At 69.6% G+C, this 57,671-nt stretch carries 49 protein-coding genes and 1 pseudogene (1 of these 50 running past the window's edge); 32 read left to right on the forward strand and 18 right to left on the reverse strand.

Annotation, left to right across the window (positions count from 1 at the left end):
* The 3 genes and pseudogenes from D456_RS0103985 to D456_RS0103995 form a co-directional block, all read right to left on the reverse strand.
* Positions 1-303, reverse strand: a pseudogene (locus D456_RS0103985) (DNA primase); the annotation flags it as partial.
* A gap of 30 nt (positions 304-333) precedes the next feature.
* On the reverse strand, positions 334-1,761 hold the full coding sequence (locus D456_RS0103990) for a hypothetical protein (RefSeq protein ID WP_017574863.1): 1,428 nt from the start codon (positions 1,759-1,761) through the stop codon (positions 334-336).
* A gap of 410 nt (positions 1,762-2,171) precedes the next feature.
* A complete protein-coding gene (locus D456_RS0103995) occupies positions 2,172-3,182 on the reverse strand; it encodes a YihY/virulence factor BrkB family protein (RefSeq protein WP_017574864.1) in 1,011 nt (336 codons plus the stop codon).
* Positions 3,183-3,594: 412 nt separating this feature from the next.
* Here D456_RS0103995 and D456_RS0104000 point away from each other — a divergent pair, with 412 nt between their 5' ends.
* The 18 genes from D456_RS0104000 (at position 3,595) to D456_RS0104090 (ending at position 24,651) form a co-directional block, all read left to right on the forward strand.
* Positions 3,595-5,286 (forward strand): nitrite/sulfite reductase, encoded by a 1,692-nt coding sequence (locus D456_RS0104000; protein ID WP_017574865.1) that lies wholly within the window; start codon positions 3,595-3,597, stop codon positions 5,284-5,286.
* A gap of 70 nt (positions 5,287-5,356) precedes the next feature.
* Entirely contained in the window at positions 5,357-5,557 is a 201-nt protein-coding gene (locus D456_RS0104005; RefSeq protein WP_017574866.1) for a hypothetical protein, read from the forward strand.
* Entirely contained in the window at positions 5,554-6,252 is a 699-nt protein-coding gene (locus D456_RS0104010; protein WP_017574867.1) for a phosphoadenylyl-sulfate reductase, read from the forward strand. Before D456_RS0104005 ends, D456_RS0104010 begins: the two co-directional genes overlap by 4 nt.
* A 67-nt stretch (positions 6,253-6,319) precedes the next feature.
* The gene (locus tag D456_RS0104015; protein ID WP_017574868.1) at positions 6,320-7,063 is read left to right on the forward strand and encodes a sirohydrochlorin chelatase; all 744 of its coding nucleotides are present in this window, start codon (positions 6,320-6,322) and stop codon (positions 7,061-7,063) included.
* Between the two features lie 38 nt (positions 7,064-7,101).
* On the forward strand, positions 7,102-7,812 hold the full coding sequence (locus tag D456_RS0104020) for a formylglycine-generating enzyme family protein (protein WP_017574869.1): 711 nt from the start codon (positions 7,102-7,104) through the stop codon (positions 7,810-7,812).
* Positions 7,813-8,429: 617 nt separating this feature from the next.
* On the forward strand, positions 8,430-10,364 hold the full coding sequence (locus tag D456_RS0104030) for a Cas10/Cmr2 second palm domain-containing protein (RefSeq protein ID WP_017574871.1): 1,935 nt from the start codon (positions 8,430-8,432) through the stop codon (positions 10,362-10,364).
* 161 nt (positions 10,365-10,525) lie between these two features.
* Entirely contained in the window at positions 10,526-11,587 is a 1,062-nt protein-coding gene (locus D456_RS25445; protein ID WP_230479871.1) for a type III-B CRISPR module-associated Cmr3 family protein, read from the forward strand.
* A complete protein-coding gene (cmr4, locus tag D456_RS0104040; RefSeq protein ID WP_017574873.1) occupies positions 11,584-12,498 on the forward strand; it encodes a type III-B CRISPR module RAMP protein Cmr4 in 915 nt (304 codons plus the stop codon). The genes D456_RS25445 and cmr4 overlap by 4 nt, the downstream gene beginning before the upstream one ends.
* Complete coding sequence (locus tag D456_RS0104045) at positions 12,495-12,938, forward strand: type III-B CRISPR module-associated protein Cmr5 (protein WP_017574874.1); 444 nt, start codon at positions 12,495-12,497, stop codon at positions 12,936-12,938. The genes cmr4 and D456_RS0104045 overlap by 4 nt, the downstream gene beginning before the upstream one ends.
* Positions 12,935-14,056, forward strand: coding sequence for a type III-B CRISPR module RAMP protein Cmr6 (gene cmr6, locus D456_RS24970; RefSeq protein WP_017574875.1), 1,122 nt, complete (start codon positions 12,935-12,937; stop codon positions 14,054-14,056). Before D456_RS0104045 ends, cmr6 begins: the two co-directional genes overlap by 4 nt.
* A complete protein-coding gene (locus D456_RS26480) occupies positions 14,053-15,042 on the forward strand; it encodes a hypothetical protein (RefSeq protein WP_152442484.1) in 990 nt (329 codons plus the stop codon). Before cmr6 ends, D456_RS26480 begins: the two co-directional genes overlap by 4 nt.
* Positions 15,039-16,640 carry a hypothetical protein gene (locus D456_RS26485; RefSeq protein ID WP_152442485.1) on the forward strand — a complete coding sequence of 534 codons (1,602 nt, stop codon included), beginning with the start codon at positions 15,039-15,041 and terminating at the stop codon, positions 16,638-16,640. The genes D456_RS26480 and D456_RS26485 overlap by 4 nt, the downstream gene beginning before the upstream one ends.
* 4 nt (positions 16,641-16,644) lie before the next feature.
* A complete protein-coding gene (gene cmr1 / locus D456_RS0104065) occupies positions 16,645-17,919 on the forward strand; it encodes a type III-B CRISPR module RAMP protein Cmr1 (RefSeq protein ID WP_017574878.1) in 1,275 nt (424 codons plus the stop codon).
* A 34-nt stretch (positions 17,920-17,953) separates the two neighbouring features.
* Complete coding sequence (locus D456_RS0104070; protein ID WP_017574879.1) at positions 17,954-18,622, forward strand: pyridoxine/pyridoxamine 5'-phosphate oxidase; 669 nt, start codon at positions 17,954-17,956, stop codon at positions 18,620-18,622.
* Between the two features lie 142 nt (positions 18,623-18,764).
* Positions 18,765-20,396, forward strand: a complete 1,632-nt coding sequence (locus tag D456_RS0104075) for an acyl-CoA dehydrogenase family protein (RefSeq protein WP_017574880.1) — start codon at positions 18,765-18,767, stop codon at positions 20,394-20,396.
* 282 nt (positions 20,397-20,678) lie between these two features.
* The gene (gene glgX / locus D456_RS0104080; RefSeq protein WP_017574881.1) at positions 20,679-22,823 is read left to right on the forward strand and encodes a glycogen debranching protein GlgX; all 2,145 of its coding nucleotides are present in this window, start codon (positions 20,679-20,681) and stop codon (positions 22,821-22,823) included.
* 72 nt (positions 22,824-22,895) lie between these two features.
* Positions 22,896-23,696 (forward strand): dihydrofolate reductase family protein, encoded by an 801-nt coding sequence (locus tag D456_RS0104085; RefSeq protein ID WP_017574882.1) that lies wholly within the window; start codon positions 22,896-22,898, stop codon positions 23,694-23,696.
* A 166-nt stretch (positions 23,697-23,862) separates the two neighbouring features.
* Positions 23,863-24,651 (forward strand): GntR family transcriptional regulator, encoded by a 789-nt coding sequence (locus D456_RS0104090; protein ID WP_040698660.1) that lies wholly within the window; start codon positions 23,863-23,865, stop codon positions 24,649-24,651.
* Between the two features lie 140 nt (positions 24,652-24,791).
* Here the strand turns inward: D456_RS0104090 and D456_RS0104095 are convergent, their stop codons facing one another.
* Positions 24,792-25,226: a hypothetical protein gene (locus D456_RS0104095; protein WP_051049396.1), complete on the reverse strand. Its 435-nt coding sequence runs from the start codon at positions 25,224-25,226 to the stop codon at positions 24,792-24,794.
* 202 nt (positions 25,227-25,428) lie between these two features.
* Between D456_RS0104095 and msrB the strand changes: the two genes are divergently transcribed.
* The 3 genes from msrB (at position 25,429) to D456_RS0104110 (ending at position 27,618) form a co-directional block, all read left to right on the forward strand.
* Positions 25,429-25,872: a peptide-methionine (R)-S-oxide reductase MsrB gene (gene msrB, locus D456_RS0104100; RefSeq protein ID WP_026115552.1), complete on the forward strand. Its 444-nt coding sequence runs from the start codon at positions 25,429-25,431 to the stop codon at positions 25,870-25,872.
* A gap of 269 nt (positions 25,873-26,141) precedes the next feature.
* Positions 26,142-26,828 carry a phosphatidylserine decarboxylase gene (locus D456_RS0104105; RefSeq protein ID WP_017574886.1) on the forward strand — a complete coding sequence of 229 codons (687 nt, stop codon included), beginning with the start codon at positions 26,142-26,144 and terminating at the stop codon, positions 26,826-26,828.
* Positions 26,815-27,618 carry a CDP-alcohol phosphatidyltransferase family protein gene (locus tag D456_RS0104110; RefSeq protein WP_017574887.1) on the forward strand — a complete coding sequence of 268 codons (804 nt, stop codon included), beginning with the start codon at positions 26,815-26,817 and terminating at the stop codon, positions 27,616-27,618. Before D456_RS0104105 ends, D456_RS0104110 begins: the two co-directional genes overlap by 14 nt.
* Before the next feature lie 95 nt (positions 27,619-27,713).
* On the opposite strand, the gene hemQ is transcribed toward D456_RS0104110, so the two are convergent.
* Both hemQ and hemG read right to left on the reverse strand, forming a co-directional pair.
* Positions 27,714-28,424 carry a hydrogen peroxide-dependent heme synthase gene (hemQ, locus tag D456_RS0104115; protein ID WP_017574888.1) on the reverse strand — a complete coding sequence of 237 codons (711 nt, stop codon included), beginning with the start codon at positions 28,422-28,424 and terminating at the stop codon, positions 27,714-27,716.
* Positions 28,421-29,875 carry a protoporphyrinogen oxidase gene (gene hemG / locus D456_RS0104120; protein ID WP_017574889.1) on the reverse strand — a complete coding sequence of 485 codons (1,455 nt, stop codon included), beginning with the start codon at positions 29,873-29,875 and terminating at the stop codon, positions 28,421-28,423. The genes hemQ and hemG overlap by 4 nt, the downstream gene beginning before the upstream one ends.
* Before the next feature lie 227 nt (positions 29,876-30,102).
* Here hemG and D456_RS0104125 point away from each other — a divergent pair, with 227 nt between their 5' ends.
* The gene (locus tag D456_RS0104125; RefSeq protein ID WP_017574890.1) at positions 30,103-31,116 is read left to right on the forward strand and encodes a DUF4349 domain-containing protein; all 1,014 of its coding nucleotides are present in this window, start codon (positions 30,103-30,105) and stop codon (positions 31,114-31,116) included.
* A gap of 59 nt (positions 31,117-31,175) precedes the next feature.
* Here the strand turns inward: D456_RS0104125 and hemE are convergent, their stop codons facing one another.
* Entirely contained in the window at positions 31,176-32,144 is a 969-nt protein-coding gene (gene hemE, locus D456_RS0104130) for a uroporphyrinogen decarboxylase (RefSeq protein ID WP_230479848.1), read from the reverse strand.
* Between the two features lie 313 nt (positions 32,145-32,457).
* Here hemE and D456_RS0104135 point away from each other — a divergent pair, with 313 nt between their 5' ends.
* The 5 genes from D456_RS0104135 to D456_RS0104155 all read left to right on the forward strand — a co-directional run bounded on the left by D456_RS0104135 (position 32,458) and on the right by D456_RS0104155 (position 39,070).
* Positions 32,458-33,036 carry a DUF3000 domain-containing protein gene (locus D456_RS0104135; RefSeq protein WP_017574892.1) on the forward strand — a complete coding sequence of 193 codons (579 nt, stop codon included), beginning with the start codon at positions 32,458-32,460 and terminating at the stop codon, positions 33,034-33,036.
* 62 nt (positions 33,037-33,098) lie between these two features.
* A complete protein-coding gene (locus D456_RS0104140; RefSeq protein ID WP_083904505.1) occupies positions 33,099-34,361 on the forward strand; it encodes a ribonuclease D in 1,263 nt (420 codons plus the stop codon).
* Between the two features lie 215 nt (positions 34,362-34,576).
* Positions 34,577-35,554: a tetratricopeptide repeat protein gene (locus tag D456_RS0104145; protein WP_017574894.1), complete on the forward strand. Its 978-nt coding sequence runs from the start codon at positions 34,577-34,579 to the stop codon at positions 35,552-35,554.
* A gap of 226 nt (positions 35,555-35,780) precedes the next feature.
* Positions 35,781-36,980: a thiolase family protein gene (locus D456_RS0104150; protein WP_017574895.1), complete on the forward strand. Its 1,200-nt coding sequence runs from the start codon at positions 35,781-35,783 to the stop codon at positions 36,978-36,980.
* A complete protein-coding gene (locus tag D456_RS0104155; protein WP_017574896.1) occupies positions 36,977-39,070 on the forward strand; it encodes a 3-hydroxyacyl-CoA dehydrogenase NAD-binding domain-containing protein in 2,094 nt (697 codons plus the stop codon). Before D456_RS0104150 ends, D456_RS0104155 begins: the two co-directional genes overlap by 4 nt.
* Positions 39,071-39,175: 105 nt before the next feature.
* Here D456_RS0104155 and D456_RS0104160 read toward each other — a convergent pair whose 3' ends face one another.
* Complete coding sequence (locus tag D456_RS0104160) at positions 39,176-39,799, reverse strand: hypothetical protein (RefSeq protein ID WP_017574897.1); 624 nt, start codon at positions 39,797-39,799, stop codon at positions 39,176-39,178.
* Positions 39,800-39,923: 124 nt separating this feature from the next.
* Here D456_RS0104160 and D456_RS0104165 point away from each other — a divergent pair, with 124 nt between their 5' ends.
* The gene (locus D456_RS0104165) at positions 39,924-40,670 is read left to right on the forward strand and encodes a hypothetical protein (RefSeq protein WP_017574898.1); all 747 of its coding nucleotides are present in this window, start codon (positions 39,924-39,926) and stop codon (positions 40,668-40,670) included.
* Here D456_RS0104165 and D456_RS25450 read toward each other — a convergent pair.
* Positions 40,647-40,943: a zinc ribbon domain-containing protein gene (locus tag D456_RS25450; protein WP_394297265.1), complete on the reverse strand. Its 297-nt coding sequence runs from the start codon at positions 40,941-40,943 to the stop codon at positions 40,647-40,649. The two genes, D456_RS0104165 and D456_RS25450, sit on opposite strands and share 24 nt — an antisense overlap.
* Before the next feature lie 746 nt (positions 40,944-41,689).
* On the opposite strand from D456_RS25450, the gene D456_RS26800 reads away from it, so the two are divergent.
* Positions 41,690-41,848: a hypothetical protein gene (locus D456_RS26800; protein ID WP_017574899.1), complete on the forward strand. Its 159-nt coding sequence runs from the start codon at positions 41,690-41,692 to the stop codon at positions 41,846-41,848.
* Between the two features lie 70 nt (positions 41,849-41,918).
* Here the strand turns inward: D456_RS26800 and D456_RS0104175 are convergent, their stop codons facing one another.
* Positions 41,919-44,150 (reverse strand): MMPL family transporter, encoded by a 2,232-nt coding sequence (locus D456_RS0104175; RefSeq protein WP_017574900.1) that lies wholly within the window; start codon positions 44,148-44,150, stop codon positions 41,919-41,921.
* 151 nt (positions 44,151-44,301) lie between these two features.
* Between D456_RS0104175 and D456_RS0104180 the strand changes: the two genes are divergently transcribed.
* Positions 44,302-45,054 carry a TetR/AcrR family transcriptional regulator gene (locus D456_RS0104180; protein ID WP_017574901.1) on the forward strand — a complete coding sequence of 251 codons (753 nt, stop codon included), beginning with the start codon at positions 44,302-44,304 and terminating at the stop codon, positions 45,052-45,054.
* Between the two features lie 150 nt (positions 45,055-45,204).
* Positions 45,205-46,344: a neutral zinc metallopeptidase gene (locus D456_RS0104185; protein WP_017574902.1), complete on the forward strand. Its 1,140-nt coding sequence runs from the start codon at positions 45,205-45,207 to the stop codon at positions 46,342-46,344.
* A gap of 65 nt (positions 46,345-46,409) precedes the next feature.
* Here the strand turns inward: D456_RS0104185 and D456_RS0104190 are convergent, their stop codons facing one another.
* From D456_RS0104190 to D456_RS0104225, 8 genes are all read right to left on the reverse strand, one after another.
* Positions 46,410-47,813 carry an FAD-dependent oxidoreductase gene (locus D456_RS0104190; RefSeq protein WP_026115553.1) on the reverse strand — a complete coding sequence of 468 codons (1,404 nt, stop codon included), beginning with the start codon at positions 47,811-47,813 and terminating at the stop codon, positions 46,410-46,412.
* Between the two features lie 68 nt (positions 47,814-47,881).
* Positions 47,882-49,795 carry a 1-deoxy-D-xylulose-5-phosphate synthase gene (dxs, locus tag D456_RS0104195; protein ID WP_017574904.1) on the reverse strand — a complete coding sequence of 638 codons (1,914 nt, stop codon included), beginning with the start codon at positions 49,793-49,795 and terminating at the stop codon, positions 47,882-47,884.
* 203 nt (positions 49,796-49,998) lie between these two features.
* A complete protein-coding gene (locus tag D456_RS0104200; protein WP_017574905.1) occupies positions 49,999-50,769 on the reverse strand; it encodes a sulfite exporter TauE/SafE family protein in 771 nt (256 codons plus the stop codon).
* 108 nt (positions 50,770-50,877) lie between these two features.
* Positions 50,878-52,137 (reverse strand): styrene monooxygenase/indole monooxygenase family protein, encoded by a 1,260-nt coding sequence (locus tag D456_RS0104205; protein ID WP_017574906.1) that lies wholly within the window; start codon positions 52,135-52,137, stop codon positions 50,878-50,880.
* 405 nt (positions 52,138-52,542) lie between these two features.
* The gene (locus D456_RS0104210) at positions 52,543-53,820 is read right to left on the reverse strand and encodes a sugar ABC transporter permease (RefSeq protein ID WP_017574907.1); all 1,278 of its coding nucleotides are present in this window, start codon (positions 53,818-53,820) and stop codon (positions 52,543-52,545) included.
* The gene (locus D456_RS0104215) at positions 53,817-54,608 is read right to left on the reverse strand and encodes an ATP-binding cassette domain-containing protein (RefSeq protein ID WP_017574908.1); all 792 of its coding nucleotides are present in this window, start codon (positions 54,606-54,608) and stop codon (positions 53,817-53,819) included. The genes D456_RS0104210 and D456_RS0104215 overlap by 4 nt, the downstream gene beginning before the upstream one ends.
* A gap of 97 nt (positions 54,609-54,705) precedes the next feature.
* Positions 54,706-55,824, reverse strand: a complete 1,119-nt coding sequence (locus tag D456_RS0104220) for an ABC transporter substrate-binding protein (RefSeq protein WP_017574909.1) — start codon at positions 55,822-55,824, stop codon at positions 54,706-54,708.
* 228 nt (positions 55,825-56,052) lie between these two features.
* Complete coding sequence (locus tag D456_RS0104225; protein WP_026115555.1) at positions 56,053-57,225, reverse strand: ROK family transcriptional regulator; 1,173 nt, start codon at positions 57,223-57,225, stop codon at positions 56,053-56,055.
* 190 nt (positions 57,226-57,415) lie between these two features.
* Between D456_RS0104225 and D456_RS0104230 the strand changes: the two genes are divergently transcribed.
* Positions 57,416-57,671, forward strand: partial view of a nucleoside/nucleotide kinase family protein gene (locus D456_RS0104230; protein ID WP_026115556.1) — the 5' portion only. It continues 329 nt past the right edge of the window; the window shows 256 of its 585 coding nt (coding positions 1-256); the start codon lies at positions 57,416-57,418; the stop codon falls past the right edge of the window.

The following is a 57,671-nucleotide window of genomic DNA, read 5'->3' on the forward strand; positions in this document are numbered from 1 at the left end:
ACCAGTGCCGGGCTCCTCGCCTTCACCGGGATTTCCGGGCTCCTCCGGCGGATCCTCGTCCGGCGACGCGGGGTTGAACGGCTGGATCTCCACCTGCGGGAGGGCAACGGGTTCCTCGGAGACCGGAACGTCCGGCAGGGCCGTCTCCTGCGGCTCATCCGGCGCCACAGGGGCAACGGGGCCGGCTTCGGGGGCCTCAGGGGCGTTCTCGTCGACCACGTCGGCGAAGACCGGGCTGACGGAGAACCCCGCCATGAACAGGCCTGCCGCCGTCACGGTCAACACGCGCTTCTTCGGAGACATCCCGCTCCTTTCTTTCTCATCGGGGGTGAATCATCGAGGGGGAATGGCATAGAGGTGGTCGTCGTGGACCACGACGGCGTGCTCGCCCAACAGCCCCACGGGGACCTGGGCGCCTTCGTCGAGTTCGGTCGGTTCGCCGTCGGTACCGACCGCGACGGTGGAGCCGCCGAGTTCGCCGTAGACCCGGGGACCGACCGCGACGGTCGGTTCGAACCCGTCCACGACGGTCGACTCCCCGTTCTCCGGGTCGACGACGGCGGGACCGTAGGCCAGCGTCTCGGTGCCGATCGGACCGGAGCGGTGCTCGGCGTCCTCGAGAGCGCCCTCGGCGATCCCTGCACCACCCACCGGCTCACCGGTCCCACTGTCGTGGAAGGCCAGGTACTCGCCGTCGCCGCGCAGGGCCTCCCATCGGACGACGACGTACTCGCGCAGGGCGGTGACGACGCCGAGCATCTCCCCGGCCTCGTCCGGCCTCCGGGGATCGACCTCCTCGATCGCACCCGCCGGGTCGACCCAACTCCACGGTCCGTGGGCCACGGCGACCAGGACACGGTCACCGTCGGCGAGCATGGCACCGCCGCCCTCGGGGATCCCGACCTCGACGAGTTCGCCCCCGGAAGCCAGATGGCGTTCGTCCTCGGAACGCACCAGCACCGATTCGCCCACGTACTGGGGTGAGGACTCCGTGCCCAGTTCCACGCTGTCGGGGGCACCTCCACCGACGGGCCAGAACAGCAGTTCCCCGGAGGTCTCCAGGACCACCGCCGGATCGCCGTCGTAGAGCACGAACCGGGGAACTCCGATGATCTCGGCCCCGTCCACGGGGAGGTCGGCGGCCCATTCCCGGGTGCCGTCGGCCGAGAGGAGGTTGAGCCGTTCGTCGGGGTCCACGAAGGCGATCTGCTCACCGTCGCGGCTCACACCGGGCCGGCTCCCGGGGGCCAGCACGTGGTCGAAGACGACGGTGTCGGCGAACCCGGCAGGGGCAGGGTGTCCCAGGGCGGGGGCGTCGGGATCCTCGGTCGATGCGGTGCTCTCCCCGGGCAGCAGATGCCAACTGGCGATTCCGACGCCGGCCACGAGGGCAAGGGCGACCGCCGCGGCACCGATGATGACCATGCCGCGCCCGGCGCGCCCGTCGGCCGGGTCGGTACCGGGCCGCGAGGGCAGGGGTGGCTCCTCCTCGGGGTGCTCGGCGGACTGCACCACACCGTCGGGGGTGGCCACCAGTCTCCAGTAGCCGTTCGCATCACGTGCGTCGATGAGCACCGGCAGACCGATCCGGGCCGCGTACTCGGTGGCGGTGTCGAGGGCCGCGCGCCGGGTGTCCGTGGGCACCTGACCGGTGACGACCTGGCGGTGCCCCTCGATGTAGATCTCGGCGCTGCGTTCGTCGGGCGCGATGGTGATGACGGCGGTGGGCCGGGTCTGCCCCGGACGGGACGCCCGGCTCATGGTGCCTCCGAAGGCATGGGGAACATGGACCTGTTCGTGTAACGGGTGACGGGATCGGCGTCTGCGGCAACTGTGTGGTCGGCGAGCAGGGGATCAGCCCACGGCGGTGGTCCGACACGCCACGCGTGGGCGATGCTCCAGGCGATCATACTGACGTCGGCCCCGGCTCTCAGGAGCTCTCCGAACCCGGGGATCGGACGGCGATCAGGAGATACCCGCACGGTTTTCGGCCCTCCCCTTTCTGACCAGTAACGATGCCCGTACAGCCGGACGGAAGGGGTCGTTCCCGGCAGTGCCGACGTTGAGAAGGACACTCACGAAACGCAATCGGTTCGCAACCAGAATGGCCGATTCCGGCCACCCGGGGCCCGGTGGCGGCCATCCGTCCCGCTCCGGGCCTCCACGGGGCCTCAGGACTCCCGGTGTTCCTCGAAAGCATCGATGACCGCCTGCTCCCTGCGACGGGCCAGGCGGTCGGCCCGTTCGAAACCCCGATTGGCGATTTCGGCCCGGGCCGCGGCGGTGTGCACCGTGGGCCACATCGCGTCGATCTCGGAGTTGAGGCTGGAACCGGCCAGGATCGCCACCGCCATGACGAACAGCCACGCCAGGATCGCGATGGGCGCGGACAGGGATCCGTAGATGCTCACCTGCCCGAAGGAGGCGTCCAGGTAGGCGCGCAGGGCCACTGACCCGAGGAGGAGCACACACGTGGCCAGCAGCGCCCCGGGCAGGTGGCGGATCAGAGGCGTGCGCACCGGGACGCTGAGCATGTACAGGAAGATGACCGCTGTCGTGGCCAGCAACGCCACCGTCGGCCAGTAGAACAGGCGCAGGTGCCCGGCCATGAAGGGCAGGAGGTCCTGGATCAGGTTGGGGCCGGCCACCAGGACCGGCAGTACCAGCAGCGCGAAGAACAGCCCGCCCAGGTAGGCCACGAAGGCCAGCAGGCGCTGGGTCGGCCAGCCGCGGAGCTCGTCGAGGCCGTAGGAGATCGTGATGGAGCGGATGAAGACGTTCATCGCACGCGAGCCCGACCAGAGCGAGACCAGGAAGGTCACCGACAGCAGTCCGCCCTGGAAGCCGCCGAGGAAGTCCTCGACCAGGGGCTCGACGACCTCGCGGACCGTTTCCGGTGTCAGTGCCCGGGCGGTCAGGTCCAGGATCCACACCCGGATCTCCTCGACGGTGTCCCGGCCCACGACCGCCGACAGGGAGGCGATCGCTCCCACCAGACACAGCATGAGGGCCGGCAAGGAGATCAGGGTGAAGAAGGCCGACTCGGCCGCCAGCCCGATGGCGCGGTTGCGTGCCATGGACCGGATCGTGCGCACCAGGAGCAGCCCCGCACCGTAGAGGCGCGGGTGCCGGCACTGCCACCGGAACCACGAGCGCCACAGACCTTCCCAGAATCCCTCCACGGGGAAACGGTAACCCGCACCGGACCTGCGGGTCCGACCACCCGGCACCTCGCGGTGACGTGACTCACTCGCGAAGGGCGATCACCGCGTCTGGACAAAGACTCCGGCCCCGTGCCATTCTCACAAGCATGATCGCTGCTCTGGACCCCATGCTCTGCGTGCGCCGCCACGTGGACTTCCTGCGGGTCCGCAGTGCCATCTGTCGCAGCGTCGGTTGATTTCGCCGCACTGTGTGACGCACCCATGACACAGGGGTGCGCGCGGCCTCCCGGCGCCTGCTCTTCCTCAACACCCACGCACCGTGGTTCTCACCCGTACCGGCACGCACGACGACGTGTGCCCACAGGTACGGGCCGGTGGTGCGGGCACACGGGCCGCGAGCTCCCCGCGACCGCATTCGGAGACACCCGCGATGCCTCCCTCTTCCGAGCAGACCGGCTCGGCCCCCACCAGGACCCGGCGACGCCGCGGCGATGGCCAATGGGCCCTCGGTTACCGCGAGCCGCTCAACAAGAACGAAGAGAACAAGAAGAACGACGACGGGCTCAACGTCCGCGATCGGATCATCAACATCTACGCCAAGGCCGGGTTCGACTCGATCGACCCCGCCGACCTGCGTGGCCGTTTCCGTTGGTTCGGCCTCTACACCCAGCGCGCCCCCGGCATCGACGGCGGCAGGACGGCCGTCCTCTCCCCCGAGGAGCTCGACGACCGCTACTTCATGATGCGTGTACGCATCGACGGCGGCCGGCTCACCGCCGCCCAGCTGCGGGCCGTCGCCGAGATCTCCCGCGACTACGCACGCGACACCGCCGACATCACCGACCGGCAGAACATCCAGTACCACTGGATCCGGGTGGAGGACGTGCCGGCGATCTGGGAGAAGCTCGAGTCGGTCGGGCTGTCCACGACCGAGGCCTGCGGCGACACCCCCCGTGTCGTCCTCGGCTGCCCTCTGGCCGGTGTTGCCGAGGACGAGGTCATCGACGCGAGCCCGCAGATCCAGCAGGTCCACGACGAGCACATCGGCAGCCCTCTGTACTCGAACCTGCCGCGCAAGTTCAAGACCTCCATCGCCGGCTGCTCCGTGCACTGCGTCAACCACGAGATCAACGACGTCGCCTTCGTCGGGGTGCGTGGCGAGAACGGTGAGGCGGGCTACGACCTGTTCGTGGGCGGTGGCCTGGCCACCAACCCCATGTTCGCCGAACGCCTCGGCGCGTTCGTGCGCCCCGACCAGGTCAGCGACGTCTGGGCCGCAGTGACCGCGGTCTTCCGCGACTACGGTTTCCGCCGGCTGCGCACCCGCGCCCGCATCAAGTTCCTCATCAAGGAGTGGGGCCCGGAGAAGTTCCGCGAGGTCATGGAGGAGGAGTACCTCGGTCACCGTCTCCCGGACGGGCCCGGTCCGCAGCTGGACGATGGTGTGCGGCGCGACCACGTCGGCGTGCACCGCCAGCGCGACGGCAAGTACTACGTCGGTTTCGCCCCGAAGGTCGGCCGCGTCACCGGGAGTTCGCTGGTGCGCGTGGCCGAGATCGCCGAGGCACACGGGTCGGACCGGATCCGCACCACCGTCGACCAGAAGCTCGTGGTCCTCGACATCGACGGGGACGACACCGACGCGATCACCGCCGACCTGGAGGCGGAGGGTTACGAGGTCCGTCCCAGTGTCTTCCGCCGCCAGACGATGGCCTGCACCGGCATCGAGTTCTGCAAGCTCGCCATCGTCGAGACCAAGGACCGGGGCGCCGCACTCATCGACGAACTCGAGAAGCGCCTGCCGGACTTCGACGAACCGGTGAGCATCAACCTCAACGGGTGCCCGAACTCCTGCGCCCGCATCCAGGTCGCCGACATCGGACTGAAGGGCCAGCTCGTCATGGACGAGCACGGCGAACAGGTGGAGGGCTACCAGATCCACCTGGGCGGCGGCATGGGCCTGAACCCCGCTTTCGGCAAGAAGGTCCGCGGGTTGAAGAGCACCGCCGACGACCTTCCCGACTACATCGAGCGGGTCCTGCGCCGGTTCCGGGACCAGAAGGAGGAGGGTGAGACCTTCGCCGTCTGGGCCTCCCGCGCCGAGGACGAGGACCTCAAGTAGGCCGACCGAGCGGGCGGCGCCACCGCACGGCACCGCCCGCACCGACCGTTCCGAAGGAATGAGGTGCGCCATGGCCGAGAGGGCCGCGCCCCACCACTGCCCCTACTGCGGAGACGAGGACCTGATCCCGGAAGAGGGGGCGGGCGTCGAGGGCCAGGGATATCCGTGGTCCTGCCTGGCCTGCGCCCGTGTGTTCCGGCTGACCTACGTGGGCCTGCGCTCCGCCTCGTTCGGCGGTTCCCCCTCCCGACCGACGGAAGGCGGGGCATGAACACGCACACCCCCGTGGACGGTCCCGAGCACGCCGAACGGGCCGCCCGTGAACTGGAGGAGGCCTCCGCCCAGGAGATCGTCTCCTGGGCCGCGCAGACCTTCGGCGAGAGCCTGTGCATGACCTCCTCCATGGCCGACGCCCTCATGGTGGACCTGGCCTCCCGGCAGGTGCCCGGCATCGACGTGATCTTCCTCGACACCGGTTACCACTTCGCGGAGACCATCGGCACCCGCGACGCCGTGGCCTCCGTCCACGACATCAACCTGGTCACCGTGGAACCCCGGCGCACGGTGGAGGAGCAGGAGAGCGCCCTGGGCCCGCGGCTGTACGCGCGCAACCCGCAGATCTGCTGCCATCTGCGCAAGGTCGAACCCCTGGAACGGGCCCTGGAACCCTACGCCGCGTGGCTGACCGGTCTGCGCCGGGAGGACTCGGCGACCAGGCGCGACACCCCGATCGTGCAGTGGGACCAGCGCCGGGGGATGACCAAGGTCAACCCGATCGCCCGCTGGACACAGGACGACGTGGACACCTACACGGCCGAACACGGTGTACTGGTCAACCCGCTGCAGGACGACGGTTTCCCCTCGATCGGGTGCGAGCCCTGCACGCATCGGGTGGCTCCCGGCGAGGACCCGCGCAGCGGACGGTGGGCCGGGACCGGTAGGACCGAGTGCGGGATCCACCTGTGAGCCGGCGCCCGTGACCGCGAACGAGGAAGGAGCAGGGCGCCCCGCTCCCGGGGCGCCCTGGACGAGGATGAGTACTCCGACACTGCTGGCCGTCGCACACGGCAGCCGGGACCCGCGCTCACCCCGGGCGGTGGCCGCGCTCTTCGACCGGGTGCGGTCCCTGCGGCCGGCTCTGGACGTGCGGGTCTCCTACCTGGAGCACGTCTCCCCCAGCACCGGGGACGCTCTGGCCGCACTCGACGCCGAGGGGGTCCGGGAGGCCGTGGTGCTGCCGGCGCTGCTGACTGCGGCCTTCCACAGCAAGGTGGACCTGCCCGGGGTGCTGAACGGCGCCGGCGAGCGCGGGCTGGGCACACGGGTGCACTACGCCCACACCCTGGGGCCGCACCCGCTGCTGCTGGAGGCGGTCGAGCGGCGCCTGTCCGAGGCGGGGGCGTTCCCCTGCCCCGGGACGGCGCTGGTTCTGGCCTCGGCCGGGTCCAGTGACCCGGAGGCCAACGCAACCATCGCCGCCACGGCCCGGGAACTGGCCGCGCGCGGACCCTGGCGCGAGGTGGTGCCCGCCTTCGCCTCCGCTGCCTCCCCCTCCCCGGGCGAGGCCGTGGCCGCTGTGCGCGGCAGGGGCGCCGATCGAGTGGCGGTCGCGGGCTACCTGCTCGCCCCCGGGTTCTTCTCCGACCGGGTGCGGCAGCAGGCGATCGGGGCCGGCGCGTCGGTGGTCGCCGACGCGCTCGGTGACGTCCCCGAGCTCGCCCGGGTGGTTCTGGACCGCTACGACGCCGCCGTGGCCGCCCGCCACGCAGTCGTATGAGCCGGGCGGGCGGGGCGGGACGGGTATCCGTTCCGCGGATGGTGGAGGTGCCCGCGGTCCACGCGCTCCTGCACGACCGTGGGAGCGGGAGCACGCTGGAGGTGGAGGTCCGGGCCTTCGCACTGGCGGCCGTGCCCGTGACACGAGGCCTGTACCAGGCGGTCACGGACCGGCGTGTGGGGGCACCGGACGCCGGGGACGGGGAACCGGTGACGGAGGTGTCGTGGTTCGACGCCCTGCGTTTCTGTGACTTGCTGTCCCTGGCTCACGGCCTGGTTCCCTGCTACGGCACGCCCGGCACCGGCCCGGGCGACGGAGGGTCACGCGGTCGGCCGGCGGACACACCCGAGGGTGGGGATCCCGACGGCGCCGACCTACGGAGCGATCCCGGCGCCGGCGGGTACCGGTTGCCCACCGAGGCCGAATGGGAGCACGCCTGCCGGGCCGGGAGCACGGGGGTCAGGTACGGCGACCTGGACGCGGTCGCCTGGTATCGGAAGAACTCCGGTGGTCGGCCTCGACCGGTGGGAACCAGGGAACCGAACGCGTGGGGCCTGCACGACATGATCGGGAACGTGTGGGAGTGGTGCTGGGACCTCTACGATCCGCGCGTGTACGGCCCGTACCGGTCCTTCCGCGGCGGCGGGTGGAACGATCACCACTGGGGTTGCCGGGCCTCGACGCGGCGCAAGAGCCATCCGAGGCTGCGCATCGACGACCTGGGGTTCCGGGTTGCGCGTTCCCTCTGAGGCGGGGTGGGGCAGGGTCCCGGGTCGGGGAGGGACGGGGCCGGATGCGGCTCGCGCAGGACCGTCCGAGAGGCCGCGAATGCCCCGTTACACACAACGGTTTCTCCCGCCACCGGTTTGCCACAAGTGGCCACGAAGCGCTCGTGAAGGGGTTTCCGGTCCCGTGTTGTACCGCGTGTTGCTACCGTGACGGACATCAGTGACGGCCCCGGGATCGTCCCGCATCTCCTACACACACCGCTTACGCGTTCCCGAGGAGGACGAGTGCCCCAACGGCGGAGCTCACCCCCACCACCGCGTCCTGCTCCTCCCAGCGGTCCCTCTCATCCCCCGCTTCTCCGGCGCGCGCTGTGCCTTCGGCGCGCCCGACGTGCTCGAGACTCCTGGTCCTGACGCCCCTGCGCTTCCGGCCCCTCGCTGACGCACCCCGGCCCCACGGGGCCGACGGACACCACGGATTCATCGGATCCTCCTCCGAGAGACGCACCCGAGCCCCGCGCCTCGTTCCACCCCCGGACGTGTCCTGCCCCCGTGCCCGACTCCCCCGACCTGCCCCCGGGCGCGGGCGGAACACGGCCTTGGCCCCCACGAGCTTCGCCCCCACGAGACGGACGTGCATGAGTCGACAAGATCTGATCCTGCTCGCCTTCGGCGGCATCCAGCGCTACATCGCCGAGTCGCACTCGACCGCCGACCTCGGCAACGCCAGCAGGATCGTCGCCGAACTGGCCAAGAGGGCCGCCGAGGCGCTGAGCGGCCAGGAGGGCTGCGCCCTCGTCATCCCGTCACAGAGCGCGCTGGCTCGGGCCGCGGGCCCGGACGCCTCTCCCGAGGCCCCGCCCAACACCCCGAGCCGGGTCGTAGCGCTGGCACCAGAGGGCCGGGGCGCCGACTACGCCCATGCGGCCGCCGAGCACGCACACGAGGTGTGGAGAAGGTGGATCGGCGACCTGTTCGAGAGCGCCGGCGCGACGCCCGAGACCCCCGGGTTCCCGGACGTCATGTGGTCCGTGGCCCCGGCCTCGGCGGGCGACTACCGCGCACAATGGAACCTCGCGCAGACCACGCTGGCCGCGCGCAAGCGTGTTCGCACCTTCGACTTCCCCGAGCGCACGCCCGCTGGTCCGGGCAATTCCGGCGACCCGCGCGGCCGCTTCGGCCCGCGTCCGTGCGCGGTCTCCCCACGGTGGCACTCCGAACCGGACCGGCCGGCCGGGGCCCGCGACCACGAGAAGCACGAGGAGCTCTCGGCCGCAGTGTGGTTGAAGCGGCTCTGGCACGCGAACGACAAGCTTCCCCCGAAGGAGCAGCAGAAGGCGAGGAAGAAGGCCCCGGAGGCAAAGGACATCCCTCTGGGATTCCCCTCCACCGCCGCCGTCGCCACCGCGCCCTACCGCGCGAAGGTTCTGGATCGGTGGGAGGACGAGACGGTCCGCGATCAGGTCGAGACGCTCTACGACGCCGCCCACAAGGTGATGCCCGACGAGGAACACCATGTCGTCGAAGCCCCGGTCCCCGCGCTGAAGGACCACGAGGACGGCGGCGGAAGCGACAGCGCCGAGCTCAAGCGCTGGTTCGTGCGCAACGGCGGCTGGTGGGTCGTACCCGAGACCTGGGACGCCGAGACCCTCGTCCACAAGCACCGGATGCGCGGTTCGGACGCGCAGCGGTCCGTCGCCGATACGGCCGCCGAGGCCAAACGGCTCGAGCGCACGGTCGCCGAGGGGCGCAGGGCCGCCGAGAACCTGGCCGAAACGGTTGACCGCTCCCCCAACCCGTACTTCGCGATCTTGGTGGCCGACCTCGATGGGCTCGGCAAGCACCTGAGCGAGCACGCCGACCAGGACCAGCACGGACGAGTCTCGGAGCGGCTCGCGCAGATCTCCGACATTCACAGGTCGAGTATCAGAGAGCGCCAGGGGGCCGCGGTCTACTCCGGCGGTGACGACCTCATGGCGTTCCTGCCCGCCGCCGAAGCGTTGAACGCCGCCGACGACTGCCGTCGCGCGGTCCTCCAGGACCCGACGGACCTGTCCAGCGATCCCGACCCCACCTCCATCAGCGCCGCGGTGGTCTTCGTCCACCAGGGAACGCCGTTGCACCTGTCGGTCGAGCGTGCAGGGGAACTGTTGGCGGAGGCCAAGAGCGTCAACAAAAAGAAGGCCCTTGCCGTCGGTTACGTCACCGGCTCGGACGCTCGCGCGCATACCGTCCGGCCCTGGACGACCTCGTTCGTCGACGACGCGCTGGAGGCACTGAACACGTTCATGCCCCACTGCCAAGGCGAGAGCGAGAGGCAGCAGCCGGTCTCGCCTCGGCTGCTGCACGACCTGAGGTCCTCCTACGCGGACCTGGCAGAGATGGCACGAACGTCAGGGCTGACCGAAACGATTTTCGAGGGAGAGGTGACACGTTTGGTGTGCAGGCACGGCGGAAACCGGGAGCAGGCTCGGAGCCTCCTGAGGCTCGGGCGCTCCGAGCACGATGCCCCTTCGGTCGTGCCCATGGCCGCCGCTCGGGTCGCCGCGTTCCTCAGGAGGTGGGCGTGGTGAGCCCGATCCTTCCGGACCACGACCCGTTCAGCGCCCTGACGCTGCCCGGACACTCGAAGCCTGCCGAACCAGCTGGCCAGAGTGAACCGGCCGAGCCGCGTGAATCGCCTGGGCAGCGCGAGCAGGTCTGGACATCACTCCGGCCGCGAGACGCGGTACACGTGCGCGACGGACGCACCATCATCTCCGGCGCAGGCGGTGCGGCTCGAACCCGGCAACCCTGGCCGACGACGATCGCCGGTGCGTTGGGGGCCGCCTTCGCGGCCCGCCCGGGTACACCTCGCCCACGAACGGTGCGCGGCCCATTTCTCGGGTACCGGGAGGGTCCGGCCCCCGAATGGTCCCTCACCTTTCCTATGCCGGCCGACCTGGTCAGAACGCAGGACGGTCACGGTTGGCGCCGTGTACGTCCGAGGGACCTGGAGGGTGTTCGGACCGATGCAGATGAGCCGGGCATGAGATTCCTGCATGCCGACGACGCCGGCGACTCGCCGGACGACCTGTGGTTGCACCGAGAAGACCTCGAGAATCACTTGTGCGGGCACGACCCCGACCAAGATGAGTTGGATGACCTGAAGCCGCCCATGGAACGCGAGCGGCGCGTGGGCATCGCCCGCGAGGACCGGGCGGTGATGCATTCGCACACCTACACCACCGAGTACTTGCGGCTCAAGGACACGCAGCTCCGCACGTGGGCCTTCCTCGCGGTGAGCGAGCTCGCGCCGGGCGCTGCAGCACCGGAGCCCGGGCCGGTACGTCTCGGCGGCGGCGGTCGCGTCGCGGATCTGGAGGTGTGCCAGGCTGAGCACTCTCCCAACTTTCCGCAGCGCCCGAAGAGCTTTCCCGGGGGGAAAGTACTCGTCTACTTGGCGACCCCAGCGATCTGGCGTGTCCGAGGCGACCGGGAGGGGTGGCGGAACAGGTGGGCTCCGCCACTGCCCGAGAACGCCCACCTTGTCGCCGCCGCCGTCAAGCGAGCCGAGCACGTGGCCAGCTCGGGCCTCGACGGGCAGAAAACCCCCCGCTACGCGTGGCTGCGGTGGGCGGTGCCGGCCGGCTCTGTCTACCTGCTGCAGTTCACCGGCCCGGCCCCGGAAGCAGCAGCGGAGCGCTGGGCCCGGCGTTCCCATGCGCGCGCGTGGGGCGAGACGGACAGCGATGAAGTCACGCGTGAGCTGGCCACCGCCGGCTTCGGACTGGTTCTGACAGGGACGTGGACATGAAAGACCTGCTCATCTACTTCTATGCCGAATCCCCCGTGCACGCGGGGGCCTCGGACACCGACGGCGACGTCGACCTGCCCATCCAGAGGGAGGGCCACTCCCTTTATCCGACGATCTTCGGACAGAGTCTCAAGGGGGCCTTCCGCCAGGCAGCCCACGATCGTGTGGCCTCCGGAGGAACCGACTGGTCGAAGGCGGACATCGACACCCTGTTCGGCTCTCCCCCGGGTAAGGGAGGATCCACGACACCCGGGTTGCTGATGGTGGGCGACGCGCAGTTGGTGGCGATGCCTGTGCCGACCCTGCAAAAAACCTTCGCCTGGGTGACGTCGGAGCTCGCTCTGGGACGCCTGGCCCGCAAGTACCACGCAATCGGAGTGCAGGATCTCGGCGGTGTGCCGAAGAACCCCGCTCAAGCACTTCCTACGCGTGGGGAATGGGGTGGGGAACAGACCGTCGGCCCCCTGGTGCTCCACGTCGACTGCAAGGCCGACCCGACCGAGCTCAGGGACTGGGCAGAGCGTATCCGTGAGGACGCTTTCGACTCCGGGCCGACTTTCAACCCCTTCGGAAGCAAGTTCACTGAGGACCTCCTTCTCGTCAACGGCGATGCCATGGTGGCGCTTGTGAAGGAGAGCACCGAGGTCAGCGTGCGTGTGCAGTTGAAGCAAGATGACAAGGTGGTCGACAAGGGCCCTTTCCAAAGCGAATATCTCCCGGCCGAGACCCTCCTGGCCTGCACAATCACCCTGTGCCCCTCCCACTCAGGGGTGGAGGCCGACCGTCGGCACGAAGAGCTGCTCGCCTCTCTCCTGCATGACCGCGGTTCGGCACTGCACCAGATCGGTGGTGACGAGAGCCTCGGGAAGGGCCTCGTGTGGACCCGCATCGCAGGTCGGGAGGGGCGATGACAGAGTTCAAACGCGTCGGTCAGCACATGGCGGTCAAAGCCGCCCACATCATCGACCGCTCAGAAAGCGCGCACTCGAAGGAGCTTCGCGCGCGCTTTCGCCAACTACCCGGGCAGTTGCGCATCAGCGGGCTCACCGCCACCTACGCCTTCCTGGCCTCGCGTGAAAGTTCGCCCAGCGCGGAAGGTCTACAGAAAGCCTACAAGGAGGTCACCGAGCAGATCAGGGAACACCTGGTCGAGAAGAGCCCCATCGGGGACGGGGCGATCGGCACGGATTTGCCCAAGGCACACCACGAGACACTGACAGCTCTGGGCAAGATGGGCCCGCTGGACTATGCCCGCGCGACCCGTGAGATCTCCGAACTGTTCGTGTGGCTGCGCCGATTGTCCGACACCGTCTCGCCCCGAGGTCCGGAGCGCTCCGAGGACAACCGATGAACGACGATGTATCGCGCCGCCCCACACCCGCGGACCTGGCCCGCTCCACGAAGGCACCCACCGGAGGACCCGAGCGGGGAGGGAACAGTCGCCAGGAAACTGCCCGCACACGCGGCCAGAAACAGGGAAAACCCTCGGGCCAGAAGGTGTCTGCCCCGAACAACGATCGCACGATCCCGGCCGAGGGCCCGCTCAAATCCCAGCTCGAGGTCGCCTGGCACAAGTGGAATCCGAATGACAAGCATTCGCCCGTGGTCCCTTATCTCCGGCACCCGGGCAGAACCCTCTCCGACCCCGGGCTCTCCACCGCCAACGCCCTGATCATCCTCCGCCAGGCCGCCTTCCTGACCGGCGAGGATGCGCCCACGCTCTCTCAGAACGCTGAGCAAGCAGTTCTGCGATGGGCCCAGACCCGCCGGGGCGGCATTGATGGCGCCCACTCTCTCGGGCAGAACCCGAAGCTCTTGGCGCACGCGACCCGCCGACGCTCGCACGCACTCAAGCAACTGGAGAAGAACGGGCAACACGTGCGCCGGCTCGAGATGATCCCGGAATGGCGTGTGGTGGTCGGCCTCGGCGAGCGTTCCAGCCCGCACGAGATCGGCATGGCCCTGCACGGCACCTACGGCTGGCCGTACTTGCCCGGGACCGGGCTCAAAGGGGTCGCGGCCGCGTACGCGCGAGCGACCGGGGAAGCGGCATCGGACCCTGAGACCTACCAATTGGTTTTCGGGAATGCCGCAGATTCCGCGGAAGCGAACCTGGGTGGTGAAGCGATGGGCGGCGTGCGTTTCCTGGATGCGCTGCCGAAGGTCCACAAGAACAAGGGGGTGAGGGTCGAGGTCGACGTGGTCACCCCGCACGAGAAGCCGTATTACGACGCGACACTCGCTGCGGACGACAAGAAGAAGGTCGAGCATCCGGGTGAACACCACCAACCCGTGCCGCTGGCGTTCCTGACCATCAGAGGTGGTTCTTTCCTCGCCGACCTCGTGGGCCCGGAAAAACTCGTCGAGCCGGCGGAGTCGTGGCTGCGCGGGGGTGCGGAGGAACTGGGCATCGGCGCGAAGACGGCTTCCGGTTACGGATACATGCAAGTGAAGCGGAGTGATGCATGACCATCCACATCGTGCCCGTCGGCCTGTCCCTTGCCGACACCCTCTCGCAAAGCAAGGCGAATGGGTCAAATGTCCTACGCGAAACGAAAAAACAGTGGAAGGACAGTCAGCTCGGTTTCTGCCCAAAAACATGCGATATCTCCACCCTGTTGCATAACGCACTCGGTGATGGGGTCACCGCTCAGGGATCGGAGGCCGACCTCCAAAAACTCGAAAAGGTCACAGCCGAACACGAGATCGACCAGTGGGGATCACAGACCCGCTACTCCGCAGAACTCGATGCCATGAAAGCTGAAGACCCGAACCTGAATTCGGACGACCTGATCCTTCTACTGGCCAGCGACACCCACGACGGCCTTCTGTGCGCAGCCCTGAACGCTCTTGCTCTCGCCAAGGGCGACCTCGACCTGATCTGGTATCGACACAGCGTGGAGGTCTGGCCCCAGAAGGAGACAGGAGACTCCCACAAGAAAGACCTGGTCCGCTTCCATCGTCGGCAGATCATTATCGTGTGCGTCAATAATCTGGACGTGAAAACCAAGGACGGGTTCAATGTGGCATTGAAGGATCTCACATCTCTCGGGGATGTACTGACGGGCGGACCTGAAAAAGGAACCGAAAAAATTCACCGGGACGACAAGGAGGAGGTCCGCTTCCACCTCACGGGTGGGTACCGCACGACGCTGCCGTACCTACTAGCTGTGGCCGAATGGGTGAAGTCCCTGTCGAAAAACCCTGTGAGCGCTCACCTGATCCCCGAAAAAGACACGAAATCTACTCGCATCCCGCTGCGCTGGCTCAACGAAGACCAGGTACGCAGTGAGCTGAACAGATTTTCCCCCGAGGGACACTGCGGGCAGACACTTCCCAATTCCTATCTTCTCGGCTATGCCTATGAAGAATACCAACCGGGGAACTACCGGCTCACAGAATTCGGAACGAACATGCGCCGACTCTTCTCCTATCATAAGGAATCGGTCCGGTGAGCGACACCGGAGAGGAATCCAACAAGAAATTCAATTCCACCCCTCTCTTCGACCACTTGAGGAAGCGCTGCAGCTCCGGAATCGGAGAGGACATCGCCTGCCACCGCCCCCCGGCCCAGCCGAAGAACGACGACCGTGCTCTGTCCTACGTGGGTGAAGTCAGAGAGTACGAACTCATCCCCAGGCTCATGAGCGGGAGAGACACGGTCACCGAGAACGATGTTGAAGAATCCATCGTCAGGATCGCCCGCCACCTGAGCGACAGGCGGGATGCCCTCTTCGCCGTGATCTACAATCCCCTTGGTGTGATACCTCGAGTCCGCGGGGACCTGGGTACAGAGTTCCATCAATGGGCAGCGTGGTGTTGGACGTCAGAGGCAGCATGGCGTGTCCTCGACCCGAAGAACGGGGAGTTCTCCCATCCACTAACAGAGAACGAGGTCGCCAACCTGGCACCGATCGCTGCCAGACAGCGTTTCCTGGCGTGGAGCGAGGCGTATCGCACTGCGAATAAGAAAGGGGACGACGAAGAACAGAGCATGGGGCCACCCGACACCCGGCTACGGGTTCTCGGCAAGGACGCATCCCACCTCCTGCACACCTATGCACGTGAAGCCCGCCAGGAATGGGCATGGTTCCTCTGCCGCCACGAGTCTTTGCCTGCCTTGGACGGGGTCGGCCCGCGCGGGCTCGAGCGGGAGACCGACCTGTTGCTATTCAAGTGCCCCAATTCTTCTCCCGCGTCCACCTTCTGGTGTTTCGCCCCAATGATGATTCACGCGAACCTCCAGTCCGCGGCGGACTCGCCGACGCAGAACGACCGAGATGCCGCAACAGCCCTCCTGGAGACCCACCACCTTCCTCGTTTCCGGCTCTGGACAGCAGCAAAGGCGTCGCTGTCGTTGACGAAGTGCCCTGGAGGCGCGTGGTTCTGGGCAGGTCTCACGGCTGTCCTGGCAGTGGGAACCGTCTTCCTGTCCCTCTCCGCCTTCGCCTTGCTTCCGCTTCCCCCGCCGGACAGGACAGCGATGTGGGCAGCGCCGGTGACCGTCGCGCTGGGCCTGATCGGGGTCGCCGTATTCGGTCGGCTGTGGGCCATGCCCTGGATGCTCCGTGTCCCGGCGGCTGCCGCCATCGGCTTGCTCATGCTGACCACCATGAACCCCGCTTGGTGGCACGCGGCTTTCGCCGGCACCGGTGCATCCAAGGATGTCCCTTCGTCATGGTCCGGGCCGCACCCGTTCTGCGTGGCCCTGCTCCTGGCGACGGCAGCGTTCGCCTACCTGCTGGTCAACGTGCGCAACACCGGGGTCGACCTGTGCATGGCCCTGGGGCGCGCGCTCGCCGTGTGGGTGGTCTCCGCCGTCCACTCCGTGCTTGTTGCGCTGTTCGGTCTGACCTGGGTGGTGCCGCTCTTCAGCGAGGACGGCGACGTGTTCGTTGCCGTGTGGTCCGGCCACCCTGAAGCAGCCATCACCGCCCTGCTCCAGGCCGGCGCCTGGTGTCTCGTCGCAGGCGTCTTCTCCCAGATCCTGTGGGACGACCGTCCCCTGACCACCCCCCTCGCCCACGCGCACTGGCGCGCAGAAGAAAGGTGACCCCATGTGGCACTCGCTCCAGCTCCAAGTGGTCACGCCCGTGTTCAACTCCGCCGGGGCTCAGGACACACCCCACCTGAACACCCCGCCGGAGATCCGAGTGCCCTCCCTGCGGGGTGGCATGCGCTTCTGGCTGCGGGCCATGGCAGCCAGGTACGTGGGCGATGACCCTCATCTTCTGAGGAAGGTGGAGAACAAGTGCCTGGGTTCCACGGAACGCTCCTCGTCCATCGCCATACGAATCTCCGGGAACCCGGAGCCGGCGTCCCAAGACCTGAGCACGTACATGTCCGAGGAAGAACAGACCTGGATCGGCTACCTCCTCGGACAGGCGTTCACGACCAAGGGCAAGCCGCACACCAAGGCATACGTCCCGCCGAACCGAGAGTTCCAGATCAAGATCCGACGACAACACGGCGACGACGACGCCGTCACATGTGCGCTCGCAGCGCTCTGGCTCAACATCACCTACGGAGGGGTGGGCGCACGGGTCCGCCGCGGATTCGGCAGACTGCGGATCACCGACGCCGACATGACACTGGCGGGGTGGGACAGCGAGACCATAAGGACCCCGCATCTCAACCACTACTTCGAGGCTGGACACACAGGACACATCGGGCTGGAGGGTCTGCCGCACAGATCCGTTGAAGCGCTCCATCGTGTGTGTGCTGAGGCGCGTGGCGAGGACCCGAAGGAGTTCCAGCTCCCCGGTCACAGGACGAAGTCGACCCTCTCCTCACTGGGCGAGAGCCACACGATCTCCGGCCTCAGCGCGCCCCTGTCGGCGAGCGGGTGGCAGGAGGCCCTTGCACGCACCGGCAAGGAGCTCCGGTATTTCCGAGCCCAGAGGGACGAGAAGCACACGGAGAACGCTCGTGGTCCGCACATCAAGACCAAGGGCTGGAAGGACGTGATCTTGGGTGAGGGCCACGAAATGCCTCGGGCCGCCCTCGGCCTGCCGGTCGGGTACAAGGACGGCCGGGAAGTCAGGGCGTTCCGTGGACCGGCGCAAAACCCCGAGCAGCTTCGCCGCTCCTCCCCTCTGTGGATCCGTCCGATCGTCCAGGCAGAGCAGTGGCACCTGTTCTCCTTCGCTTTCCTCAACGAGTTCCTACCCGAGTCGGGGGGACCTCAGGGCGCGCGCGTGGGGTTGTTCAAGGAAGGCAAGCACAAAAAGAACATCACAGTGAAGAACGACGACATTCGGACCACCGCGAAGGAATGGACAGAGGAACTCGCGTGTAGGGCCGACGCTTTCTCGAACGGCAGGCCACAATGAACCCACGACCTCAGCCGTCGGTGAAAATGGGCCCATGACCAACGACGACAGCATCCGCGACCTCCTGCGGGGCCTTCCGGTCTTCGCCGCCGGGACGCCCGTGTTCGACCCGGACGCCGCGCCCGAGGATCCGCTCGACCTCTTCCGTTCCTGGTTCGCCGACGCCGTGGAGGCGGGGGTGCCCGAGCCGCACGCGATGGTGGTGTCCACCGCGGACGGGCGCGGGGTCCCGTCGGCGCGGGTGGTCATCTTGAAGGACCTCTCCTGGCGCGGATGGTGGTTCGCCACGACGACGACCTCCCGCAAAGGGCGGGAGCTGGAGCAGAACCAGGGTGCGGCGCTGACCTTCCACTGGAAGGAGCGGGGCCGCCAGGTACGCGTACGGGGTGTGGCCGAGTACGCGGGCGCCGAGGCGAGCGCGGAGGACTTCCGCCGGCGCCCGCTGGAGTCGCGGGTGGCGGGGCTGCACGGGCGCCAGAGCGAACCGTTGGGTGAGCTCGGCGAGATCGACCGGGTGGCCGATGCCTCGCGCGAACACCTCGCACACGACCCGGGCCTGGCGCCGGACGACTGGGGCCTGTACGTGGTGGTGCCGTACGAGGTCGAGTTCTGGCAGGGCGACCCGGACCGCCGGCACGTGCGGTTGCGCTACGAGCGCCCGGACGCCGACAGCACCTGGAACCGCGGGCTCCTCTGGCCCTGAGGCGCGCGGAGCGCCTCCCACCTCCGTCGACCGTTTCGCGGACGTTACGGTCCGCCCTCCCCGTGGCCCGGGCCACGGGGATAGGATTCCGGCACTTTCTCCCAGTACGTCCCACGCAGAACCAAGAAGGGCGGTAACCGCGATGCCCCCGACCCACGAGGTGTTCAATCAGGCCGCGCCTCTCGGCGACCACTCGGCCGCCGAGGACCCCGCGCTCATCGAAGGGTTGCGCCGCGAAGGTGCGGGCTGGGCCGAGAACGAGGTCCGGGAAGTGGGCGAGGCGGCGGGCTCGGAGCGGGTGCGTTCCTGGGGCGAGTCGGCCAACACCTACACGCCGGTTCTGCACACCCACGACCGCTACGGGCACCGCGTGGACGAGGTGGAGTACCAGCCCGCCTACCACGTGCTCATGGAACAGGCCGTCGGGTACGGGATGCACGCGGCCCCCTGGGCGGATCCGCGTCCGGGCGCGCACGTGGCGCGTGCGGCCAAGTTCTACCTGTGGTCGCAGCCGGAGGCCGGGCACGGGTGCCCGATCTCGATGACCTACGCGGCGGTGCCGGCCCTGCGCCACTCCCCCGAGCTGGCCCAGCGCTACGAGCCGCTGTTGAGCGCTCGCGAGTACGACTTCGGTCTGCGCGCCCCCGACGGCAAGCGGGGGCTCGTCGCGGGCATGTCGATGACGGAGAAGCAGGGCGGCTCGGACGTACGCGCCAACACCACACGGGCGACGCCGACGTCGGAGGGCTTCCACCGCCTCACCGGGCACAAGTGGTTCACCTCGGCACCGATGAGCGACTTCTTCCTGACGCTGGCGCAGGCGCCGGAGGGGTTGAGCTGTTTCCTGGTGCCGCGGGTGCTCCCGGACGGCAGCCGTAACGCGCTCCACATCCAGCGGTTGAAGGACAAGCTCGGCAACCGTTCCAACGCCTCGGCGGAGCTGGAGTACGACGGCGCGGTCGCGCACATGGTGGGCGAGCCGGGCCGGGGTGTGCGCACCATCATCGAGATGGTCAACTGCACCCGGTTGGACTGTGTGATCGGTTCGGCGGGCGGGATGCGTGCGGCGGTCACGTACGCGCTGCACCACGCCGAGCACCGGCAGAGCTTCGGCAAGCGCCTGGTGGAGCAGCCGTTGATGCGCAACGTGCTGGCCGACCTGGCGTTGGAGTCGGAGGCGGCCACGGCGTTGATGACCCGTCTGGCCGGGTCGGTGGACCGCTCGGTGCGCGGCGACGAGGCGGAGACGGCCTTCCGGCGCCTGGGTGTGGCCGTGGGCAAGTTCTGGGTGACCAAGCGCCAGCCGGCGCACGCGGCCGAGGCTCTGGAGTGCCTGGGCGGCAACGGGTACGTGGAGGAGTCGGGGATGCCGCGGCTGTTCCGGGACTCGCCGCTCAACTCCATCTGGGAGGGTTCGGGCAACGTGGCCGCTCTGGACGTGTTGCGGGCCATGGGGCGCAGCCCGGAGGCGGTGGAGGCGTTCATGGGCGAGCTGGCCGCTGCCCGGGGGGTGGACGAGCACTACGACGCGGCGGTCGGGCAGTTGGAGAAGAGCCTGGGCGATCTGGACGAGATCGAGTACCGGGCGCGGTCGGTCGTGGAGCTGATGGCGGTGACGCTGCAGTCGTCGGTGCTGCTGCGGTATGCGCCGACGCCGGTGGCGGAGGCCTTCACGGTCTCGCGTCTGGGCGGGGGCTCGGGCCGGGTGTTCGGCACCCTGCCGCGGGAGGTCGACACGGAGCTGATCCTGGACCGGGCCCGGCCGAGCCGTTGACGCCGGGGCCGGGAGGTTGATTGCGGTCCGGGCCGCCGGGACCGTTTCGGGACCGGGGCCCGGCCTTTTTGTCACCGATGCCCCGTTTTCTTTCTCTTGTGAGCCAACACCCCTCTGGCAGTTCTTTATACCGACAATCGGTACCGAATTTTCCGCTGCGGGACGACCCAAAAATGATCATCGCGCCAGGTCGGCATACTTCGGCTTAGGCAGCGGAAGGAACCAGTCGTCCACTTGCCCATGCCCGAGAGGGCTCCGAGACTCAAGAGACTGACGACGCCTATGGTGGAAGTCTGGCCCGGCAACTCCTATCCGCTGGGTGCGACCTACGACGGTACCGGCACCAATTTCTCGCTCTTCTCCGAGGCCGCCGAACGGGTGGATCTGTGCCTGTTCGACGACGCGGGGCGCGAGACCCGTGTCCCACTGACCGAGTACGACGGTTTTGTCTGGCACGGGTATCTGCCAGGGATCGGACCGGGGCAACTGTACGGGTACAGGGTGCACGGCCCCTACGCGCCCGAGCACGGCCTGCGCTGCAACCCGAACAAACTGTTGACCGACCCTTACGCGAAGGCACTGAACGGCAATCTGGCCTGGCACGAATCGCTTTTCAGTTACCATTTCTCCGATCCCGACCGCAAGAACACCGCCGACAGCGCCCAGTACGTGCCCAAGTGCGTGGTGGTCAGCCCGTTCTTCGACTGGGGCAACGAGTCCCGGCCGCGCACCCCGTACCACCAGACGGTGATCTACGAGACGCACCTGCGCGGTCTGACGATGCAACATCCGAGCGTTCCCGAACACCAGCGGGGCACGTATTCGGGACTGGCCCACCCGGCGGTGATCGATTACCTCACGTCCTTGGGGGTCACCGCGGTGGAACTGATGCCGGTGCACCATTTCGTCCCCGAGCACGCCATGGTGGCGCGCGGCCTGACCAATTACTGGGGTTACAACACACTGTCCTTCCTGGCTCCGCACAGCGGTTACGCGGCGCTGGGTTCACACGGCCAGCAGGTCCAGGAGTTCAAGGCGATGGTGCGGTCACTGCACGAGGCCGGCATCGAAGTGCTCCTGGACGTGGTCTACAACCACACCGCCGAGGGCGACCACATGGGACCGACCCTGTCACTGCGGGGTATCGACAACCTGAGCTACTACCGGGTCGCGGACGAGGACCAGCGCTACTACCTGGACTACACGGGCTGCGGGAACAGCCTGAACGTGCGCCACCCGCACTCGTTGCAACTCATCATGGACTCCTTGCGTTACTGGGTGCTGGAGATGCACGTGGACGGGTTCCGTTTCGACCTGGCCTCGGCGCTGGCCCGGGAGTTCCACGACGTGGACCGGTTGAGCACGTTCTTCGACATCGTCCAGCAGGACCCGGTCATCTCCCAGGTCAAACTCATCGCCGAACCGTGGGACGTGGGACCGGGCGGGTACCAGGTCGGCAACTTCCCCCCGCTGTGGACCGAGTGGAACGGCAAGTACCGGGACACGGTGCGCGACTACTGGCGGGGGCACGCGGTCGTGGGCGAGCTGGCCTCGCGCCTGGCGGGCTCCAGCGACCTGTACCAGGACGACGGCCGCCGCCCGATGGCATCGATCAACTTCATCACGTGCCACGACGGGTTCACGCTGGCCGACCTGGTCTCCTACAACCACAAGCACAACGAGGCCAACGGGGAGGAGAACCGGGACGGGACCGACGACAACCGTTCCTGGAACCACGGGGTGGAGGGGCCCACCCGCGACCCGGCGGTGCTGGCTCTGCGCCGGCGCCAGGTCCGCAACCACCTGACCACGCTCTTCCTGTCCCAGGGCGTGGTGATGCTCTCGCACGGCGACGAGATCGGCCGCACCCAGGGCGGTAACAACAACGCCTACTGCCAGGACAACGAGATCGCGTGGGTGGACTGGTCGGACCTCGGCCCGGACGGTGACGGGGCCGGCGACGACCTGCTGGGATACGTACGTGAGCTCTCCCGGTTGCGGCACGAGCACCCGGTCTTCCGCCGCCGCCGGTTCTTCCGGGGCGGCCCGGTGGAGGGAGCCGCCACCGGGGAGGACGGGCTGCCCGACATCGCCTGGCTGCGCCCGGACGGCAAACCGATGACGGGCGGGGACTGGGAGCACGCCGGCCACGCCCTGGGGGCCTTCCTCAACGGTGATGCGATCTCCGAGCCGGACCGGCGCGGACGGCGTATCCGGGGCCACTCGTTCCTCATGCTGTTCAACAGTGGGGCGGAAGCGGTCGACTTCACGCTGCCGGGCACCGAGTACGGCGACGCGTGGGAGACGGTGCTGGACACAGCCGAGCCGGACGTGGCGGGACGCCCCCACGTGCCGGCGTCGGGCCCCGTGCGGGTCATCGACCGGGCCCTGGTGCTGCTGCGGCGGGTCTCGCACCGCGGTGGCTGACCCCACAGCGCGGCGGGGCGGGGAACCGCCCCCTCCCCGCCGTACCGGCCCGGGGCCCTAACCTTGGTGACCATGGCGAACAGCACCGGCGCGGCGGCGCCCTCAGCGATCAGCTTCCGTGAACTCCTGCCCGATCCCGGGGCGTCCGGGGTGGTCCCGGAGGAGGCCTACGCGTACCCGGCCGGCCTGGACCGGCCCTGGGTGCGGGCGAACATGGTCGCCAGCGCCGACGGCGGAGCGGTGGGTACCACCGGCAGCAGCCGGGACCTGTCCGGTCCGGCCGACCGGCGCCTCCTGGGCATCCTGCGGGGACTGTGCGACGTCGTGGTGGTGGGTGCGCACACCGCCCGGGTGGAGAACTACGGTCCGGTGCGGCCGCGCCCGGCCTGGGAGCATCTGCGGTCGGGCCGTCCGGCGAGTCCGCGGGTGGCGGTGGTCTCGAGGTCGTTGGACGTGCCCGAGGCTCTGTTGACGGAGGCGCCCGAGGACGCGCGCACACTGGTGCTGACCACGGACCGGGCCCCGGCCGACCGCCGCGCTCGGGCGGCCGAGCACGCCGATGTGGTGGTGGTCGAGGGCGCCTCGGTGACACCGGTGCACGTGATCGAGGCGTTGGCCGAACGGGGGCTGTACCGGGTGCTGACCGAGGGGGGTCCGCATCTGCTGGCGGAATTCGTGGCGGCCGGCCTGTTGGACGAGCTGTGCCTGACCACGAGCCCGTTCCTCCTCGGGTCGGGTCCGCCCCGCGTCGTGGCCGGCGGCCCCGGGACTCCGGGGGCGCCCGAGCACGGCTCGCCCCGGAGCACCCCTGTGCGCCTGGCACGTCTGCTGGAGTCCGACGGCAACCTCTTCGCTCGTTACCTGCGGGATTGACGGGGCGGGGGCGGGATCCCTGTAACCGGTCGGTTTCGGCCACCCCACAACGACGCATGAACGTCCCCGCAACCGGACATACCCGATGTGTGCCTTGATGGACAACACCGCGACTGCACACATCAGTGTTGACGGGGCTTATCGGCTTGGCCCCCCGGCCGAGAGGATGAACGTAGTGCCGACGTCCGAAAACGGGTCCCCTCCGGTCTACCGTGAGATAGCCGAGGAGATGCGCGCCCTGATCCGCTCCGGGCAGTACGCCGACGGCGACCGTCTCCCCGGGGAGAACACGATCATGGAGAGGCACGGTGTCGCCAGGGCCACGGCCCGCCAAGCGCTCTCCGTCCTGACCAACGAGGGCCTGGCCGTGGCCGTCCGCGGGTCGGGTATCTACGTACGCCTGTTCCGTCCCGTACGAAGACACGGGGCCCGGCGCCTGTCGAAGGAGCTGTGGGGCAACGGACGGGCGATCTGGCAGACCGACGGCGCCGACCGGGCCTACCGGGTCGACGGCCTGCGGGTGGAGGAGACCGCAGCCAGGGAGCACGTGGCGCGTGTGCTGGGCCTGGAGGAGGGAGCGGGTGTCCTGCGGCGCTCCCGGAGGTACCTCGTGGAGGACCGCCCGGTGCAGACGGCGGTGTCCTTCTTCTCCCTGTCCTTGATGGCCGAGCACGCCGACCACCCCGCGGCGAGGAGCATCCGCTCGCACGACAGCGGCCCGGGAGGGGTCTATGCACGTCTGTCGGAGCTGGGGCTGGCGCCGGTGCACTTCACCGAGGAGATCCGGGTACGGATGCCCGCCCCGGAGGAGCTCCGGGAACTGCACCTGGCGGCGGGGACCCCGGTACTGGAGGTGGCGCGCACGGCGTTGGCCGCCGGCAACCGCCCGGTGGAGTTCAACCAGATCACGATGGACGGTTCTGCCTACGTCCTCCAGTACGACTTCGAGGCCTGAACGGCCGGGCCGAGGGCGGCCGGGCCCCGGCACCGGCTGTCCTCGGCCCGGCACGCAGGACGACGGCGCCCGGGGACCGAGTGCACCGAAGAGTGCTGTCGGTCCCCGGGCGCCGTCCTCACGGTCCGTTCCTGCCGGGATTACGGGTGCCGTCTCCTTCTGGAGGCGAACACCAGATACGCCATCGACAGGACTGCGAACCCGACAGCCAGGGATCCGACCGCCGCGAAGACCATGCTGTTCTCCGCGGTCATCAACCACCCGGCCACCCCGATGCCCAGGACGAGCGCGACGACCAGGGCCGCGACGGCGATGACCGTCATCAGCCCGAGGAGTCGGCGGTCGCCGAGGGGTTCGGGGCGTACGTGGTCGATTCGGGCGGTCGTGGTCCTGGCACTGAGTTCTGCCGCCCAGCGCAGTTCCCGTCCCGCGGTGGCCGTGCCGTCGGCGACGGCACGGGCCCGGGTGCGCGCGCCCGTGGTGGCTTCTTCGAGCAACCACAGTCCGTATCGGATCCGGCCTACGCGCAGCGGCTGTTTTGTCACTCCTAGTGGTCGTTGAACTGTTGCGGCCATGCCACCTGCCTCAGTGATCCGCTGAACACTGACCTCTGCCCTGCACCTACCCGCCGCTTTGGGGACTGAACGTGGTCAAGGGTGAAGTTAGGCTTATGTAGCATCTAAGACCGATTTATCTTCCTCTGTGGCACTTGGGCCCGATTTGCGCCGTCGGAAGTCGTGGCAGCATTCGCACACGTTTCCGGGTAGCGTCGTGTCCATGGCTGACTCAGCGGATCGGACCCCGGCCGACGGCAACGGGGGACCACGGCTTCCCAGGACCGACGAGGAGTGGCGGGAGCGCCTCGCCCCGGAGGAGTTCGAGGTCCTGCGCAGGTCGGCGACCGAGCGCCCCTGGAGCGGGGCCTACGTCGACACCAAGAGCGAGGGCGTCTACCACTGCCGGGGCTGCGGCACCGAGCTGTTCCGTTCGGACCAGAAGTTCGACTCCCATTGCGGGTGGCCCAGCTTCTTCGACCCGGCCGAGAGCGAAGCGGTCGTCCTGCACGGGGACCGTTCCATGGGTATGGTCCGCACCGAGGTCCGGTGCGCCACCTGTGACTCCCATCTGGGCCACGTCTTCTACGGCGAGGGGTACGCCACGCCCACCGACGCCCGGTACTGCATCAACTCGGTCGCTCTGTCCCTGGAGCCGAGACAGTAGTCTTACCCCCTGATCCCGGTCCTGCCCGCACGTGTGCGGGCTCGCGAACCGGTCCCCGAGCCTGTCGGGGCCCGGCCGCACCCCCGGGATCAGGGATAATCTCCCCCAGTGCACCGAGGCCGGCCTTCGCCGGGCCGAGGAGCGCAGCGCGGAATGGGTGAACCACCCGGGTTGTCCGCGCACCAGAGGCCCCGGCAGATCCCGGGGCCGGTCCCCACAGCGGTAACCGATGTGCGGGCAACCAGACCCACCCGCGACGAAAGCGCTCGATGACCGACGACTCTCCCGCCCCCGCCCCCGCCCCCGCCCCCGCCTCCGCCCACCGGCCTCCGGCCCGACCGCGCCTGGGCATGGCCCAGGGGTCGGCCCCCTGGCTGCTGCCCGCCCTGGGAGCTGCCACTGCGGCCGGGCTGGCAGCCCGCGGCTCCCGGGTACGGGCCCTGGCGGCCACACCCGTCATCGCCCTGGCTGCCGGGATGACCTGGTTCTTCCGCGACCCGGAACGAGGACCGGCCACCGGACGGATGCTGTCATCGGCAGACGGCGTCGTTCAGAGCATCGATCCCCAGCCCGACGGCCGCACCCGCCTCGCGGTGTTCATGAACCCCCTCAACGTGCACGTCAACCGTGCACCGCTGGCCGGTGTCATCACCGGTGTCGAACACCGCCCCGGGGGTTTCCGTCCAGCATTCGACAAGGACAGCGAGCGTAATGAACGCGTCATCTGGACCCTCGAAACCGAGATCGGTGAGATCACGGTCGTCCAAATCGCCGGCGCGATGGTCCGGCGTATCGTCCCGTATCTCGCTGCGGGGCAGAAGGTCGAGAAAGGCGAGAGGATCGGCCTCATCCGGTTCGGGTCCCGGGTCGACATCTACCTCCCGTCCGGTATCACCCCGGCGGTGGAGATCGGCCAGAAGGTCCGGGCCGGAGAAACACGCCTTGACGCCGCCTGAGCACACGCTGGCCCCCGAAGCCGAGTCACTCGTCGCCTCCGAGACCGACGACACCCCTCGGTTGCGTCTGGGTGTGGCCGACTACCTCACGCTCGGTAACGCCCTGTGCGGGTTCCTGGCCGTGTGGGCGCTGGCCATGGCCCAGGCCGGGCACATGGCCGCCGGCGCCGAGGGCTCCCTGCCCCGTACCTCCGTGGCCACCGCCGGCGCGCTGCTGCTCTTCGCCTCCGCCCTGGACGTGCTCGACGGCCGCATCGCCCGCCGTTTCGGGGGCAGCGGCATGGGCGCGGAGCTGGACAACCTCGCCGACGTGATCAGTTTCGGGTTCGCCCCGGCCTTCTTCGTGGTCACCTGGGGTGCCCTCTCCGGCGGCATGAACGTGCTCCCGGTCCTGGTCGGCGCTGCGGTCCTGGCCGCCGCGATCGTGCGCCTGGCACGCTTCTCCTGCCAGGCCCCGGGCACGGACTACTTCACCGGCCTGCCCTCGCCCTTCGGTGCGATGGCGATCGTGACGGTGGTGCTCCTGGACCCGCCGGTCTACGGGGGGCTGGCCGCGGTACTGCTGATCTCCTGGCTCATGGTGAGCCGCATGGAGTACCCCAAACCGCGGGGCAAACGCATCTACGCGGTACTGGGCACCATCGGTGCGGCCGTGGCGCTGCTGGCGGCGTGGGCCCTGGGTGTGCCCGCAGGCGACGTGCTCATCTACCTCATGAGCGCCCTGGTACTGCTGTTCATCGTGACCATCCCCTTCTACGTGCTTGCGGTGCGGCGGACCGACGCCGGCTGACCCGCCGAACACGAGAGGAGCTCCCGCACGCCGTCGCGCGTGCGGGAGCTCCTCTGCATGCGGCCCCGGCGCCGGTAGGGGCGCCCGTGCCCGGGTCAGGCCAGGGACTCCACGATCTCGGTGACCGGCTTGCGGAAACCGGTGTAGAAGGGGACCTCCTCACGGGTGTGCAGGCGGGCCTTGGCACCGCGCAGGTGCCGCATGAGGTCGACGGTGCGGTACAGGTCGTCGGCCTCGAAGGCCAGCAGCCACTCGTAGTCGTTGAGACCGAAGGAGGAGACGGTGTTGGCGCGCACGTCCGCGTAGCCGACGGCCATACGGCCGTGCTCGGCGAGCATGCCCCGGCGCTCCTCATCGGGCAGCAGGTACCACTCGTAGGAGCGCACGAACGGGTACACGCAGATGGTGTCCCGGGGCTCCTCACCGGACATGAAGGCCGGCACGTGGCCGCGGTTGAACTCGGCGGGCCGGTGCAGGCCCATCACCGACCACACCGGGGTCGAGGCACGCCCGACCTCGGTGCGGCGGAAAGCGGTGTAGGTGTCCTGGACCTGGCGCGGGTCGTCCCCGATCCACCAGAACATGAGGTCGGCGTCGGCGCGCAGGCCCTGGACGTCGTAGGTGCCGCGGGTGGTCACACCGCTCTCGGCGGCCTTGTCGAGGAAGGCCTGGAGCTCGTTCGCGGCGGCGGTGCGGTCGGTGCCCTCGGGCAGGTCGACCTTGAAGACCGACCACATCGTGTACCGGATGAGGGCGTTGAGGTCGGTGCCGTCGTCGGCGAGTGCTTCGTTCTGCTGGCCCGTCACGGGTTGACTCCTTGCTGATTCGTTGCGTCGGTGGTGTTCGGAAGGGCAGTGAGGTCCTCGGCGAGGCGGCGGGCCTCGCGCTCGGCATCGGCGATGCAGGCGGGCACCCCCACCCCTTCGTAGGCGGCGCCGCACACGCCCAGGCCGGGGTGGCGGCCCACGGCTCGACGGACACGGGCGATGCGGTCGGCGTGGCCGACCGAGTACTGGGGCAGTCCGTTCTCCCAGCGGGTGACACGGGTCTGGGCCGGGGGCCCGGACACACCGGTCACGCGGGCCAGGTCGGCCAGCGCGGCGGCGGCGAGTTCGTCGTCGGAACGTTCCAGGGTGGCGTGCTCCCCGAAACGTCCGATGGAGCAGCGCAGCACCACGAGGTCCTCGCCGGGGTTGGCCTCGGCGACCTCCTCGGCGAGCCAGGGCCACTTGTTGGAGGAGAAGGTGGCGGCCTTGATGGTCAGGCCCTCGCCGGAGGGGACCAGGAACCCGGTTCCGGTGAGAGGTCCGGGAAAGGCCGAGGCCGGCAGGGCGAAGGTCACCAGAGCCATGGAGGCGTAGTCGACACCGCCCAGGTCGGAGGCGGCCTCGGGCACCCGGTCCTGCAGCAGCCGAGCAGCCTCGGGGGCAGGGCAGGCCAGCAGGACGGCGTCGCAGTCCAAGGGGTCGGCGCCGTCCAGGTGCACGCGCCAGCCCCGGGGCCGGCGTTCCAGGGAACGGGCGCGGGTACCGGTGCGCAGGCGCTCGCCCTGTCGCTCGGCCAGTTCCTCCACGAGCCCGGCGACCCCGCCGCGCAGGGACGCGAAGACCGGTCCCGGACTGGTGGGGGCCTTGCCGCGCCCGGCGAGGCTGTCCCGCACACCGAGCATCAGGGAGCGTTCGGTGCGGGCCATGGGAGCGATCTGCGGGAGCGTGGACTCCAGGGAGAGCCGGTCGGCACGGCCCGCGTAGACCCCGCCCAGGAGCGGTTCGACGAGGCGGTCGACGACCTGGTGCCCCATACGGGTGCCGATGTGGTCGGCCACCGACACGTCACCGTGCACGGGGGTGCTCGGACGGACCAGGTCGAGCCCGGCACGCAGGACCCCGCCCCAGGAGAGCACGCCGCTGGCGGCGAGGGCGCGCAGGTCTCCCGGTACCCCCATGAGCTGTTTCCTGGGCAGGGGCCGCCGGCGCCCCCTGCTGTAGAGGGAGGCCGACCCGTGTCCGGGGTGGACCACACGGTCGCACAGGCCGAGCTCCTCGAACAGGTCGACGGCCTCGGGACGGCGGGCGAGGACGGCCTCGGCGCCGGCGTCGACGCGGGCCCCTGCCACGGGAGAAGCCTGGAGTTTCCCTCCGGCGCGTTGCGCTGCCTCGATCACGGTGACGGCGGCTCCGTGGCCGCGGAGGCGGTACGCGGCCGTGAGTCCTGAGACCCCTCCCCCGACCACGACGACGTGCGGTGCTTCAGCCATGTCTCCAGTTTCTCAGATGCCGTGGGTCACAGCGGTCCGGCTGCCTTGCGGGGGGCAACACGCAGCCCTGTACACACACCATTCTCGGGGGTCTGCGCGTACCGGGAAGGGTACCCGGGCCCACCCGGGCACGGCCCTCGGTCGGTACATGCAACAGCACACGTTCCGTTGTGCGGTCGTTACCACATCCACGGAACAGAGGAAGACGGGGGCCCGTCCGAGAAGGCATGGATTCAGCATCTCTGCGCACCCCCGGCAGTCTGCTCGCGGCGTTCCTGGTGGCCCTGGTACTCACGGCGTGCGGAACGTCCCAGTCCGACCGGTCCGGCGGGAGCACCGAGGACACGGTGGGAAGCGAGGCCGCACCGGAACAGGCCGGGGACGGCCAGGAGGGGGCCGACCGGGACACCGGCGGCGGTGAGGAGAGTTCGGCCGTCGGCGGGGACGTCGAGGTCCAGGAGCGCGACCTGGTGCACCACGCCGAGCTCACACTGCGGGTGGAGGACCTGGAGGAAGCGGGCGAGCGCGCCGAGGAGCTGACCACCGGGGCCGAGGGTTACGTGTCCCGCGAGTCCCACGAGTCCCCCACCGGCGGGGTGGCGCGGGCGTCGATGACCCTGCGCATACCCAGTGAGGGGTACGAGGCGGCGCTGGCGGAGCTGACCGAGATGGGTGACCGCTCCAGCCTGGAGCGGTCGGTGGAGGACGTCACCGAGGAGATCGCCGACGTCGAGGGCCGCACCGAGTCGGCCGAGCGCTCCCTGGAGACCCTGCGCGGATACCTCGACGAGGCCGAGAGTGTGGAGGAGATGCTGGAGGTGGAGGCGCAGATCCAGGACCGGCAGGAGGACCTGGAGGCGTTCCGGGCGCGGCTGGAGTCCCTGGAGAACAGCACCGCCTACTCGACGGTGGAGCTGACCCTGCTGCCGCCCAACGCACCCGAGGAGGACATCGAGCGCGAGGAGCTGCCCGGGTTCCTGGAAAGTCTGCGTTCGGGCGGGGAGTCCCTCCTGACCGTGGGCCGTGCGGTGGCGGCAGCCGTGGGCTGGCTCCTACCGTTCGCGCTCGTGGTGGCCGCGGTCGGCGCATGGCCGTGGATGCGGTGGCGGGCTCGGCGCCGCGAGCGCCGCGGGACGTTTCGGGGCCGGTCCGTGGACACGCGCGCCTCGGCCCCGGACGCCGCCGATGACGGGACCGAGGTGCCGGGCGAGGGGAACGGCGAGGGCAGCGGCCCCCGTTGAGGCCCTGCCGGGAAGCGTCGGGGCACCGGGCCCGGTGCCCCGACGTTCTCGGTGTCCGTTCAGGTGGCGGACTGCTCGTGCACGAACTCCGTCAGCCGCTGGAGCTGGTCCGGGTCGGTGTTGGGCAGCACACCGTGGCCGAGGTTGAAGATGTGCCCCTCGGCGGAGCGGCCGCGCGCGAGGATGTCGCGGGTGCGCTCGGCCACGACCTCCCAGGGGGCGAACACGGTGGCCGGGTCCAGGTTGCCCTGGACGGCCTTGCCCGGTCCGAGGCGCTCGGCGGCCTGGTCCACCGGGACCCGCCAGTCGGCGCCCACGACGTCGGCGCCGGCCTCGCCGAGCATGCCCAGGAGCTCGCCGGTGCCCACACCGAAGTGGATACGCGGGATCCCGTACTCGCTGAGCTGGTTGAAGATCCACGAGGAGTAGGGCATTACGGAGGCCCGGTAGTCCTCGGCGCTCAGCGCACCGACCCAGGAGTCGAAGAGCTGCACGGCGCTGGCTCCGGCCTCGATCTGGGTCCGCAGGAACCCGACCGTGATGCTCGCCAGGCGGCGCATGATCTCGTCCCAGAGCTCAGGTTCGCCGTACATGAGCGCCTTGGTGTGCTCGTGGTTCTTCGACGGCCCGCCCTCGATGAGGTAGGAGGCCAGTGTGAAGGGTGCGCCGGCGAACCCGATGAGCGGGGTGTTGCCGAGCTCACCGGTGAGTTGCCCCACGGCCTCCCGGATGAAGGGGATGTCGTCGGGTTCGATCTCACGCAGCCGCTTGATCCCGTCGGCGTCACGGATCGGTTCGGCGACGACGGGGCCGACCCCGGGCTTGATGTCGAGGTCGATACCGATGGCCTTGAGCGGCACGACGATGTCGCTGAAGAAGATCGCGGCGTCGACCCCGTACCGGCGCACCGGCTGCATCGTGATCTCGGTGATCATGTCGGGCCGTGCGCACGCCTCCAGCATCGGGACGTCGGCGCGGACACGGCGGTACTCGGGCAGGGAGCGCCCGGCCTGGCGCATGAACCACACCGGTGTACGGGACACCGGCAGGCGCCGGCAAGCGCGAAGGAATGGAGAATCTTGGAGCGTCACCCTTTGATCGTGCCATGCCCTCCGCGGTGTTCTCACTCGGATCGCCGGAGCGGTGGGACCGCGGGCAGCGACCCGGTACCGAGATCATCACAAAACACCGACACGCCGGGCCGATTACGTTTCCGCGGCCGTGAGTCGTGCCACGGTCGGAGCCGTGTCCAACACCGTGCCGACGGCGGCGAGACTGGGCACGTCCAGTGCACATCCGTTGATCCGTGATCACCACAAGACGAAGGCTGACGTTTCCACAATGCCCGATGTCGGTAGCGCCGAGAACGCGCCTGAGACGTTCCGGCGAGCGGTCGAGGCCCTCCGCGAACCCCTCCTCACCCGCCCCGAGATCACCGTTGCGGAGATCCCCGCACCGCAACGGCTCGCTCCTCACACCGCCGCGTCCTCGGCCGCGGTGGAGGTGCGGGGTGACGAGGTCGCCTGGGGCAGACTGGTCCTCCTGTACGACCCCGAGAACACCCGGGACTGGCCCGGGCCCTTCCGTGTGGTATGCCAGGTCAACTCCGAGCTGGAGTCGGAGATCGCCACCGATCCCCTGCTGGGGCCGGTCGCGTGGAGCTGGTTGACCGACGCCTTGGAGGCCCAGGGCGCCACTCACCACACACTGAGCGGCACCGTCACCCGCGCCACCACCGAGGGGTTCGGGACCAAGGCCGACGAGGGGGCCTCCACCGAGGTGGAGTTGCGTGCCTCCTGGACCCCCGAGACCGAGGACCTGACGGGTCATGTCAACGCGTGGTTGGCGTTGCTGGCCTCGGCCTCGGGCCTGCCCCCGCTGGACGTGGCGGACATCAGCAGGCAGCGTTCGCGGCCCTGAGGCTGTGGCCACGGGGGCCTCCGGCATCAGCGTCCGGTGGCCACAGCACATACCGTAGAGGTGTGGCGAACGCGTTGAACCCCAAGACAGAATCCCGCGAACCGGAGAGCGACGACGAGGAGAGGGCGCCTCTCCTGCGGGAACCACGCGAGGGCCTGCCCGAGGTCACCGCCGACCCCGACGCGCTGTCGGATGCGGTCGCGGCGCTGGGTTCGGGAAGCGGCCCCGTGGCCGTGGACGCCGAGCGGGCCTCGGGTTACAGGTACGGACAGCGCGCCTATCTGGTCCAGCTGCGGCGCGAGGGGGCGGGGACGGTGTTGATCGACCCGATCGCCTGTCCCGACCTGAGCGCTCTCAGCTCCGCCCTCGAGGGAACGGAGGTGGTGCTGCACGCCGCGCACCAGGACCTTCCCTGTCTGACCGAGGTGCACCTGTGCCCCGAGCGCCTCTTCGACACCGAGCTGGCCGGCCGTCTCCTGGGTTACCACCGGGTGGGGCTGGGCTCGATGGTGGAGCGGCTGCTGCACGTGCGGCTGGCCAAGGAGCACTCCGCGGTCGACTGGTCCCAGCGCCCGCTCCCCGAGGACTGGCTGCGTTATGCCGCGCTGGACGTGGAGATCCTCGTGGATCTGCGCGACCGGTTGGAGGCGGAGCTGGCGGAGTCCGGCAAGCTCTCCTGGGCCCTGGAGGAGTTCGCCTCGGTGCTGAACGCCCCGCCCAAAGAACCGCGCCGCGATCCGTGGCGGCGGACCTCGGGTATCCACCGGGTACGCAATCAACGGTCCCTGGCTACGGTGCGCGAACTCTGGTACGAGCGGGACCGGATCGCACAGGAGCGCGACGTCTCCCCCGGACGGGTGCTGCCCGACGCGGCGATCGTGGAGGCGGCTTCGGCGATGCCGCGCACCGCGGCCGACCTGACCAGGATCCGGCAGTTCGGTATCAAGCTCGCGCGGCGTTACGTCCCGACGTGGATGCGGGCGGTCAGCCGGGTGCGCGGTATGGAGCAGTCCGAGCTGCCCCGTCCCAACGGTCCGGGTGACGGGCCTCCCCCGGTCAACCGCTGGGCGGACCGCTCCCCCGAGGCGGCGCGCCGTCTGGAGTCGGCCCGCGCCACGGTCGCGCAGATCGCGGAGGACGTCGTGATGCCGGCGGAGAACCTGTTGCTGCCCGACACCGTGCGCCGGTTGTCGTGGGCCCCTCCGGAGGAGACCGGAACCGAGGCCGTGGGGGCGTTCCTGCGCTCGCGCGGGGCCCGCGAGTGGCAGATCGGGTTGACCGCCGGACCGTTGGCGACGGCGCTGGAGGACGCCGGAAAAGGCTGACCGTTACCCCGTTCTGCCCCGGCCAACCCAGAAGTGACCGAACTCACCACCCTCAAAAGCCCTCTGGCGTCTGGTCCGTAACCCCGTGTCCGTTTAAGTTATAGAAACGTGCTCTCATAGTTCGGGCCGGCTCGGTCCGGACGACGGGATTGGTGGATGGACGATGACGGCTCCCGGGGCCGTTCGTCGCTATGAGGGAAGTGTGGTGAGTCTGCTTGTCGTTCTGGCGTGCCCTGCTGCGCGTGACCGGCCTGACGGCTGAGGCGGAGAAGCAGCCGGCCCGTACCGCCACGCCCTCTCGCGAGGAGCGTGCGGCCGAGAAGCCCAGCGGTCTGCCCGTGCCGACCCCCGTCGGGGCGTCCGGGTCCGACGCCCCGGCCCCGGACGCCGCCGAGGGCCGGGGCCCCTCGGCGCCCACGGCGGGGATGCGGGCGTCCGCCCTGGAGCGGACCCTGCGTTCACTCGTGGAGCTGCACGGGACCGAGCACCCCGACACCATCACCGCGCGCAACAACTTGGCGACCAAGTACGCGCAGATGGGGCGCCGCCAGGCCGCGGTGCAGCAGTTCGAGCTGGCCTTGGACGAGGCGTCCTCGGTCTACGGTGACGAGCACCCCCGCACCGAGATCATCCGGGAGAACCTCGCCTGGGGTCTGGAGGACGCGGGCCGCCCGGCGGATGCGGCCGAGCACTGGGAGATGCTCCTGCGCGAGCGCGAGTCCCAGTTCGGTTCCGCCGACGAGGACACCGTGGAGGCCCGCACGCGCCTGGCCGTGTGCTACCGCCGCAGCGGTCGCCTGGACCCAGCCGTGGCCCACTACGAGCGCGCGGTGGAGGACGTGGCCGGCACCGCCGCACGCGAGGAACTGCGGTTGGGCCTGAGCGCGGCGTTGAACATGTCGGGGCGTTACGACGAGGCGATCACGCAGCTGCGGATGGTCCTGGCCGGTCGGCGGCGCCGTTTGGGCAAGGGCCACCTGCAGACCCTGACCGTGCACCACCGCCTCGGCCGCTGCTACACGCAGGCCGGGCGTGCGAACGATGCCGTGGAGACGTTGAGCGAGGCCTACCGTGCCGCGGTGAACTCCTCGGGCGACCCGGAGGTACGCCGGCTGATGCTGCGCCTGCGCCGCGACCTCGCAGGGGCCTTCAGCGCCGCCGGGCGGCGCAGGGAGGCCGATGCGCTCCTGTGAGCGTGCGGCCGGCCCACCCGGCGTTCGTACGGGCACGTCCCCTCGGGGCGTGCCCGTTCTGTGTTTCCGGGCCGGGGCCCGGGCCGGACAAGGGTGTCCGCGCGCGGACGTACCAGCGACGACAGTAGTGTGAGCGGGAGCACACACCTGTACTCGCGCATTTTGTTACCGGCCAGTAGCATGGTTTCGACAGTCCACCCACCCCTTGGAAGAAGGAGGGGCCACCGTGCCGCGAACTGCTCGCGATGTCGTTTTTGTCGACGGGGTCCGCACCCCGTTCGGCAAGTCCGGCAAGGGCCTCTACGCAGAGACGCGCGCCGACGACCTGATCGTCCGCGTCATTCGCGAACTGATGCGCCGTAACCCGGGCCTGCCCCCCGAGCGTGTCGACGAGGTCGCCATCGCCGCCACCACCCAGATCGGCGACCAGGGCCTGACCATCGGGCGCAGCGCGGCGATCCTCGCCGGCCTGCCCCGCAGCGTGCCCGGCTACGCGATCGACCGTATGTGCGCCGGTGCACTCACCGCCGTGACCACTTCCGGCGCGGGCATCTCCTTCGGTGCCTACGATGTCGCGATCGCCGGCGGCGTCGAGCACATGGGCCGCCACCCCATGGGCGAGGGGGTCGACCCGAACCCGCGCTTCCTCTCGGAGAAGCTCGTCGACCCCGACGCTCTGGTCATGGGCAACACCGCCGAGAACCTGCACGACCGGTTCCCGAGCATCACCAAGGAGCGCGCCGACGCCTACGCGGTGCGCAGCCAGGAGAAGGTCGCCAAGGCCTACGCCGACGGCAACCTCCAGCCCGACCTGGTCGAGGTGCTGGTCCGCTCCATCGAGGAGGGCTACGGCCTGGCCACCGAGGACGAGCCGCCCCGCCCGGGCACCACCATGGAGTCCCTCGCCGGCCTCAAGACGCCCTTCCGTTCGCACGGCAACGTGACCCCCGGCAACGCCGCAGGCCTCAACGACGGTGCCACCGGCGCCATCATGGCTGCCGAGGACGTCGCCGAGGAGATGGGTCTGAAGGGCAGAATGCGCCTGGTGGACTTCTCCTTCGCCGGGGTGGAGCCCGAGGTCATGGGTGTGGGCCCCGTCCCCGCCACCGAGAAGCTCTTCGCCCGCCAGGGCATCTCCATCGACGACGTCGGCCTCATCGAGATCAACGAGGCCTTCGCCGTCCAGGTCCTGGCCTTCCTGGAGCACTTCGGCATCGCCGACGACGACGCACGCGTCAACCCCTGGGGCGGCGCCATCGCCCTCGGCCACCCGCTGGCCTCCTCCGGTGTGCGTCTGATGATGCAGCTCGCGCGCCAGTTCGAGCAGCGCCCCGACGTCCGTTACGGCCTGACCACGATGTGCGTCGGCATGGGCATGGGCGGGACCGTCCTGTGGGAGAACACCAACTACGAGGGGGGCAAGTGAGCACCGCGATCGAGCAAGCACAGGAGCTCTTCAGCGACGAGGTCGTCACCAAGGCGAACTCCCGTGACATCCAGCTCCCCTACGGCGCCGGCACCGCCATCCTGATCACCCTGGACAACGGGCACGACCACAACAAGCCGAACACCTTCGGCCCCGGCGGTCTGCTCAGCCTCGACGCAGCCATCGAAGCGGCCAAGGCCCGCACCGACATCTCCGCCGTGGCGATCACCGGTAAGCCGTTCATCTTCGCCGTGGGCGCGGACCTGACCGGTGTACCCAGGATCGAGACGCACGAGCAGGCCATGGCCATCGGCAAGCTGGGCCACGACGTCTTCCGCAAGCTCGGTGAACTGGACGTTCCCACGTTCGCGCTGGTCAACGGCGCGGCCATGGGCGGCGGTCTCGAGGTGGCACTGCACTGCACCTACCGGACCGTCTCCTCCGGTGTGCCGGCCGTGTCCCTGCCCGAGGCCTTCCTGGGCCTGGTTCCCGGCTGGGGCGGCACCTACCTGCTGCCCAACCTGATCGGCGCCGAGAAGGCCCTCAAGCTGATCATCGAGAACCCGCTCGCCCAGAACAAGGTCATCAAGGGCCCCAAGGTCCACGAGCTGGGCATCGCCGACGAGATCTTCGAGCCCGCCGACTTCGTCGAGGAGTCGCTGCGCTGGGCCGCCAAGGTCGTCCAGGGCCGGATCACGGTCGAGCGCCCCGAGGTCGACAAGGGCGAGGCCTGGGACAACGCGGTCAACATGGCCCGTTTCAGCGTCGAGGGCAAGCTCCACGGCGCCGCACCGGCCCCGGCCCGCGCGGTCGAGCTGGTGGCCGAGGCCAAGAACCGCAGCCGTGACGAGGGTTTCGCCGCCGAGGACCAGGCCCTGGCCGACCTCATCATGAGCGAGGAGCTCAAGGCGGGCCTGTACGCCTTCGACCTGGTGCAGAAGCGCGCCAAGCGTCCGGCCGGGGCACCCGACAAGTCGCTGGCCCGCAAGATCACCAAGGTCGGTGTGGTCGGTGCCGGTCTGATGGCCGGTCAGCTCGCGCTGCTGTTCGCCCGCCGCCTGGACGTGCCGGTCGTGCTCAACGACCTGGACCAGGAGAGCCTGGACAAGGGTGTGTCCTACGTCCACGGCGAGGTCGACAAGCTGCTGGGCAAGGGCCGCATCAACCAGGACAAGGCCAACCACCTCAAGGCCCTGGTCACCGGTTCGCTGAGCAAGGACGCCTTCGCCGACGCCGACTTCGTCATCGAGGCCGTCTTCGAGAAGATGGAGATCAAGCAGAAGGTCTTCTCCGAGGTCGAGGCCGTGGTCTCGTCCGACGCGATCCTGGCGACCAACACTTCCTCGCTGTCGGTCACCGAGATGGCCTCGAAGCTGAAGCACCCCGAGCGTGTCGTGGGCTTCCACTTCTTCAACCCGGTCGCGGTCCTTCCGCTGCTGGAGATCGTGCGCGGCGAGAAGACCGACGACACCGCCCTGGCGACGGCCTTCACCGCCGCCAAGAAACTCAAGAAGACCGCGGTGTTGTGCAAGGACGCCCCGGCCTTCGTCGTCAACCGCCTGCTCACGCTGTTCATGGGCGAGGTGCTGGGTGCGGTCTCCGAGGGCACCGAGCCCGAGGTGGCCGACCGTGCGGTGGCCCCGCTGGGTCTGCCGATGTCCCCGCTGATGCTGCTGCAGCTCGTGGGTCCCGCGGTCGCCCTGCACGTCTCCGAGACGCTGAACGCGGCCTTCCCCGAGCGTTTCGCGGTCTCCCCGGAGCTGGACAAGATCGTCGAGGCGGGCAAGAACGAGATCTTCGCCTCTGACCTGAGCATCGACCCCGAGGTCAAGGAGCTGCTCAGCGGCGGCGACAAGCCCTCCGAGGAGAAGGAGATCCTGGACCGCGCCCTGCGTGCGATGGCCCGGGAGATCCGGATCATGCTCGACGAGGGTGTGGTCGCCGAGGCCGCCGACATCGACCTGTGCCTGATCGCAGGTGCCGGCTGGCCCTTCCACACCGGCGGGATCACGCCGTACCTGGACAAGGTCGGCGTGTCCGAGGCCGTCAACGGCGAGCCCTTCCACCAGGGCGCGCCGCAGGCGCTCTAGGAACCGCTCCGGCCTCCACCGGAACCGCCACGGGCCCGGTCCCCTCGAAACCCGTTCGGGGGGCCGGGCCCGTTCCTGTGCGTGACTGCCCCTCGGCGTCCGGGTTCAGGTCTCCAGGTCCATGCAGGCAACGGGGTCACCGTCCTGCGGCGCGGGTTCCTCCGCCCCCGCGGTGGGGTCCGTGGAGATCAGGAGCGAGCCGAGGCCGTCGTCCGGCTCGTCGTCGAGCTGGATCTGCCCGCGCCCGCTCCCGTCGGCGTCGGTCCCCAGCTGGATCATCACGGAGCCCTTGTCGAGCTCGCCCTCGGGCGCTTCTTCGGTGTCCTCGTCGCCCTCGTACAGCTCCCCGGACGCCTCCGGGTCGGAGCCGCACGCCTCGACGTGGACGGTGGCGAGGTAGAACTCGTTCTCCGCGAACCCGGTGACCTCCAGTTGGTAGGAGGTCACGTCCGCGCCCTCGTCCGTGATCCGCAGTTCGGCCACGGGTTCCTCGCCCACGGCGTTCTCGTCGAAGAGCTCGGAGCCTTCCTGCTCCTGCCCGAGCTCGGCCCTGATGTTCGCGATCTCCTCCGACTCGTACTCCTCCTCGGGCGGGACGTTCGGTTCGGTGCCGGGGTAGGTCCCGTCCTCGGAGCCCTCTCCGCCGGCGCACCCGGAGACCGCTACGGCCGCGGCCAGCGCCACGACGAAGCCCGGAACCGGGAGGAAACCGACTCCCTTGCTGGTCACAGAGGTATTCATGTGGTGGGAGGTACCCCGGTGACCGGTGCGCCTCACCGGAACACACTGACCGGCCCGGCCCAGCCATGATGACGCGCAGAAAAATATCGCACACGCTCCGTACGGTCGTGCCGTGGCCATCACACCGGAACACCAGATCTACGCGGGGTTGTTCTCCGACGCCCCCGACATGGCGGTGGCATTCCTACGAGACCTCGGAGTGGAGGTACCGAAGTACGACCGCAGCGAACTGACCTCCTGCGACCTCGGGCACGTCGACCCGGTCGAGCGCCGTTCCGACGTGGCGATCATGCTGCGCGGCAAGGTCGGCGACGACCCGTTCGGCAGCCTGATGGGCGTCGTCGTGGAGGCCCAACGCGACGAGAAGGAACGCAAACGCTTCACCTGGCCCGAGTACGTCTCGGCGCTGCGTTCCAAGAACGAGTGCCCGGTGACCCTGCTGGTCATCTGCCCACGGCAGCACGTGGCCGACTGGCACGACGAGCCGGTCCCCCTCGGGCACCCGGGGTTCGTGCTGCGTCCCATCGTGTTGGGACCGGACCGCATCCCGGTTCTCACCGACCCGGAGGAAGTCGGTCGGCAGCCGACCCTGGGTGTGCTGTCCGCGGCGGCCCACGGCCCGGCCGAACCGGACGTGATCAAGGCGCTGCACAGCGGCCCGGATTCGATCGACCCCGAAATGGCGACGAAGTACATTGGATATGCCCTGAACCTGCTCACGGACAGTACCGGCCAGCGGGCCCTGGAGGAAGTCAACTTGACCCGGCCCTCAAGGGCCGGGCTCGGAGATGGCGCCCAACTGGCTGGACGGATGGGCCCTTCCATCCGGCCACCCCTATGGGGTGGCAGGGACGCGTGACTCACGCCCCGCGTTCCACACGCTCTGGCCACGGGCGGCGAGGTTGCGGGAAGCGTTCCGGTCGGCGTGGACAACGACCCCGCACCCCCGGCAGACAAAAAGCCCCTGGCCCACACGGTTGCGCTTGCCGACGTGGTCGCACGCGGCGCACGTCTGCGACGTGTAAGCAGGATCAACGAAAACCACGGGCACACCCGCCCGCCGGGCCTTGCAGACGAGGAAGCCGACGAGCTGGGCGAAGGCCCAGGAACGGAGCGCGACCCGCTGGGGCATCGGAAAGAGACCCCGGCCGCAGGCCGTCGTTTGAGGGTGGTGGCGGGCGACGGGCGGGACGGACCCGGGAGCGGAGGCCCTGGAGACCTTCCAGGACCAGGCCGCGCCCGGTGTCACGCGGCACACCGCGCTCGAACGCGACCTGGGAGACCCGGTTGGCGGCCCCGTTGACCGCGCCCAGGGTCGCCGACAGCGCCGACGCCTGCTCGGCGCCCGGGATGAGCTCGACCTGCACCGTGATCTTCACGCGTGTGAGCACAGCGCCGCCCTCTGGCACCTCGGGGGCCAATCCCGGGATCCGCAGGGCCCGCACGTTCGTCTGCGCCCTGCATGCGCACCTGGCCTTCACACCCCACCCGCCGACGCGGAGCGTGCAACGGCGGGGCCGGGCACGCTCCCTGTGCTCGTGCACGACCTGCCCGGGGCCGCTCTCTTCCGGCTCACCGGCAGCCCCAAGGGTGTCTGCGCCCGCAGGCCGGGCCAGGGGTTCCCGAGCCGCATCCGCGCGTACCTGTGGGACGAGCACTCCTTCTCCGTCCTGCTTCGCGGCCTCCTGCGGGGACGCGCCGCTCGCCGTGGTCGAGGACTACATCGCGGACCTCGAGAAGCCATTCCTCCGTGAACGCCCGGGGTTCCTCACTAGACTCCGCTGATGATGACGGACACCTACGAATACACCAGTGCCTGGGCCGAAAGCCTCAGAGCCGAAGGCAGCTGGAGCCAGGGACGGAGGTAGGGCCAAAGTGATGGCCGAAGCCGTTCTCAAGGTCTTGGACCATCGCCGCATCGGTGTCCCCGGCGAAGTGCGCGCGCACATCCTCGCCTGCCGCGATCACGACCGGCTCCTCACCTGCTTCGACGCGGCGTTGGTCGTCGACAGCCCTGAGGAACTCCTCGGGGACTGACTCCCCGAGGGCACGTGAGGGCCCCGGCGGGCATGCCCACCGGGGCTCGTCAGCGCCTGTGAGAGGAACCTCAGGCGTTCGCGGGAGCCTTCTCCCGGCCCGTCTCCCGGTCCACGGGGCCCGAGGTGTCCTCGTCCTGTTCATCGCCGCCCTCGGAGATCCCGATCCGGTCGTGCAGCCACCGCAGAGGACGGGGCAGCCACCAGTTGAGGTTGCCGAGCAGGCGCATGGTCGCCGGAACCATGATCGCCCGCACCAGGGTGGCGTCCACCAGGACGGCCAGGGCCAGGCCGACACCGATGATCTTGAGGAAGAGCAGGCTCGAGGTGCCCATGGCCAACAGCACCACTCCGAGCAGGACCGCCGCGCTGGTGATGATCTTGCCGGTGCGTTGCAGGCCCAGCTGGACCGAGCGGGCGTTGTCGCCGCTGCGCAGGTACTCCTCGCGCACCCTGCTGAGCAGGAACAGCTCGTAGTCCATGGCCAGACCGAACGAGACGATCATGATCAGGACCAGATAGGTCGGATCGATCGTGCCCACCGCGTCGAAGCCGAGCAGGCCCGCGAAGTGCCCCTCCTGGAAGCCCCAGATCACCGCGCCCAGCGATGCTCCCAGCGAGAGGGCACCCATCAGGACCGCCTTGATCGGCAGTACGACCGAGCCGAAGGCGAGGAAGAGCAGCACCAGGGTGGCGCCGATGATGAAGGCGACGGTGACCGGGGCGTTGTCGATGATCGCGTCGAGGTTGTCGAGCTGCTGGGCGGCCACACCGCCGACCAGGACCTCGTCGGCTCCCTCGGGGCCGGGTTCGGCGCGTACGTCGTCGACCAGGCCGCCGACCTCCGGGTCATCGGTCTGTCCCTGGTAGGCGACCTCGATGTGGGTGATGTCCTCGCCGGTGCGTGCCACGGTGGTGCGCATGGCCGCGGGGAACTCGTCCAGCCGGTCGGTGTAGTCCTCGACGGCTTCCTCGGAGGGGTCACCGACCACAGCCACGTGGACACGGCCGACCTGTCCGGCGGGGAACTCCTCCCCCATGGCCTCGGTGGCCGACCGTGACTCGGCGTCGGTCGGCAGGTACCGCTGGTCGGTCGTGCCCAGGTCGGCCGAGAGCAGGCCGGAGCTGAAGGTGATGAGCACGCAGATCACGGCGACGAGGGAGACGGCCGGTCCGCGCATGACGGTTCGTGCCAACCGCGCCCAGGCACCCTTGCTCTCGTCGATCCTGCCGGTGACGGTGCGTCCGGGCAGGGGCAGTTTGAGGTGGTCGATGCGATGGCCCACCACCGACATGAGCGCGGGCAGGAACACCAGTGCCGCGACGAGGTCGAAGACGACGACGGCGATCCCGCCCCACCCGATGGACTGCAGGATCGGCTGGGGGAAGAACAGCAGCCCCGCGAAGGCGATGCCGACCGTGACGCCGGAGAAGGCAACGGTGCGCCCGGCGGTGTCGACCGTGCGGCGGATCGCGACGGGCACCGTGCGTCCCTTGTCGAGTTCCTCGCGGAAGCGGCTGACCATGAACAGGCCGTAGTCGATCGCCAGGCCCAGCCCCAGGAGGGTGGCCACGTTGATCGCGAAGACCGACACCTCGGTGGCGTAGGTCAGGGCGCGCAGCACGGTCAGGGAACCCAGGATCGCCAGGCCGCCGACCGCCAGGGGGACCAGGCCGGCGACGAGACCGCCGAAGATGAGGACCAGGAGGAAGAGCAGCAGGGGGAGCGTGATGAGCTCGGCCCGGACGATGTCGCTCTCCGCGGTGGTGGAGAGTTCGTGCTCGACCGCGATGGGCCCGCCCAGTTCGGTCTCCAGCGGGCCCGCTTCCAGGGCGGTCGCGGCATCGTCGAACTGGTCCAGGCGTTCCTGGTGCGTCTCACCACTGAGGGTGACGGGCATGTAGGTGGCCTGCCTGTCCTCGGACACGAGCATGCCGCGTTCGAGTTCGGGCAGTTCCTCGTCGAGGTAGATGTCGTGATCGGCGACGACGTCCTCGGGCAGGTCGTCGGCCACCCGCTGCACGGCTGCCGCGAAGCTGGGGTTGTCGACCTCCATCTCTGCGCTGCGGAAGACCGCGATGACGTCGATGTCGGCGTGGCCCAGCTCGTCCTGCAGGACGTCCATGGCCTCGGAGGATTCCGACCCCGGGTCCTCGAAACCGCTCTCGCTGACATCGGAGAACACCCCGAGCCCCCACACGAGGGAGAAGGCGGTGAACAGTCCGGTCAGCGCCAGGACCCACCACCGGCCCCGGTGCGCTCCGTGTCCGATGCGTCCGAACAGCCCGGTTCGTACTGGCATGGGTCGCCCCTTAAGCGAACAGTCGTCATGTCCGTGAACAGCGTTTGCTAACGGTGTTCACTAAAGCGTCTGGGCGTTACTATGTCAACGTCGACGAAGACGACCGAGAGCGCTCCACCCCCGGCGCACGAGACGAGATGGACCTCTACGCATGACAAAACCGCAGATCGAGCGCCCCGGGGCCGGACTGAGCCGACGCGAACGTGTGCGTGAAGCCACACTCGCCGAGATCAAGGAGATCGCCCGGCGCCACCTCGTCGAGCACGGGGCCCAAGGGGTCTCGCTACGTGCGATCGCCCGCGAGATGGGCATGACCGCGCCGGGGCTGTACCGCTACGTCTCGGGCATCGACGCGCTGCTGATCCTCATCACCGCACAGATGTACGACGACCTGGCCGACACCGTGGCCGCCGCCGACTCCGGCGTTCCCGAGCACGACACCGATCAGCGAATCCTCGCATCGTTGCGCGCCTTCCGCGGCTGGGCGCTGGACCACCGTGCGGAGTTCTCGACCATGTTCGGTCCGCACACCCGGCCCGAGCCCGACACCGACATCAGCGAGGCGCTGGAGGCCGGACGCAGGTTCGGTGCCACGTTCTTCACACTCTTCGACCGACTGCTGTCCGAGGGGCGTTTCGAGGTGCCCTCCGACGAGGAGGTCCCCGCGGAGCTGGCCCGCGAGTTGCGCACCTTCGCCGACACCTTGGGCCTGTCCACCCCGCACATGTCGCTGGGCGCGGTGATGGTGCTGAGCTCGTGCTGGGTGCGGCTGTACGGGGTGGTGTGCATGGAGATCTTCCAACACCTGAACTTCGTCATGGCGAACATGGAGCCGCTGTTCGAGTCGGAGCTGCGCAGCGTGCTGTCCCGGATCGGGGTGGAGTACCGGCCGCCCGAGGAGTGACACCGCACATGCCCGTCGGCGGATCGCACGGTCTCGATCCGCTACCATCGTGTTGCCCGGTTGGGGCGAATAATTGGGGTCTGCAACGCTTGCCGGTTTCGTTCACGGCCCGGACCCCGGAACGCGTTGGCACGACGGCGAGGACGGACCGTGGAGAATCGACCCGGAACCGACCACCGGCATCCGCCCTTCCATGTACCCCCGGCCTCCTACTCCGACCCCGGTGCTCAGGGCCCCTACCTCCCCCCGCGGATGGGAGAAGCCCAGGGACCCGCCCCCCAGCAGCCGGCGTTCCCACCTCCCGTCCCGGGCTGGGACCAGCAGCCCCGCAGCGGACCGTCCCCCGGGCCGGACACCTCCTTCTCCTCCGGACAGCACCCGCAGGCCCCTCCGGGCCACGGCCCGCCGCACCCTCCGGGGAAGAAGCCCCACGGTGTACTCGTCGGCGCTTCCACGGCCGGGGCCGTCGCGCTGACCGCCCTGGCCGCGAGTGTGCTCATGGTCCTCACCGAACCGGACGAGGACCCCGCGCCCGCACCCGGCACCGATCTGTCCGCCCACTACGACGACGGCCTCCTGGCCCGGCCCGCGCCCATGGAGGTCGACCCGGCCGAGCACCCGCTCTACGACGTGCCCATGCCCGCGGCCGTGAACTGCGACCTGCCCTCCCTGGACCCCTCCTCCGACCCCTCGTGGCTGAAGTTCTCCACGGAGGCCGGCGAGTGCCTGGACACGGTCTGGGCCCCGGTCATGGACGAACTCGGGCTGCATCCCGAAGCCGTGGAGTTCGAGGTCTCCACGGAGTCCCCCGACGCCGACAGCGACGAAGGCTCCACCCTGGCCTTCTACGAGATCGACCACACCCGCGTCACCGTGGTCCTGCCCAACGTGCGCGAGCTGGGCCGCACCGTCCCCGGCCCCGGCCCCGACCAGGAGATGGTGTGGCTGGCCCTGCTGGGGCACGAGTACGGCCACCACGTGCAGTACGCGACAGGGATCCTTCCCGTCAGCCACGACCTGCGCCGCAACGCCGAGGACGAGGCCGAGGAGCTGGACACCCTGCGCCGCACCGAACTGCAGGCCGAATGCATGGCCGGGGTGGCGCTGGGCGGCATCACCGAGGTCGGCGCCGCCGACCTGCGGACCGTCAACGAGCACTTCAACAGCGGTGGTGACCTGGAGACCCACGGGCGTGCCACCAACCGCGCCTTCTGGCTCGAACAGGGCTGGGGCCAGGAGACCGTGGCCGGCTGCAACACCTACGACGCCGAACAGCGCCGCGTGAACTGATCCGCCGCACCGCTGGACGGAGCGGCCCGGTGCCCGCCGGACAGCAGGCCGCCCCGCGCGGGCCCTCAGAGGTCGCCGAGCACCCGCCGGTAGGTCTCCCAGCCGTGCAGCTTCACGCGCTCGCCCCGCTCCAGTTCCTCGCCCTGGCGGGCCTCGGCCTCGTCGATGCGGAGCCAGTCCTCGTAGCCGCTGTAGGACAGGCCGCGCTCGTCCAGGACCTTCTCCAACGGGACGAGTTCGCCCGCGGCCGCACGGAGAGCCCCGGCGTCCTCCAACAGCGTGCGCACGGTGGCGGCGGCGTCGGACTTGTTGGTGCCGATGACCCCGGTCGCCCCGCGTTTGAGCCACCCGGCGACATAGGCGCCCAGTACGGGTCCGCCCTCCGGGGCCAGCACCCGCCCGGCCTCCTCCGGCACGGTCATGGCCTGCTCGTCGAAGGGCACCTGGGGCAGGGGCGAGCCGGCGTAGCCGACCGAACGCAGAACCATCCCGACGGGCAGTTCGGCGCTCTCCCCGGTTCCTTGCACACGGCCCTCTCCGTCCAGACGGGTGTGTTCGACACGGAGCGCGCGCACACGGCCGTCCCGTCCCAGCACCTCCACCGGGCGCGACCAGAAGTGCAGCCGGACCGACCGCGGGGCCTGCCCCACGGGCCGGGCGGAGTGTTCGCGCAGGAGTTTGAGATTGGTGCGTGCGGCGCGGGAGACCTGCGCCGTCTCGGCCTCTCCTCCGCCCACCGCGGCGAGGTCGATGTCCACCTGGGCGGGCTCGACGACGACGTCGGCGCCGGGCAGTCCGAGCAGGTCCCGCAGCTCCGGCGCGGTGAACTTGGCCTGCAGCGGGCCCCGGCGGGCCAGCAGGTGCACCGTGCGCACCCTGCTGGCGGCCAGCACCTCCAGCACGGGCTGGGGGATGTCGGTGTGGCTCAGTTCGTCGGCGGTCTTGGCGAGGATGCGGGCCACGTCCAGGGCCACGTTGCCCGCACCCACGATCGCGACCTCCTCGGCGTCCAGGACGAAACGCTCGAGTTCACTGTCGGGGTGTCCGCAGTACCAGTTGACGAAGTCGGTGGCGGCGAGGCTGCCGGACAGGCCCTCACCAGGTACGTGCATCCGGCGGTCCACGCCGGCGCCCGTCGCGTAGACGACGGCGTGGTAGGAGCGTTCCAGGTCCTGGCGGGTGATGTCGCGACCGAACTCCACGCCGCCGACGAAACGCACGTCGGGGCGTTCGAGTACTTCCCGCAGAGCACGTGCCACACCCTTGATCTTGGTGTGGTCCGGGGCGACCCCGTAGCGGACGAGCCCGTAGGGGGTGGGCAGACGGTCCAGGACGTCGACCTCAACAGGGACACGCTGTTGGCGGGTCAGGGCATCGGCGGTGTAGATGCCGGCCGGGCCCGCCCCGATCACGGCCACTTTCAACGGTGCGAATGCTGGGCTCTGGGACTCGGGTACGAGACAGCTCATTTCCTCATTCTGGCAGTACCGGGGGGCGGGCCCCCGGTACTGCCGCGGAGAGGGTGCCGTTCCGCTCCTCAGGCGGGTTCGTTGGTCGGCTCGTCCTCGACCAGGCGGGAGACCGTCTCGGTGAGCTTGCGGGACAGCTCCTGCGGCGTCAGCCCCTGCTGCTCCAGGATCCGCTCGCGCTTGGCATGGGTGAGGAACTCCTGCTCGATACCGAAGCTGCGCACCGGAACGTCCACCTCGTGGTCGCGCAGCAGACGGGAGACGGCGTCACCGACGGCACCGGTGCGGCCGTTGTCCTCCACGACCGCGACGAGACCGTGCTCGGCGGCCCCGGCGACCAGGGCCTCGTCCAGGGGTTTGACCCACAGGGGGTCGACCACGGTGACACCGATGCCCTGATCGGCCATCCGGTCGGCGACCTCGACAGCGACCTGGGACATGGTGCCCACACCGACGATGAGCAGGTCCTTGCCGTGGCCGGAGTCCTCGGCACGGCGCAGCAGATCCATGGAACCGAGCTTGCCCACGGCGTCCACTTCCTCGGCGACGGCGCCCTTGGGGTAGCGCACGACGGTGGGGGCGTCGTCGACCTGCACGGCCTCACGCAGCTGCGTACGCAGACGTTCGGCGTCACGTGGCGCGGCCATGCGCAGGCCCGGGACGACCTGGAGGATCGACATGTCCCACATGCCGTTGTGGCTGGCGCCGTCGGTGCCGGTGATGCCGGCCCGGTCCAGGCAGAAGGTCACGCCCTGGCGGTGCAGGGCGGCGTCCATGAGCACCTGGTCGAAGCAGCGGTTGAGGAAGGTGGCGTAGACGGCCACGACCGGGTGCAGACCGCTCATGGCCATACCGGTGGCGGAGGTGGCCGCGTGCTGCTCGGCGATACCCACGTCGAAGATGCGGTCGGGGTAAGCCTCGGCGAACTTGTTGAGGCCCGTGGGGTGGAGCATCGCCGCGGTCATGCCGACGATGTCCTCGCGCTCACGGCCGAGCTCGACCATGGTCTCGGCGAAGACACCGGTCCACTTCTCGACCTTGGGACCGGATTTGGCCTGTCCGGTGGTGACGTCGAAGGGGCCGGGCGCGTGGAACTGGTCCTCGTCGTGGTTCTCGGCGGGTGCGTACCCCTTGCCCTTCTGGGTGAGGCAGTGCACGATCACCGGCCCGCCGAAGTCGCGGGCCTGGCGCAGCGCCTTCTCCACGGAGGGCTCGTCGTGGCCGTCGATGGGGCCCAGGTACTTCAGGCCCAGGTCCTCGAACATGATCTGCGGCTGGATGGCGTCCTTGACGCCCTTCTTGAGGCCGTGCAGGGCCTCGTAGAGGGGCTGGCCGACCACCGGTGTCCGGTTGAGAGTGCTCTTGGCCAGACCCAGGGCCTGCTCGTAACCGGGGGCCATGCGCAGCGAGGACAGGTGCTCGGCGAGGCCGCCGCGGGTGGGCGAGTAGGACCGGCCGTTGTCGTTGACCACGATCACCAGGCGGCGGTCCTTGCGCTCGGCGATGTTGTTGAGGGCTTCCCAGGCCATACCGCCGGTCAGGGCACCGTCGCCGATGACGGCCACAACGGTGCGCTCGCGCTCGCCCCGGACCTCGTTGGCCTTGGCCATGCCGTCCGCGTAGGACAGGACGGTGGAGGCGTGGGAGTTCTCGATGAAGTCGTGCTCGGACTCCTCACGGGAGGGGTAGCCCGACAGACCGCCCTCGGCCTTCAGGGCGGTGAAGTCGTGCCGTCCGGTGAGCATCTTGTGCACGTAGGCCTGGTGGCCCGTGTCGAAGAGGATGGGGTCCTGGGGAGAGTCGAAGACCCGGTGGAGTGCGACGGTCAGTTCGACCACACCCAAGCTGGGACCCAGATGTCCTCCGGTCCGGGAGCAGGATTCCACGAGGAAGTCACGGATACCCCGAGCCAGTTCGGGCAGCTGGTCGGCGGGCAGCCTCTTGAGCGCATCCGGATTGTGTATCGACTCGAACAGTGCCACTGTCTCGTCAGTCCCCTCGTCCAGCGTGTCCGTTGCCTTTGCCATCGGGCCCGGGAGGTGGCCCGCACTTGGCTACTGGCAGGTATGCATACCCGATCCTATGGGCGTGGGCCCCACGGGTGTACCCGCAACCCGTTCCCGGGTTTGCGCGTAGATTACTCGCTCCTGGGAGCCTTGTGTCCCCTGGAACGCGTTTGCCGAGGCTATCCGAGCACGGCTCGGACGAGCAGCCCCACGGCCGAAAGAGTCACCACACCGAGCATGCCCAGGCGCAACACCCGGGGCGACACACGGCCGCGCAGCACGTTGCCCAGCACGAAGCCGACCGCGACCAGCGGAACGGCCACCACCCCTGCCACGACGGTCCGGGTCTCTATCTGCCCACCGATGGTGAGAGCGCCCAGGGAGAAGGTCGAGCCCGCGAGGAAGAAGGCGGCCAGGGTCGCGCGCACCCGTGGTGGGTCCTCGTACTGGTAGAGCAGCGCCATGGGCGGGCCGCCGATGGAGGTGGCGGTCCCGGACAGCCCCGAGAGGGCTCCCGCGGTCACGATCGAGGCCGGGGTGATGCGCACGCGGAAGGACCACATGGTGAGCACCACCGCGGCCAGGACCATCACCCCGACCACGGCGGCCAGGGTGCGCGGTTCCAGGACGGCCACGACCGCCACGCCCAGAACGGTTCCCGGGACTCGGGCGGGCACGCCCCAGGCGATCCCGCGCCAGTCCACGTGCCGCCACTCCTGTATCAGGGTGAGCGCCGGCAGGAGCACCACGGTGATGAGCATCGCCCCCGGCATGAGCGAGGGGTCCAGGAAGGAGATGACCGGGGCGGCCACGAGGCCGAGCCCGACCCCGACGGAGCTCTGCACGACCGCCCCGGCCAGGACGGCGGTCCCGGCGACGGCCAGGAGGACCCACGGGTCGACCGAGACGAGCAGGCTTCCGGGCTCGGGTCTGAAGAGATCGGAGAGCATGAGGGCGCCCAACCTACCCCGGTCCCCGCTCGGCCCGCCGTCCGGGTCCGGGCGGGGCACGAAGGGTGGTGGGCCGGTGAGGGCCGGCCCCGGGGCACCGCGGGGCGTTCAGAACGCGAAGTGTCCGAGGAGCCGGGGCTCGGCGCGGTGGACCCCGTCGATGTAGGCCGAGGCGCGCTCGGGGTGCAGGAACCAGTCGATGAGCCCGGTGGGGTCGCTGAAGGAATCGGCGAACCGGTCCGCGGTCTCCTGGTGGCGTTCGGCCAGCCCGAAGAGGTCCCACACGTGCGGCGGGCCGGTGAGCATCACTTCGCTCCAAGCGGTGACCTGGCGCGCGTACCGCCAGTACTCGGCGAAGGTGGCGCGCATGAACCGTTCGTCGAAGGCCCGGTCGCCGTGGTCCACGATCGCGCGCCGGTGGACGTCGGCGGCCAGCGAGGCCATGTTGGCGCCCTGGGCGGTGACGGGGTCGTTGCTGACCACCGTGTCGGCCATGCCCAGGACGGGGGTGCCGTCGGCCAGGTGGGCGACGGGTTCGCGTACGACGGGGGTATGGGAGCCGTGCAGGGTCGCTCCGCGGTCGGCGGGGACGGCATCGGTGAAACGCTCGTGGTGCCAGGGGGCGTGGCAGCGCAATACGTCCAGGAGTGCGGAGAGGACCTCCTGCCCGTCGGCCTCCCGGCCCAAGGGGCGGTCCAGGGGGCCTCCGGGTACGGCCTCGACCATGAGGGCGTGGCAGGGACCGGCCACGGAGTGGGTGGGAAGGGTGAAGACCTCGCCGGCCCCGATGATCGAGGTCCGGTCCAGGACGGGGCCCCGGGGGTCGTCCTCGGCGCCGGTGACGTAGGCGAGGGTGATGCGGCGCTGCGGTGTGCGGAAGGCGGAACGGCCCTCATCACGTGGGAAGAGCTCCGCCAGAGCCTCCCGGCCCGCGGCCACGATCACGAGATCGTAGTCCCGGGCGGTCTCGGCCAACTCCCCGGGTGTGACGCGGCGGCGCAGCAGGGTGCCGCCGTTCCGGTCGAACAGGCGCATCCAGGCGGACATCTTGACACGCTGATCGACCGATTGGGCGGGTTCCTCCAGGCGGCCGAGCCAGGAGAGGTCGGGGTCGGTGCTTCCCGGGTCGGCCACACGCACGCCCACACCCTCGATGCCTGTGGCCCGGCCGTCCCAGAGGGCGAGGCCGTGGCGGCGTTCACGGCGCAGGGCGGGGCCGAAGAGGCACTGGGTCGACCTCACGCCACCGGCGAGGACCTCTTCGGGGCCGGCGAGTGTGGCGATGGTGACGTCGTAGTCCTCGGCCACCAGGCCGAGTGCGAGCTGGAGGCCGGACTGCCCGGCTCCGACGACGAGGATCTTGCGCATGGGTCTCCAGGTGCGGCCCGCCCCTGAACGGGATCACGGGTACGAGGTGGTCCGATCTCGTGGGTCGGAACGGACGGGCACCACAGCGCACCCGGACACGTTCCGTTGCCATGGAAGGGAACCTAGCAGCGCCCCGAAGCACGTTCCGACACGCCTCGGGAAGAGGGGACCTTCGACCCCAGAACCCCGGGCCCTACGACTCAACGACGCATCCGCCCGCTCGGGCGGCCGGCGCCCCTCCCCCTCCGGAACCGCTGTCGAACATCCTCCTCAGCCCCCATACTTGATTACTGTGTGTGATTACCGAGTCCGGGGGATCGGGCGTTCCGTCGCACGCCTCGACACAAGAAACCCCGGCCGCACGGGAGAACGCGGCCGGGGACGGTGGGGAGGGGGTGGGAGTGGTCAGCCCCCTCCCCTGGCATGGGTCTTGCGGCCCCGGCGCGAGGCGGCGTCCATGATGACCGCGACGAGCAGGACCGCGGCGGTGATCATGAAGCGGACCGAGGTGTCGACGTTGGGCAGCAGGAGCAGTCCGGAGGTGATCGCGCCCAGGACCAGCCCGCCCAGGAGCGCCGAGTAGGCGTTGCCGCGTCCACCGAAGAGACTGGTGCCGCCGATCACCGCTGCGGCGATCGCCATCATCAGCTCCTGACCGCCCCCGGTGGTCGTGCTGGCGGCGATGTTGCGTGAGACGAGCATGATCCCGCCCAGAGCAGCCAGGGTCGAGGCGATACCGAAGACCGAGATCCGGACCAGGACCGTGTTGATGCCGGCCCGGCGCGCGGCCTCGGCGTTGCCGCCGACCGCATAGACCATCCGCCCGTACCGGGTCTTGCGCAGGACGAGGTCGAGGGTGACGACGGCGCCGACGAAGACGAGGAAGGCCAGGGGCAGGCCGTTGTACTGGTTGAGGATCCACACGCCGGCGGCCAGGGGCAGTGCCAGCAGCGCGGTACGCAGTACGGTCTCGGCCGGGGGCCGGTGGGGCAGCCCCGCGGCATGGCGCTTGTGTTCGCCGGCCAGCGTGGTGGCCAGGTGCAGGGCCAGGACGAGCAGGACCAGGGCCCAGCCGATCCACGGCACGAAGTAGGTCTGGGTCAGGGCGGCGATGAGCCCTTCGGAGCGGGTGTTGATGGTGCCGTCGGGGCTCATGATCCACAGGTGAAGGCCTTGCCAGCCGAGGAGTCCGGCCAGCGTGACCACGAAGGCCGGGACCCCGATCCTGGCGAAGACGAAACCGTGGAAGAGCCCCACCAGCAGGCCTGTGCCCAGGGCAGCGGCGATACCGGCCCACTCGGGCCACCCGTGCCGCATGACCGTGACGGCCAGCACCGCGGCCGAGAGTCCGGCGACCGAGCCGATGGACAGGTCGATCTCGCCCAGCAACAGCACCATGATGACGCCGGTGGTCATGAGGCCGATGGCGGCGATCTGCACGGTGAGGTTGGACAGGTTCTGCGGGGACAGGAACCGGTCGTTGAGGAGCTGGAAGACGAACGCGATGAGCAGGAGTCCGATGACGACGGGGACGGCGCCCAGTTCGCCGTTGCGGACCTTGCGTTTGGCCCTCCTCCACCAGCCGCCGGGAGAAGCGGCCGTCTCCAGGAGGCGGGGGTCGCGGCGTGCTGTGGTCCCCTCCGAGGAGGCGGGTGGGTCGGTGACCGGGGTGTTTCGGCTCATCGGCTCTCCTCCGCCCCGGCGGTCTGCCGGCCGTCGCGGCGCGTGACGGGGTTGTCGGCCGCGCCGGTGATGGCGGCGACGATCTCCTCGTAGCTGGTTCCTGCGATGGGGAAGTCGCCCGCGTTGCGGCCCAGGCGCAGAACGGCGGCCCGGTCGGCCACGGCCCGCACATCGGCCATGTTGTGGCTGATGAGGATCACGCCCAGGCCCTGGTCGCGCAGTTGCTCGATGAGGTCGAGAACCTGTGCGGTCTGGGCGACACCGAGCGCGGCCGTGGGTTCGTCGAGCATGACCACGCGCGGTTCCCCGAGCAGGGCGCGGGCGATGGCGACGATCTGGCGTTGGCCCCCGGACAGTGAAGCCACGGGGACCCGCAGGTCGGGGATCTCCACCGACAGCGAGCGCAACAGTTCCCAGGCACGGCGTTCCATCTCGACCTCGTCGAGGGTGCCGGGAAAATGCAGGTGTTCGTTGCCGAGGAAGAGGTTGGCCACGATGTCGAGGTTGTCGCACAGGGCGAGGTCCTGGTAGATCGTGGCGATACCGAGACGCTGAGCGTCTGCGGGACCGGTGATCTCGACGGGTTTTCCGTCCCAGGAAACGGCGCCGCCGGTGTCGGCGCTGTGTGCGCCGGCGATGACCTTGACGAGGGTGGACTTGCCCGCTCCGTTGTCACCGAGCAGTGCGACGACCTCGCCCTGGTGGACGTGGAGGTCGACCGCGTCGAGGGCCCGCACGGCCCCGAAGGTCTTGGAGATCCCGGACAGTTCCAGGACTGGTGTGCTCATGGGATGGTCTCTTCCTTGTCCTCACACCGGCCCGGACGCCCGCCGCGGGGGTGCTGGAGCGGGGCCGTCCGGGCTGAGGGTGCCGGCGGGGCCGGGCTCAGAGGGCTTCCTGGCAGTAGTCGGTGTCGGCGTACTCGCCCTCGCAGATCTCCTCGACGGTGTAGACGCCGTCGGAGACCACGGTCTCGTCGACGTTGTCGAGGGTGAGAGCGACCGGTTCGAGCAGCACCGAGTCGACCTCCTGGCCACTACCGTCCTCGAGCTGGGTGAGGGTGTGCTCTCCCGGTTCGATCTCGGATCCGGTGGCCAGGTCCACGGTGACCTGGGCGGCCAGCTCCGCCTGGGGGCGGATCTCCTTGTAGACGGTCATGTACTGCTCACCGGCGACGATGCGCTGGATGCCGGCGAGTTCGGCGTCCTGCCCTGTGACGGGCGGCAGGTCCTCGGTGGCCACGCCCGCGCTCTGGAGGGCGGCGATGGCGCCGGAGGCCATACCGTCGTTGGCGGCCAGCACCCCGATGATCTCGTCGGACCCCAGAGCAGTGATGGCGCCCTCCATCTGGGTGGTGGCCTCCTCGGGGGACCAGTCGGGGGTGTCGTACTCCTGGCCGATCTCGATCTGGCCGTCGAGGACCTCGTGGGCACCTGCCTTGAACTCAGCGGCGTTGGGGTCGGTGGGTGAACCGTTGACCATGACGATCTGGCCGTCGCCGGTGGTGCCTTCCTCCTCCATGGCGGCCAGGAGGGACTCGCCCTGGACCTGGCCGACGCGGTGGTTGTCGAAGGAGACGTAGGCGTCGACGCCGCCCTCGGCGAGGCGGTCGTAGGCCACTACCGGCACCCCCTGGGAGGAGGCCTCGTTGACGGTGCCGGCCGCGGCCTCGGCGTCGACCGCGTCCAGCACCAGGACGTCGACTCCGTCGGTGAGCATGGCCTGGGCCTGGGTCTGCTGTTCGTCGACCTCACCGTCGGCGTTGGCGTAGGAGAACTCGCAGTTCGGGCACTGTTCCTCGAGCGCTTCTTCGAAGTAGGGGTAGTCGAAGGCCTCGTAACGGGCGGTGTAGAGGTCGGGCAGGAGGAGACCGACGTGGAAGCCCTCCTCCACGGAGTGGGTCTGCCCGTCCTCATCGCCTCCCCCGGAGGTGATGGCGTCGCATCCGGTGGAGGCGACCAGGGTGAGGGCTGCTGTCACGGCGGCGAGACCGCCGCCGGCCATGCGTCGGTGGGATGAGCGTCGTGTGTTCAACGCCGGGCCCTTCTCGTGCGGAGGGATGGGGGTGACCTGCGGCACCGCATTCGGTGTTGTGCAGTCAAACCGGGGCTCGGGCTTGAGGTCAACTCCTGAACGCATAACCGATGGATCACAGATCTTGCCTTCAACCTGTGAATGAAGAGGTGGGCAGGTCAGACCGCGTCAGATCCCTCCGTGCTGCTCCACCGGGTCTCAGACAGGGAGCTCGGCAGCCACGAGGAGCGCACCGTACAGGGCTGCGAACTCACCCAGTTCGCTGGTCACCACGTCCAACCGCTCCAAGGCACTGCCCAGGGTGCCCAGCTCCATCTCCCTCGACATGGGGTCCAGGAGCAGGTCCCCGGCGGCGGCCAGCGGACCGCCGACCACGATCCGGTCGGGGTTGAACAGGTTCGCGACGATGGCCGTGCCCTGGCCCAGCGCGGTCCCGGCCTCGGAGACGATACGGCGGCTGGAGGGATCGCCCTCGTGCGCGGCCGCCACCAGCCGCGGTAGATCGACCTGTCCGTCCCGGGCCAGATCACTGCCGTGGGGCACCATCGCCAACAGGTAGGAGGTGCCCACGAAGGTCTCCAGGCAGCCGCGGTTGCCGCACCTGCAGACATGACCGCGCGGGTCCAGGCCGACGTGCCCGATCTCCCCGGCCGTGCCGTCGGCACCGCGCAACAGCCGGCCACCCAGCACGAGTCCGGCGCCGACACCTTCGCCGAGGAGCAGGTACATGACGGTGTCGGCCCCGCGTGCGGCCCCGCGCCCGTGTTCGGCGACGGCGGCCAGGTTGGCGTCGTTCTCTGCGTGCACCGGCCTGCCCAGACGTTCCTGCAGGGCCTGGGCCGGCCGGGTCCCTGTCCAACGCGGCATGCACGAGACCGCACCGACGGTCCCGGTCCCGGGGTCGAGGGGCGCGGGCACGGAGATCACCACCGAGGCGACCGATGCCAGGTCGACACGGCCGCGGAAGAGCACCGTCTCGACGAGCCAGGCGGCCCGGCGCACCGCGCGTGCGGGGTCCACGGCCACGTCGTAGTCGATGGCCTCGCGTTCGAGCAGTGCGCCCTCGTGGTCGGCCACGGCCACCCGCAGACGGTCGGCGGTGAAGTCCACCGCCACGACGGTGCCGGGCGGACGCAGCAGGGTGACGGCGCGGGCACGGCGGCCGTTGGAGGAGGTGGCGCGTACCGCGACCGTGCCGGAAGTACGCAGACCGCGCACGATGTTGGACACGCTGGCCGCGGACAGGCCCGTGGCCCGGGCGAGTTCGGCCTGGGTGCAGGTTCCCCGGCTGCGCAGGGTGTCCACGACGCGGCGCTCGTTGGCCTGACGCAGCGCCGACTGCGAACCCGGGGTCGTGTCGGCCTCGGTCACCACGCAGCCCCTCGTCCGCTCGCTCGTCCGTGTTGTACGCCTTGCGCCCGAGAATGCTACCCCGGTTGCTCCGGGAGCGCTCCGTCGGCCGCAGCGGGGACGGATCCCCGAACGCCTGTGGAGCCGTCCGGGGAGACCCCCGGAAGATCCGGGGAGGTGTGGGAGGCGCCCCTGCCCTACTCTTCGGTGTATGAGTCGAGTACGGACGGGTACCGGGGCGCCCGGGTGGGCCGGGAGCGTGGTCGCGGAGCTGCCCGGCGGGACAGGCGTCCGGGTCGTGGCGGTCGAGGGCCGGTCCGGAGCGGGCAAGAGCACCGTCGCCGCCCACCTGCGCGGGGCCCTGGCGGCACGGGGCGAGGCCGTGCACGTGCTGACCATGGAGGACCTCTACGCCGGGTGGGAGGGTCTTGCCGAGGGCGCCCGGGTCCTGCGCACTCGCGTGCTGG

Origin of the sequence: Nocardiopsis kunsanensis DSM 44524 (assembly GCF_000340965.1) — a bacterium.
Lineage (GTDB): Bacteria > Actinomycetota > Actinomycetes > Streptosporangiales > Streptosporangiaceae > Nocardiopsis > Nocardiopsis kunsanensis.

What these genes read in the sequence shown, in the direction of transcription:
- D456_RS0104215 (WP_017574908.1), bottom strand. Translation starts at nt 54,608, where the DNA reads ATGAGCACACCAGTCCTGGAACTGTCCGGGATCTCCAAGACCTTCGGG.
- D456_RS0104005 (WP_017574866.1), top strand. Translation starts at nt 5,357, where the DNA reads ATGGCCGAGAGGGCCGCGCCCCACCACTGCCCCTACTGCGGAGACGAG.
- D456_RS0104020 (WP_017574869.1), top strand. Translation starts at nt 7,102, where the DNA reads ATGGTGGAGGTGCCCGCGGTCCACGCGCTCCTGCACGACCGTGGGAGC.
- D456_RS25450 (WP_394297265.1), bottom strand. Translation starts at nt 40,943, where the DNA reads ATGCCCCAGCGGGTCGCGCTCCGTTCCTGGGCCTTCGCCCAGCTCGTC.
- D456_RS0104010 (WP_017574867.1), top strand. Translation starts at nt 5,554, where the DNA reads ATGAACACGCACACCCCCGTGGACGGTCCCGAGCACGCCGAACGGGCC.
- D456_RS0104205 (WP_017574906.1), bottom strand. Translation starts at nt 52,137, where the DNA reads ATGCGCAAGATCCTCGTCGTCGGAGCCGGGCAGTCCGGCCTCCAGCTC.
- D456_RS26800 (WP_017574899.1), top strand. Translation starts at nt 41,690, where the DNA reads ATGGCCGAAGCCGTTCTCAAGGTCTTGGACCATCGCCGCATCGGTGTC.
- D456_RS0104075 (WP_017574880.1), top strand. Translation starts at nt 18,765, where the DNA reads ATGCCCCCGACCCACGAGGTGTTCAATCAGGCCGCGCCTCTCGGCGAC.
- D456_RS0104030 (WP_017574871.1), top strand. Translation starts at nt 8,430, where the DNA reads ATGAGTCGACAAGATCTGATCCTGCTCGCCTTCGGCGGCATCCAGCGC.
- D456_RS0104220 (WP_017574909.1), bottom strand. Translation starts at nt 55,824, where the DNA reads ATGGCCGGCGGCGGTCTCGCCGCCGTGACAGCAGCCCTCACCCTGGTC.
- hemG (WP_017574889.1), bottom strand. Translation starts at nt 29,875, where the DNA reads ATGGCTGAAGCACCGCACGTCGTCGTGGTCGGGGGAGGGGTCTCAGGA.
- D456_RS0104000 (WP_017574865.1), top strand. Translation starts at nt 3,595, where the DNA reads ATGCCTCCCTCTTCCGAGCAGACCGGCTCGGCCCCCACCAGGACCCGG.
- D456_RS0104200 (WP_017574905.1), bottom strand. Translation starts at nt 50,769, where the DNA reads ATGCTCTCCGATCTCTTCAGACCCGAGCCCGGAAGCCTGCTCGTCTCG.
- cmr1 (WP_017574878.1), top strand. Translation starts at nt 16,645, where the DNA reads ATGTGGCACTCGCTCCAGCTCCAAGTGGTCACGCCCGTGTTCAACTCC.
- D456_RS0104090 (WP_040698660.1), top strand. Translation starts at nt 23,863, where the DNA reads ATGAACGTAGTGCCGACGTCCGAAAACGGGTCCCCTCCGGTCTACCGT.
- D456_RS0104190 (WP_026115553.1), bottom strand. Translation starts at nt 47,813, where the DNA reads ATGAGCTGTCTCGTACCCGAGTCCCAGAGCCCAGCATTCGCACCGTTG.
- cmr6 (WP_017574875.1), top strand. Translation starts at nt 12,935, where the DNA reads ATGAACGACGATGTATCGCGCCGCCCCACACCCGCGGACCTGGCCCGC.
- cmr4 (WP_017574873.1), top strand. Translation starts at nt 11,584, where the DNA reads ATGAAAGACCTGCTCATCTACTTCTATGCCGAATCCCCCGTGCACGCG.
- glgX (WP_017574881.1), top strand. Translation starts at nt 20,679, where the DNA reads ATGGTGGAAGTCTGGCCCGGCAACTCCTATCCGCTGGGTGCGACCTAC.
- D456_RS26480 (WP_152442484.1), top strand. Translation starts at nt 14,053, where the DNA reads ATGACCATCCACATCGTGCCCGTCGGCCTGTCCCTTGCCGACACCCTC.
- D456_RS0104180 (WP_017574901.1), top strand. Translation starts at nt 44,302, where the DNA reads ATGACAAAACCGCAGATCGAGCGCCCCGGGGCCGGACTGAGCCGACGC.
- msrB (WP_026115552.1), top strand. Translation starts at nt 25,429, where the DNA reads ATGGCTGACTCAGCGGATCGGACCCCGGCCGACGGCAACGGGGGACCA.
- D456_RS0103990 (WP_017574863.1), bottom strand. Translation starts at nt 1,761, where the DNA reads ATGAGCCGGGCGTCCCGTCCGGGGCAGACCCGGCCCACCGCCGTCATC.
- D456_RS0104095 (WP_051049396.1), bottom strand. Translation starts at nt 25,226, where the DNA reads ATGGCCGCAACAGTTCAACGACCACTAGGAGTGACAAAACAGCCGCTG.
- D456_RS0104175 (WP_017574900.1), bottom strand. Translation starts at nt 44,150, where the DNA reads ATGCCAGTACGAACCGGGCTGTTCGGACGCATCGGACACGGAGCGCAC.
- D456_RS0104135 (WP_017574892.1), top strand. Translation starts at nt 32,458, where the DNA reads ATGCCCGATGTCGGTAGCGCCGAGAACGCGCCTGAGACGTTCCGGCGA.
- D456_RS0104210 (WP_017574907.1), bottom strand. Translation starts at nt 53,820, where the DNA reads ATGAGCCGAAACACCCCGGTCACCGACCCACCCGCCTCCTCGGAGGGG.
- D456_RS0104070 (WP_017574879.1), top strand. Translation starts at nt 17,954, where the DNA reads ATGACCAACGACGACAGCATCCGCGACCTCCTGCGGGGCCTTCCGGTC.
- D456_RS0104085 (WP_017574882.1), top strand. Translation starts at nt 22,896, where the DNA reads ATGGCGAACAGCACCGGCGCGGCGGCGCCCTCAGCGATCAGCTTCCGT.
- D456_RS0104015 (WP_017574868.1), top strand. Translation starts at nt 6,320, where the DNA reads ATGAGTACTCCGACACTGCTGGCCGTCGCACACGGCAGCCGGGACCCG.
- D456_RS0104045 (WP_017574874.1), top strand. Translation starts at nt 12,495, where the DNA reads ATGACAGAGTTCAAACGCGTCGGTCAGCACATGGCGGTCAAAGCCGCC.
- D456_RS0104125 (WP_017574890.1), top strand. Translation starts at nt 30,103, where the DNA reads ATGGATTCAGCATCTCTGCGCACCCCCGGCAGTCTGCTCGCGGCGTTC.
- D456_RS0104105 (WP_017574886.1), top strand. Translation starts at nt 26,142, where the DNA reads ATGACCGACGACTCTCCCGCCCCCGCCCCCGCCCCCGCCCCCGCCTCC.